Source organism: Streptomyces sp. NPDC037054, assembly GCF_055606745.1.
In genome coordinates this window covers 54,510-111,769 of the sequence record NZ_JBVJSJ010000008.1, presented here as the reverse complement: position 1 = coordinate 111,769, position 57,260 = coordinate 54,510, and the positions used below count along the sequence as shown (strand labels likewise).

Annotated in this window: 48 protein-coding genes (2 of these 48 cut by a window edge); 22 read left to right on the top strand and 26 right to left on the bottom strand. The window is 71.4% G+C overall.

Annotated features, from left to right (window positions below; all coding sequences use genetic code 11):
• The 6 genes from pdhA (ACZ7D7_RS20555) to ACZ7D7_RS20530 all read left to right on the top strand — a co-directional run.
• On the top strand, positions 1-529 hold the 3' portion of the coding sequence (gene pdhA, locus ACZ7D7_RS20555; protein WP_470825974.1) for a pyruvate dehydrogenase (acetyl-transferring) E1 component subunit alpha. Its footprint begins 614 nt before the window's first position; only the last 529 of its 1,143 coding nucleotides appear in the window; the start codon falls outside the window, past its left edge; the stop codon is at positions 527-529.
• Entirely contained in the window at positions 526-1,530 is a 1,005-nt protein-coding gene (locus tag ACZ7D7_RS20550; protein ID WP_470825973.1) for an alpha-ketoacid dehydrogenase subunit beta, read from the top strand. The genes pdhA (ACZ7D7_RS20555) and ACZ7D7_RS20550 overlap by 4 nt, the downstream gene beginning before the upstream one ends.
• On the top strand, positions 1,530-3,008 hold the full coding sequence (locus tag ACZ7D7_RS20545; protein ID WP_470825972.1) for a dihydrolipoamide acetyltransferase family protein: 1,479 nt from the start codon (positions 1,530-1,532) through the stop codon (positions 3,006-3,008). Before ACZ7D7_RS20550 ends, ACZ7D7_RS20545 begins: the two co-directional genes overlap by 1 nt.
• A 139-nt stretch (positions 3,009-3,147) precedes the next feature.
• Positions 3,148-4,128 carry an NTP transferase domain-containing protein gene (locus ACZ7D7_RS20540; RefSeq protein ID WP_470825971.1) on the top strand — a complete coding sequence of 327 codons (981 nt, stop codon included), beginning with the start codon at positions 3,148-3,150 and terminating at the stop codon, positions 4,126-4,128.
• Positions 4,125-5,483 (top strand): molybdopterin molybdotransferase MoeA, encoded by a 1,359-nt coding sequence (locus ACZ7D7_RS20535; protein WP_470825970.1) that lies wholly within the window; start codon positions 4,125-4,127, stop codon positions 5,481-5,483. The genes ACZ7D7_RS20540 and ACZ7D7_RS20535 overlap by 4 nt, the downstream gene beginning before the upstream one ends.
• Entirely contained in the window at positions 5,480-6,577 is a 1,098-nt protein-coding gene (locus ACZ7D7_RS20530) for a potassium channel family protein (RefSeq protein WP_470825969.1), read from the top strand. The genes ACZ7D7_RS20535 and ACZ7D7_RS20530 overlap by 4 nt, the downstream gene beginning before the upstream one ends.
• A 1-nt stretch (position 6,578) precedes the next feature.
• Here the strand turns inward: ACZ7D7_RS20530 and ACZ7D7_RS20525 are convergent, their stop codons facing one another.
• Positions 6,579-7,427, bottom strand: coding sequence for an ABC transporter permease (locus ACZ7D7_RS20525; protein WP_470825968.1), 849 nt, complete (start codon positions 7,425-7,427; stop codon positions 6,579-6,581).
• Entirely contained in the window at positions 7,424-8,440 is a 1,017-nt protein-coding gene (locus tag ACZ7D7_RS20520; protein WP_470825967.1) for an ATP-binding cassette domain-containing protein, read from the bottom strand. The genes ACZ7D7_RS20525 and ACZ7D7_RS20520 overlap by 4 nt, the downstream gene beginning before the upstream one ends.
• Positions 8,441-8,625: 185 nt before the next feature.
• Between ACZ7D7_RS20520 and ACZ7D7_RS20515 the strand changes: the two genes are divergently transcribed.
• Positions 8,626-9,606 (top strand): NAD(P)H-quinone oxidoreductase, encoded by a 981-nt coding sequence (locus ACZ7D7_RS20515; RefSeq protein ID WP_470825966.1) that lies wholly within the window; start codon positions 8,626-8,628, stop codon positions 9,604-9,606.
• A gap of 107 nt (positions 9,607-9,713) precedes the next feature.
• On the opposite strand, the gene ACZ7D7_RS20510 is transcribed toward ACZ7D7_RS20515, so the two are convergent.
• Complete coding sequence (locus ACZ7D7_RS20510; RefSeq protein ID WP_470825964.1) at positions 9,714-10,598, bottom strand: hypothetical protein; 885 nt, start codon at positions 10,596-10,598, stop codon at positions 9,714-9,716.
• Positions 10,599-10,724: 126 nt separating this feature from the next.
• Here ACZ7D7_RS20510 and ACZ7D7_RS20505 point away from each other — a divergent pair, with 126 nt between their 5' ends.
• A complete protein-coding gene (locus ACZ7D7_RS20505) occupies positions 10,725-11,264 on the top strand; it encodes a bacterial proteasome activator family protein (RefSeq protein WP_470825963.1) in 540 nt (179 codons plus the stop codon).
• 85 nt (positions 11,265-11,349) lie between these two features.
• Here the strand turns inward: ACZ7D7_RS20505 and ACZ7D7_RS20500 are convergent, their stop codons facing one another.
• Positions 11,350-12,978: a protein kinase domain-containing protein gene (locus tag ACZ7D7_RS20500; RefSeq protein WP_470825961.1), complete on the bottom strand. Its 1,629-nt coding sequence runs from the start codon at positions 12,976-12,978 to the stop codon at positions 11,350-11,352.
• A gap of 349 nt (positions 12,979-13,327) precedes the next feature.
• Between ACZ7D7_RS20500 and ACZ7D7_RS20495 the strand changes: the two genes are divergently transcribed.
• Positions 13,328-14,899: a protein kinase domain-containing protein gene (locus tag ACZ7D7_RS20495; protein ID WP_470825960.1), complete on the top strand. Its 1,572-nt coding sequence runs from the start codon at positions 13,328-13,330 to the stop codon at positions 14,897-14,899.
• 100 nt (positions 14,900-14,999) lie between these two features.
• On the opposite strand, the gene ACZ7D7_RS20490 is transcribed toward ACZ7D7_RS20495, so the two are convergent.
• The 3 genes from ACZ7D7_RS20490 to ACZ7D7_RS20480 all read right to left on the bottom strand — a co-directional run bounded on the left by ACZ7D7_RS20490 (position 15,000) and on the right by ACZ7D7_RS20480 (position 17,350).
• Positions 15,000-16,070 carry a phosphotransferase gene (locus tag ACZ7D7_RS20490; RefSeq protein WP_470825959.1) on the bottom strand — a complete coding sequence of 357 codons (1,071 nt, stop codon included), beginning with the start codon at positions 16,068-16,070 and terminating at the stop codon, positions 15,000-15,002.
• A 102-nt stretch (positions 16,071-16,172) separates the two neighbouring features.
• Entirely contained in the window at positions 16,173-16,595 is a 423-nt protein-coding gene (locus tag ACZ7D7_RS20485) for a pyridoxamine 5'-phosphate oxidase family protein (protein ID WP_470825958.1), read from the bottom strand.
• Between the two features lie 95 nt (positions 16,596-16,690).
• On the bottom strand, positions 16,691-17,350 hold the full coding sequence (locus tag ACZ7D7_RS20480) for a response regulator (RefSeq protein WP_470825956.1): 660 nt from the start codon (positions 17,348-17,350) through the stop codon (positions 16,691-16,693).
• Between the two features lie 357 nt (positions 17,351-17,707).
• Here ACZ7D7_RS20480 and pdhA (ACZ7D7_RS20475) point away from each other — a divergent pair, with 357 nt between their 5' ends.
• Genes pdhA (ACZ7D7_RS20475) through ACZ7D7_RS20465 form a run of 3 tightly spaced genes read left to right on the top strand, consistent with a single transcriptional unit; the run spans position 17,708 to position 21,357 of the window.
• Positions 17,708-18,901, top strand: coding sequence for a pyruvate dehydrogenase (acetyl-transferring) E1 component subunit alpha (gene pdhA / locus ACZ7D7_RS20475; protein ID WP_470825954.1), 1,194 nt, complete (start codon positions 17,708-17,710; stop codon positions 18,899-18,901).
• A gap of 1 nt (position 18,902) precedes the next feature.
• The gene (locus tag ACZ7D7_RS20470) at positions 18,903-19,880 is read left to right on the top strand and encodes an alpha-ketoacid dehydrogenase subunit beta (RefSeq protein WP_470825953.1); all 978 of its coding nucleotides are present in this window, start codon (positions 18,903-18,905) and stop codon (positions 19,878-19,880) included.
• 10 nt (positions 19,881-19,890) lie between these two features.
• Positions 19,891-21,357: a dihydrolipoamide acetyltransferase family protein gene (locus ACZ7D7_RS20465; protein WP_470825952.1), complete on the top strand. Its 1,467-nt coding sequence runs from the start codon at positions 19,891-19,893 to the stop codon at positions 21,355-21,357.
• Positions 21,358-21,473: 116 nt separating this feature from the next.
• Here the strand turns inward: ACZ7D7_RS20465 and ACZ7D7_RS20460 are convergent, their stop codons facing one another.
• A complete protein-coding gene (locus ACZ7D7_RS20460; protein ID WP_470825951.1) occupies positions 21,474-22,805 on the bottom strand; it encodes an MFS transporter in 1,332 nt (443 codons plus the stop codon).
• Positions 22,802-23,455, bottom strand: coding sequence for a GntR family transcriptional regulator (locus tag ACZ7D7_RS20455; RefSeq protein WP_470825949.1), 654 nt, complete (start codon positions 23,453-23,455; stop codon positions 22,802-22,804). The genes ACZ7D7_RS20460 and ACZ7D7_RS20455 overlap by 4 nt, the downstream gene beginning before the upstream one ends.
• Before the next feature lie 216 nt (positions 23,456-23,671).
• On the opposite strand from ACZ7D7_RS20455, the gene ACZ7D7_RS20450 reads away from it, so the two are divergent.
• Entirely contained in the window at positions 23,672-24,574 is a 903-nt protein-coding gene (locus tag ACZ7D7_RS20450) for a D-alanyl-D-alanine carboxypeptidase family protein (protein ID WP_470825947.1), read from the top strand.
• Between the two features lie 105 nt (positions 24,575-24,679).
• Here ACZ7D7_RS20450 and ACZ7D7_RS20445 read toward each other — a convergent pair whose 3' ends face one another.
• Positions 24,680-25,504 (bottom strand): maleylpyruvate isomerase family mycothiol-dependent enzyme, encoded by an 825-nt coding sequence (locus ACZ7D7_RS20445; protein ID WP_470825946.1) that lies wholly within the window; start codon positions 25,502-25,504, stop codon positions 24,680-24,682.
• Positions 25,505-25,736: 232 nt separating this feature from the next.
• On the opposite strand from ACZ7D7_RS20445, the gene ACZ7D7_RS20440 reads away from it, so the two are divergent.
• Together ACZ7D7_RS20440 and ACZ7D7_RS20435 are read left to right on the top strand one after the other, a co-directional pair.
• Positions 25,737-26,531, top strand: a complete 795-nt coding sequence (locus tag ACZ7D7_RS20440; protein WP_470825945.1) for a carbon-nitrogen family hydrolase — start codon at positions 25,737-25,739, stop codon at positions 26,529-26,531.
• A gap of 306 nt (positions 26,532-26,837) precedes the next feature.
• Positions 26,838-28,655, top strand: a complete 1,818-nt coding sequence (locus ACZ7D7_RS20435; RefSeq protein WP_470825943.1) for an NHL domain-containing thioredoxin family protein — start codon at positions 26,838-26,840, stop codon at positions 28,653-28,655.
• A gap of 22 nt (positions 28,656-28,677) precedes the next feature.
• On the opposite strand, the gene ACZ7D7_RS20430 is transcribed toward ACZ7D7_RS20435, so the two are convergent.
• The 3 genes from ACZ7D7_RS20430 to ACZ7D7_RS20420 form a co-directional block, all read right to left on the bottom strand.
• Positions 28,678-28,929, bottom strand: a complete 252-nt coding sequence (locus tag ACZ7D7_RS20430; RefSeq protein ID WP_470825942.1) for a DUF6458 family protein — start codon at positions 28,927-28,929, stop codon at positions 28,678-28,680.
• A gap of 126 nt (positions 28,930-29,055) precedes the next feature.
• The gene (locus tag ACZ7D7_RS20425) at positions 29,056-30,351 is read right to left on the bottom strand and encodes a M18 family aminopeptidase (RefSeq protein ID WP_470825940.1); all 1,296 of its coding nucleotides are present in this window, start codon (positions 30,349-30,351) and stop codon (positions 29,056-29,058) included.
• 86 nt (positions 30,352-30,437) lie between these two features.
• Complete coding sequence (locus tag ACZ7D7_RS20420; RefSeq protein WP_470825939.1) at positions 30,438-32,264, bottom strand: acyl-CoA dehydrogenase; 1,827 nt, start codon at positions 32,262-32,264, stop codon at positions 30,438-30,440.
• A 145-nt stretch (positions 32,265-32,409) separates the two neighbouring features.
• Between ACZ7D7_RS20420 and ACZ7D7_RS20415 the strand changes: the two genes are divergently transcribed.
• Complete coding sequence (locus tag ACZ7D7_RS20415) at positions 32,410-32,874, top strand: SseB family protein (RefSeq protein WP_470825938.1); 465 nt, start codon at positions 32,410-32,412, stop codon at positions 32,872-32,874.
• Positions 32,875-32,986: 112 nt separating this feature from the next.
• Positions 32,987-33,964, top strand: a complete 978-nt coding sequence (locus ACZ7D7_RS20410) for a pirin family protein (protein WP_470825937.1) — start codon at positions 32,987-32,989, stop codon at positions 33,962-33,964.
• A 65-nt stretch (positions 33,965-34,029) separates the two neighbouring features.
• Here ACZ7D7_RS20410 and ACZ7D7_RS20405 read toward each other — a convergent pair whose 3' ends face one another.
• Positions 34,030-36,192 carry a SpoIIE family protein phosphatase gene (locus ACZ7D7_RS20405; protein ID WP_470825936.1) on the bottom strand — a complete coding sequence of 721 codons (2,163 nt, stop codon included), beginning with the start codon at positions 36,190-36,192 and terminating at the stop codon, positions 34,030-34,032.
• A gap of 163 nt (positions 36,193-36,355) precedes the next feature.
• Here ACZ7D7_RS20405 and aspS point away from each other — a divergent pair, with 163 nt between their 5' ends.
• Entirely contained in the window at positions 36,356-38,119 is a 1,764-nt protein-coding gene (aspS, locus tag ACZ7D7_RS20400; RefSeq protein WP_470825935.1) for an aspartate--tRNA ligase, read from the top strand.
• Between the two features lie 87 nt (positions 38,120-38,206).
• Here aspS and ACZ7D7_RS20395 read toward each other — a convergent pair whose 3' ends face one another.
• The 5 genes from ACZ7D7_RS20395 to ACZ7D7_RS20375 all read right to left on the bottom strand — a co-directional run bounded on the left by ACZ7D7_RS20395 (position 38,207) and on the right by ACZ7D7_RS20375 (position 43,897).
• On the bottom strand, positions 38,207-38,539 hold the full coding sequence (locus ACZ7D7_RS20395) for a hypothetical protein (protein WP_470825934.1): 333 nt from the start codon (positions 38,537-38,539) through the stop codon (positions 38,207-38,209).
• An 88-nt stretch (positions 38,540-38,627) separates the two neighbouring features.
• Positions 38,628-41,762 (bottom strand): FG-GAP repeat domain-containing protein, encoded by a 3,135-nt coding sequence (locus ACZ7D7_RS20390; RefSeq protein WP_470825933.1) that lies wholly within the window; start codon positions 41,760-41,762, stop codon positions 38,628-38,630.
• 74 nt (positions 41,763-41,836) lie between these two features.
• Positions 41,837-42,202: a PH domain-containing protein gene (locus ACZ7D7_RS20385; protein WP_217140449.1), complete on the bottom strand. Its 366-nt coding sequence runs from the start codon at positions 42,200-42,202 to the stop codon at positions 41,837-41,839.
• A gap of 181 nt (positions 42,203-42,383) precedes the next feature.
• Positions 42,384-43,316 (bottom strand): hypothetical protein, encoded by a 933-nt coding sequence (locus tag ACZ7D7_RS20380; protein ID WP_470825932.1) that lies wholly within the window; start codon positions 43,314-43,316, stop codon positions 42,384-42,386.
• On the bottom strand, positions 43,313-43,897 hold the full coding sequence (locus ACZ7D7_RS20375) for a DUF6932 family protein (protein ID WP_470825930.1): 585 nt from the start codon (positions 43,895-43,897) through the stop codon (positions 43,313-43,315). Before ACZ7D7_RS20375 ends, ACZ7D7_RS20380 begins: the two co-directional genes overlap by 4 nt.
• A gap of 583 nt (positions 43,898-44,480) precedes the next feature.
• Between ACZ7D7_RS20375 and ACZ7D7_RS20370 the strand changes: the two genes are divergently transcribed.
• Together ACZ7D7_RS20370 and ACZ7D7_RS20365 are read left to right on the top strand one after the other, a co-directional pair.
• Positions 44,481-45,338 (top strand): helix-turn-helix domain-containing protein, encoded by an 858-nt coding sequence (locus tag ACZ7D7_RS20370; RefSeq protein WP_470825929.1) that lies wholly within the window; start codon positions 44,481-44,483, stop codon positions 45,336-45,338.
• 14 nt (positions 45,339-45,352) lie between these two features.
• Entirely contained in the window at positions 45,353-45,565 is a 213-nt protein-coding gene (locus tag ACZ7D7_RS20365) for a DUF397 domain-containing protein (protein WP_470825927.1), read from the top strand.
• Positions 45,566-45,573: 8 nt separating this feature from the next.
• On the opposite strand, the gene ACZ7D7_RS20360 is transcribed toward ACZ7D7_RS20365, so the two are convergent.
• The 5 genes from ACZ7D7_RS20360 to ACZ7D7_RS20340 all read right to left on the bottom strand — a co-directional run bounded on the left by ACZ7D7_RS20360 (position 45,574) and on the right by ACZ7D7_RS20340 (position 52,473).
• Positions 45,574-46,311 carry a nucleotidyl transferase AbiEii/AbiGii toxin family protein gene (locus ACZ7D7_RS20360; RefSeq protein WP_470825926.1) on the bottom strand — a complete coding sequence of 246 codons (738 nt, stop codon included), beginning with the start codon at positions 46,309-46,311 and terminating at the stop codon, positions 45,574-45,576.
• Positions 46,312-46,355: 44 nt separating this feature from the next.
• Positions 46,356-48,077, bottom strand: coding sequence for a methionine--tRNA ligase (gene metG, locus ACZ7D7_RS20355; RefSeq protein WP_470825925.1), 1,722 nt, complete (start codon positions 48,075-48,077; stop codon positions 46,356-46,358).
• A gap of 154 nt (positions 48,078-48,231) precedes the next feature.
• Positions 48,232-49,134, bottom strand: coding sequence for an RpnC/YadD family protein (locus ACZ7D7_RS20350; protein ID WP_470825924.1), 903 nt, complete (start codon positions 49,132-49,134; stop codon positions 48,232-48,234).
• Between the two features lie 148 nt (positions 49,135-49,282).
• Positions 49,283-50,899: a methionine--tRNA ligase gene (gene metG, locus ACZ7D7_RS20345; protein ID WP_470825923.1), complete on the bottom strand. Its 1,617-nt coding sequence runs from the start codon at positions 50,897-50,899 to the stop codon at positions 49,283-49,285.
• 179 nt (positions 50,900-51,078) lie between these two features.
• Complete coding sequence (locus ACZ7D7_RS20340; RefSeq protein WP_470825922.1) at positions 51,079-52,473, bottom strand: VWA domain-containing protein; 1,395 nt, start codon at positions 52,471-52,473, stop codon at positions 51,079-51,081.
• Positions 52,474-53,173: 700 nt separating this feature from the next.
• Here ACZ7D7_RS20340 and ACZ7D7_RS20335 point away from each other — a divergent pair.
• Entirely contained in the window at positions 53,174-55,258 is a 2,085-nt protein-coding gene (locus tag ACZ7D7_RS20335) for a PhoX family protein (RefSeq protein WP_470825921.1), read from the top strand.
• A 26-nt stretch (positions 55,259-55,284) separates the two neighbouring features.
• On the opposite strand, the gene ACZ7D7_RS20330 is transcribed toward ACZ7D7_RS20335, so the two are convergent.
• Positions 55,285-56,238: a LysR family transcriptional regulator gene (locus ACZ7D7_RS20330; RefSeq protein ID WP_470825920.1), complete on the bottom strand. Its 954-nt coding sequence runs from the start codon at positions 56,236-56,238 to the stop codon at positions 55,285-55,287.
• A gap of 192 nt (positions 56,239-56,430) precedes the next feature.
• Between ACZ7D7_RS20330 and snpA the strand changes: the two genes are divergently transcribed.
• Positions 56,431-57,087, top strand: coding sequence for a snapalysin (gene snpA / locus ACZ7D7_RS20325; protein WP_470826218.1), 657 nt, complete (start codon positions 56,431-56,433; stop codon positions 57,085-57,087).
• Between the two features lie 78 nt (positions 57,088-57,165).
• Here the strand turns inward: snpA and ACZ7D7_RS20320 are convergent, their stop codons facing one another.
• On the bottom strand, positions 57,166-57,260 hold the 3' portion of the coding sequence (locus ACZ7D7_RS20320) for an endonuclease/exonuclease/phosphatase family protein (RefSeq protein WP_470825919.1). 868 nt of this gene lie beyond the right edge of the window; only the last 95 of its 963 coding nucleotides appear in the window; its start codon lies off the right edge, out of view; its stop codon occupies positions 57,166-57,168.

Here is a 57,260-nt window from a genome sequence, read left to right as displayed (position 1 = left end):
CAACGGCTTCGCCATCTCCGTCCCGCTCGCCAAGCAGACCGCGGCCCCGTCGCTGGCCCACAAGGCCGTCGGCTACGGCATGCCGGGCCGGCTGGTCGACGGCAACGACGCCGCGGCCGTGCACGAGGTCCTGAGCGAGGCCGTCCGGCGCGCGCGTGCGGGCGGCGGTCCCACGCTCGTGGAGGCGGTGACGTACCGCGTGGAGGCCCACACCAACGCCGACGACGCGACCCGCTACCGCGGCGACGCCGAGGTGGAGACCTGGCGCGAGCACGACCCGATCCGGCTGCTGGAGCGGGAGTTGACCGACCGCGGCCTGCTCGACGAGGACGGCATGAGCGCCGCGCGGGACGCCGCCGAGGAGATGGCGGCCGGACTGCGCGAGCGGATGAACCAGGACCCGGCGCTCGACCCGATGGACCTGTTCGCCCACGTCTACGCCGAGCCCACGCCCCAACTGCGCGAGCAGCGGGAGATGTTGCGCGCCGAGCTGGAGGCCGAGGCCGAGTCGGAAGGGGGCGACCGATGACGACCGTCGCCGTCAAGCCGGCCACCATGGCGCAGGCCCTCACGCGCGCGATGCGCGACGCGATGGCCGCCGACCCGGCCGTGCACGTGATGGGTGAGGACGTCGGCACCCTCGGCGGCGTCTTCCGGGTGACCGACGGACTCGCCAAGGAGTTCGGCGAGGACCGCTGCACGGACACCCCGCTCGCCGAGGCGGGCATCCTCGGCACGGCCGTCGGCATGGCCATGTACGGCCTGCGGCCGGTCGTGGAGATGCAGTTCGACGCGTTCGCCTACCCGGCGTTCGAGCAACTGGTGTCGCACGTGGCGAAGATGCGCAACCGCACGCGCGGCCGGATGCCCCTGCCGCTGACCATCCGCGTCCCCTACGGCGGCGGCATCGGCGGCGTCGAGCACCACAGCGACTCGTCCGAGGCGTACTACATGGCGACTCCGGGGCTCCATGTCGTCACGCCCGCGACCGTCGCCGACGCCTACGGCCTGCTGCGCGCCTCGATCGCCTCCGACGACCCGGTGGTCTTCCTGGAGCCGAAGCGGCTGTACTGGTCGAAGGACTCCTGGAACCCCGAGGAGCCCGCGCCCGTTGAACCCATTGGCCGCGCGGTGGTGCGGCGCTCGGGGCGGAGCGCCACGCTCATCACGTACGGGCCGTCCGTGCCGGTCTGTCTTCAGGCGGCCGAGGCGGCCCGGGCCGAGGGCTGGGACCTCGAAGTCGTCGATCTGCGCTCCCTGGTGCCGTTCGACGACGAGACGGTGTGCGCCTCGGTGCGGCGGACGGGACGCGCGGTCGTCGTCCACGAGTCGGGTTCCTTCGGAGGCCCGGGCGGGGAGATCGCGGCCCGGGTCACGGAGCGCTGCTTCCACCACCTGGAGGCGCCGGTGCTGCGTGTGGCCGGGTTCGACGTCCCGTACCCGCCCCCCATGCTGGAGCGCCACCACCTGCCCGGTGTGGACCGGATCCTCGACGCCGTGGGGCGTCTGCAGTGGGAGGCCGAGAGCTGATGGCACAGGTGCTGGAGTTCAAGCTCCCCGACCTCGGTGAAGGACTGACCGAGGCGGAGATCGTGCGCTGGCTGGTGGAGGTCGGCGACGTGGTCGCGATCGACCAGCCGGTCGTCGAGGTCGAGACGGCCAAGGCGATGGTCGAGGTGCCCTGTCCGTACGGGGGCGTGGTCACCGCGCGCTTCGGCGAGGAGGGCACCGAGCTGCCCGTCGGGGCGCCGCTGCTGACGGTCGCGGTGGGGGCGTCGGCCCCCGACCGGGAGTCGGCGGACTCGAGCACCCCCGCGTCGGCCTCCGGCCGGCGGTCGTCCGGTGCGCCGGCCGAGAGCACCTCGGGATCGGGCAACGTCCTGGTCGGATACGGCACCTCGGAGGCACCGGCGCGCAGGCGCAGGGTCCGCCCGGCACAGCCGGCGTCCGCCGCCTCCGGGACCTCGGGAGCGAGCGCGCCCGGGACCGCCGGTGCGGCGAACGGGCGTCCGCGTGATGCCGCCCCGGCCGCGGCGGGACCCGTCGGTCCGGTCGCGGCGTCCAACGGGCGGGCCGGGTCCTCCGCCGAGCCGGCCGACGGTCCCGTCCCGGTGATCTCGCCGCTGGTCCGGCGCCTGGCCCGGGAGAACGGCCTCGACCTCCGGGAGCTGACCGGTTCGGGACCGGACGGGCTGATCCTGCGGGCCGACGTGGAGTACGCGCTGCGGGCCGCCGCCGCGCAGGAGCGCCCGGCGCAGCCGTCGGCCGAGCCGCACACGCGCGTGGCGTCCTCGCCGTCGTCCGCGCCGCCCGCGCACGGCGGGGTCCGCACACCGCTCAAGGGCGTTCGCGGAGCCGTCGCCGACAAGCTGTCCCGCAGCAGGCGCGAGATCCCGGACGCCACCTGCTGGGTGGACGCGGACGCCACGGAGCTGATGCGGGCGCGCACCGCGATGAACGCCGCGGGCGGGCCGAAGATCTCCCTGGTCGCGCTGCTGGCCCGGATCTGCACCGCCGCCCTGGCCCGCTTCCCGGAGCTCAACTCCACGGTGGACATGGCCGCGAGGGAGGTCGTGCGGTTCGACCACGTGCACCTGGGCTTCGCCGCCCAGACCGACCGCGGCCTGGTCGTGCCGGTCGTCCGGGACGCGCACGCGCGCGACGCCGAGGCGCTGACCGCGGAGTTCGCGCGGCTGACCGAGTCGGCCCGCGCCGGGACCCTGACACCGGGTGATCTCACCGGCGGCACCTTCACGCTGAACAACTACGGGGTCTTCGGCGTCGACGGCTCCACGCCGATCATCAACCACCCCGAGGCCGCCATGCTCGGCGTCGGCCGCATCGTCCCCAAGCCGTGGGTGCACGAGGGCGAGCTGGCGGTGCGGCAGGTCGTCCAGCTGTCGCTCACCTTCGACCACCGGGTGTGCGACGGCGGCACGGCGGGCGGCTTCCTGCGGTACGTCGCCGACTGCGTGGAGCAGCCGGCGGTGCTGCTGCGGACCCTGTGAGGTGAGGGCGGGGGCGCCGCGCGACGCCCCCGCCGCGCCCCCTCCCGAGACCCCGCATGGCGTGGACGGCACGGCACATGTGTCCGCATGCTGCGCGTGGGGGGTGGCAATGATCCTTCCGGCGCCCATACTCGGGGGGGTGACCGCGTACGAGCCCCCCGGCGCCCCCGGCCCCGGTCCCCGCCCCGCCCTGCGGCCGGACCCCGCCGCGTACGACGCCGTCGTGCTGGCCGGCGGTGCCGCTCGGCGGCTCGGCGGTGCCGACAAGCCCGGCGTGCGGGTCGGCGGACGGGCGCTGCTCGACCGCGTTCTGACCGCCTGTGCCGACGCCCGCGCCACCGTCGTCGTCGCCGATCCCCGGCCCACGGCCCGTCCCGTGGCCTGGGCCCGCGAGGAGCCGCCCGGCGGCGGTCCGCTGGCCGCCCTAGACGCCGGGCTGCGGCACACCGGCGCCGATCACGTCGTGGTGCTCTCCGCCGACCTGCCCTTCCTCGCCCCGGCGACGGTCGGACGACTGCTGGCCGCGCTGCGGGCGGGCGACGCCGACGGCGCGCTGCTCACCGACGCCGACGGCCGCGACCAACCCCTCGTCGCCGCGTACCGGTCCGCCGCTCTGCGCCGGGACCTCGCCGCGCTCACCGCCCGGCACGGCGGCCTCGCCGGCCTGCCCCTGCGCCGTCTCACCGGGGGCCTCCAACTCACCCGTGTCCCGGACCCTGTAGCGTCCTTCGACTGCGACACCTGGGACGACATCGCCACTGCCCGGTCACGCATCAGGGAGCATGAGCACGTGTTGGACGAATGGATCTCCGCAGTCAAGGACGAGCTGGGCATCGACCTGGACGTCGACACCCGCGGCCTGCTCGACCTGGCCCGTGACGCCGCCCACGGCGTGGCCCGGCCCGCCGCGCCGCTGACCACCTTCCTCGTCGGCTACGCCGCCGCGCGGGCGGGCGGCGGCCCCGAAGCCGTCGCCGAGGCAGCCCGCAAGGCCGTGGCGCTCGCGGAGCGCTGGGCTGCCGAGAACACCGCGGACGGCCCGGACGCCAAGGACACCGCGCCGGCGCCCGAGTCCGGTGCAGGCGGGACCGGCACAGACGCCCGGCCGGACGCCGGATGACCGCGCACGACACCCGGGACGGCCGCGAGGCCGACGATCTCGACGTCGAGGAGGCGCTCGCCCTCGTGAAGGAAGCAGGCGGCCCCGAGCCCGCGCGCGCTCCTTCCGGCATGCCGTCGGCGTCGCCGGGCGGGCGGACCGCACCCGACCGTCACCACGCCACCCCCTGGCCGGAGGCCCGCGCTGCCGCCGCACGCGCCCCGCGTCCCGGCTCCCGCCGCGGCCCCGTCTCCGTCCCGCTCGACGCCGCGCTGGGACTGACCCTGGCCGTGCCCCTCGCCGCCCTCACCGACCTGCCGTCCTTCGACACGTCCGCGATGGACGGCTGGGCCGTCGCCGGGCCCGGCCCCTGGGACGTACGGGACGAGGGTGTGCTCGCCGGGCACGCGCGGCAGGAGCGGCTCACCGACGGCCAGGCCGTGCGGATCGCGACCGGCGCCCGCATCCCGTCCGACACCACCGCCGTGCTGCGCTCCGAGCACGGCCGCACCGACGCCAAGGGCACGCTGCACGCCACCCGGGACGTCGTGCACGGCCAGGACATCCGCCCCCGCGGCCAGGAGTGCCGCAGCGGCGACCACCTCCTGCCCGCCGGCACCCTCGTGACCCCGGCCGTCCTCGGCCTGGCGGCCGCCGCCGGGTACGACGCCCTGACCGCCGTGCCCCGCCCGCGCGTCGAGGTCCTCGTCCTCGGTGACGAGCTGCTCACCGAGGGCCTGCCGCACGACGGCCTGATCCGTGATGCCCTCGGCCCTCTGCTGGGGCCCTGGCTGCGGGCGCTCGGCGCCGACGTCACCGCCGTCCGGCGGCTCGGGGACGACGCCGAGGCACTGCACCAGGCGCTCACCACCTCCGACGCCGACGTCGTCGTCACCACCGGCGGCACCGCCGCGGGCCCCGTCGACCACGTCCACCCCGTCCTGAGCCGCATCGGCGCCGAACTCCTCGTGGACGGCGTCAAGGTGCGCCCCGGCCACCCGATGCTCCTGGCCCGCATCACGGACGACCGGCATCTCGTCGGCCTGCCCGGCAACCCGCTCGCGGCGGTGTCCGGCCTGCTCACCCTGGCCGAGCCGCTGCTGCGGACCCTGGCGGCGCGACCGGCCCCGGAGCCGTACACGCTGCCCCTGCGGGACGCGGTCCACGGGCACCCCCACGACACCCGGCTCGTCCCCGTCGCCCTGCGCGGCGACAACGCGGTCCCGCTCCACTTCAACGGACCGGCGATGCTGCGCGGCATCGCGGCGGCCGACGCCCTCGCCGTCGTACCGCCGGGTGGCGCGAAGCCGGGACAGGAGACGGAACTGCTCGACCTGCCTTGGGCCACCGGCGGAATCGGAGTGTGTTTCACGTGAAACTTCCGGGCCAGGATGCGATCGCCCGCCAGGCGGACGAGCAGTTCGTGACCCACCGGGTGAAGCTCCCGCGGAAGATGGTGGAGCACCCGATCCGCCAGGTCCTCAAGCGGCTGTCCATAGCGCTGGTGGTCCTCGTGGCGACCGCGCTGATCGTGTACGTCGACCGCGAGGGCTACAACGACAACTCCGACCACTCCGTCGATCTCCTCGACGCCTTCTACTACGCGACCGTCACGCTCTCCACCACCGGATACGGCGACATCACCCCGGTCAGTGACGCCGCCCGGCTCACCAACATCTTCGTCATCACGCCGCTGCGCGTGCTGTTCCTGATCATCCTGGTCGGCACCACGCTCGAAGCCCTCACCGAACGCACGCGGGAGGAGTGGCGACTGAACCGCTGGAGGTCCACCTTGCGCGATCACACCGTCGTCATCGGCTTCGGCACCAAGGGCCGGTCGGCGATCCAGACCGTGTGTGCGACGGGGCTGAAGAAGGAACAGGTCGTGGTGGTCGACCCCAGCGCCAAGGCGATCGACGCGGCGAGCGCCTACGGCTACGCGGGCGTCGTCGGCGACGCGACGCGCAGTGAGGTGCTGCGCCGGGCCGAGGTGCACCGGGCGCGGCAGATCATCATCGCGACGCAGCGCGACGACACGGCCGTGCTGGTCACGCTGACGGCCCGGCAGATGAACCGGGGCGCCAAGATCGTGGCCGCCGTGCGCGAGGAGGAGAACGCGCCGCTGCTGAAGCAGTCCGGCGCCGACGCGGTCATCACCAGCGCCAGCGCCGCCGGACGACTGCTCGGCCTGTCCGTGCTGAGCCCCGCCGCCGGCATGGTGATGGAGGACCTCATCCAGCAGGGCAGCGGGCTCGACATCGTGGAGCGGCCGGCGATAAAGGCCGAGGTGGGCAAGTCGCCGCGGCAGATCGACGACCTCGTGCTGAGCGTCGTACGGGGGCATCGGGTGCTCGGGTACGACGATCCGGCCGTCGGGGCGGTGGAGTTGACGGACCGGCTCATCACCATCGTGCGGGCGACGCCGGGCACGCAGGTCGCGCCCGACGCCCGGCCGATCCCGCAGGACTGACCTACTTGCGGTTGTAGAGGCGCATCGTGATCGGTCCGAAGACGAGCACGAGCAGGGCCGACCAGCCCAGCGTCCAGGCGACCTCGGCGGCCGGCCAGTCGCCCGCCATCAGGCCGCGCACGGCGGACGCGAGATGGGTGACCGGGCTGTTGTTGACGAAGGCCTGGAGCCAGCCCGGCATGGTCCTCGGGTCCACGAAGACGTTGGACAGGAAGGTGAGCGGGAAGATCACCATCATGCTGACGCCCATGACCGACTTCTCGGTGCGCAGCATCAGCCCGAACATCGTCCAGATCCACGAGAACGCGAACGAGAAGACGATCAGCAGCGCGATCCCGGCGAGCACACCGCCCACCCCGCCGTCGGGCCGGTAGCCGAGGATGAGGCCGACGGTGAGCATCACGACCGACGCGATGGCGTACCGCAGGGCGTCGCCCAGCAGATAGCCGACCATCGTCGACGGGCGCCAGATCGGCAGGCTGCGGAAGCGGTCGAAGACGCCCTTCTCGATGTCCGTGTTCACCGAGACGCCGGTGTACATCGTGATCATCACGACGGACATCACGAGGATGCCCGGCAGCAGGAACTGGATGTACTCCTTCGGCGACCCGGCCAGCGCCCCGCCGAACAGGTACGTGTACATCAGCACCATCATGATCGGGAACGCCGTGACGTCGAACAACTGCTCCGGCACGTGCTTGATCTTCAGCATCGCCCGCCAGCCGAACGTCAGCGAGGCCGACAGCGCGCTGGGGCGCGGCGGGCGCTCCTTGGCCACGAGCAGCGCGGTCAGCGACTCGGCCCTGACCGGGGCGAGTTCCGTGGTCTCCGGGGTCGTCGCGGTGCTCATGCCGCCACCTCGTCCTTCGCGTCGCGGGCGCCCTGCCCGTCGTGGGTGTCGTGTCCGGTGAGGGCGAGGAACACCTCGTCCAGGCTGGGCTGGCCCAGCGAGAAGTTGTCGACGGTGACGCCCGCGCGGGCCAGTTCGCCGAGCGCGCGGGCGGCCTGCTCGGCCGCGGTGTCCTGTCCGGCGGCCGAGCCGAGGCGGGCCGTCAGTGCCAACGGGTCGGGCTCGGGCTGCACGCGCGCGTCCAGGGCGCGCAGCAGGACGTCGGCCGCGAGCTCGCGCTGCTGGGCGTCGCGCAGCCGCAGATGGACGGTGCCGGCGCCGACGGACGCCTTCAGCTCGCCCTTCGTGCCCTCGGCGATGACCTTGCCGCTGTCGATGACGGCGATCCGGGACGCCAGCTGGTCGGCCTCGTCCAGGTACTGCGTGGTCAGCAGCACAGTCGTGCCCTGGGCGACGACCGCGCGGACGATGTCCCACACCTGGTTGCGGCTGCGCGGGTCGAGGCCGGTCGTCGGCTCGTCCAGGAAGAGCAGGTCGGGGGTGTTGAGGATGGACGCGGCGATGTCGATACGGCGCCGCATGCCGCCCGAGTAGTGCTTGACCTGCTTCGCCGCCGCGTCCGCGAGGCCGAAGGCCTCCAGCAGCAGGCCCGCGCGGTCCCGGGCGGCCTTCTTGCCGTGCCCGAGGAGCCGGGCCAGCAGGACGAGGTTCTCCGGGCCGGTGAGGTCCTCGTCCACGGACGCGTACTGCCCGGTGAGGCTGACCCGGCCGCGCACCTCGTCCGCCTCGCGCACGACGTCGTGGCCGAAGACGTGCGCCTGGCCGCCGTCGGGCCGCAGCAGGGTGGCGAGCATCTTCACGGTGGTGGTCTTGCCGGCGCCGTTCGGGCCGAGGACCCCGTAGACCGTGCCCGCCGGCACGGACAGGTCGACACCGTCGACGGCCCGGGTCTCGCCGAAGGTCTTCACCAGGCCCGCTGTCTCGATGGCCAGGCCGGACGTCTGAGTGCTCATGCTGAGGGTCCTTCCGCGAGCTGGGCTACGCATGGGGAGACTTTCACCGTCGCTCAAACTCATCGCTCGCGCACATGGTTTTCGCCGCAAACCGGTCGAAGGGCCCAGCGGCCTGCGACCACGGACGCAGGACCGCGGTGCCGGGGGAGGTAGCGGAACAGGGCCCTGGGGGTAGCGTCCTGCCCATGTATGCGATCACGATTCCCGAACCTGGTGGGCCCGAGGCGCTGGTGTGGGACGAGGTCCCCGACCCGGTGCCCGGCGAGGGCGAGGTCCTGGTCGAGGTGGCGGCCGGCGCCGTCAACCGGGCCGACATCCTGCAGCGACAGGGCTTCTACGACCCGCCGCCCGGCGCCTCCCCCTACCCCGGCCTCGAGTGCTCCGGGCGGATCGCCGCGATCGGCACCGGCGTGGCCGGCTGGGCCGTCGGCGACGAGGTGTGCGCGCTGCTGTCCGGTGGCGGCTACGCCGAGAAGGTCGCCGTACCGGCCGGGCAGCTGCTGCCCGTGCCCAAGGGCGTGGGCCTGACGCGGGCCGCGGCGCTGCCCGAGGTGGTCTGCACGGTCTGGTCGAACGTCTTCATGATCGCCCACCTGCGCCCCGGCGAGACGCTGCTCGTGCACGGCGGCTCCAGCGGCATCGGCACGATGGCCATCCAGCTCGCCAAGGCCGTCGGCGCCAAGGTCGCCGTCACGGCGGGCACGCCGGAGAAGCTGGAGCAGTGCGCCCGGCTCGGCGCGGACATCCTGGTCAATTACCGGGAGCAGGACTTCGTCGCCGAGGTCAAGAAGGCCACGCACGGGGCGGGTGCCGACGTCATCCTCGACAACATGGGCGCCAAGTACCTGGACCGCAACGTCCAGGCCCTCGCCGTCAACGGCCGCCTCGCGATCATCGGCATGCAGGGCGGCGTCAAGGCCGAGCTGAACATCGGCGCGCTGCTGCGCAAGCGGGCCGCCATCAGCGCGACGTCGCTGCGGGCCCGTCCGCTGGAGGAGAAGGCGGCGATCGTCGCGGCCGTACGCGAGCACGTCTGGCCGTTGATCGACGGGGGTCATGTGCGCCCGGTCGTCGACCGCGAGATCCCGATGCCGGAGGCGGCCGCCGCCCACCGGGTCCTGGAGGAGAGCGGCCACGTCGGAAAGGTGCTGCTGCTGGTGCCGTAGGCCGTGTCCGCAGGTCCCGTCCGCCGCGCGGGCGCGCCTGGCGCCTGACGTGTGACGTCCGGGCACGTCCTGGCGCCTGAGGTGCGAGTACGTCCTGGTACCGGGCATCAGACGCGGCGCAGTCGCAGGCCGAGGAAGGCGAGTCCCAGGCCGAGTCCGATGAGGACGAGTCCGCTGCCCAGGGGCAGGATCCGCAGCGGCGGTCCGACGGCGCGCTCGGCGTGCGGGGCGGCCTGTGGCGCGGTCGTGCCCCGCACGGTCTGCGACGGCACCGGCACGGTGTCCTGCGCGGAACCGTCCCCGGGTACGGCGGTGGCGTGCGATTCCGCGGAGACGCCGCCGTCGCGGCTGTCGCCGGTTGCGTTGTCGGCTGCGCCGCTGGGCCGCGGCTCGGCGGGCTCGCGCCGCTTCTCCCGGGGCTCCGCCTGTCGTCCGGGCCGCTTCCGTCCCTCACCGGGGAGGCTTCCGGCACGTGAGGGCGGCACGGCGCCGGCCGACTCACCGCGCTCGTCCCGTCGCTCGCCCTGCTCCTCCTGTTTCGGCCGCTCCTCCCGCTCCTCCCGCTCCTCCCGCTCCTCCCGCTCCTCCCGCTCCTCCCGCTCCTCCCGTTCCGGCCGCTCGGACGGTGAGGCGGTCCTGGGCCGGGACGCGGCGGCAGGGCGGGTGCCCGAGTCCGGAGCGGAGGCGGACGAGGAAGCGGACGCGGACGCGTGGGGGACGGCGGGCGCGGAGGCCGGCGCGGACGACCGGGGTCCCGGCGTCGCGCGAGGCCCGGGCGCCGAGGACGGCCTGCTGCCGGGCGTCGGCTCGGCGGCGCCCGGCAGCCCGCCACGGCGAGACGAGGCGGCGGCGTGGGACAGGCCCGCACGGGGCGACAGTTCCGCGGCGTACGCCGGGCCCGCGTCGCCGGGTGCGGACGGCGCCACCAGCGCACCCGAGGTCAGGGCGGCCAGCAGTGCCGTCGCCCGGAGTGTGCGCAGCCAGGGAGTCACCGTACAAGCTTCACATCGCCGGAAATATTCGGCATTCCCGGACCCGCCGACGACCCGCCAACGGATTGATCACGCTTCTCCGGGGGCACGGCCGTGACGACGTGTCCGGTGCGAGAGAATGGCGGCATGGAGATGCCGAGGAACGAAAGGTCGCCGGAGAACCCGCAGATCCTGGTTGTCGGCCAGGACGGCATGGCGCTCAGCGGCGGCAACGGAGACGAGGACTCCCGCGAGATCCCGGTCACGGAGCAGGTGGAGCAGCCTGCGAAGGTCATGCGCATCGGCAGCATGATCAAGCAGCTCCTGGAGGAGGTGCGCGCGGCTCCCCTGGACGAGGCCAGCCGGGTCCGGCTGAAGGAGATCCACGCCAGCTCGGTCAAGGAGCTGGAGGACGGTCTGGCACCGGAGCTCGTCGAGGAGCTGGAGCGGCTCTCCCTGCCCTTCACGGACGAGGCGACCCCGAGCGACGCGGAACTGCGGATCGCGCAGGCCCAGTTGGTGGGCTGGCTGGAGGGCCTCTTCCACGGGATCCAGACCACGCTGTTCGCCCAGCAGATGGCGGCGCGGGCCCAGTTGGAGAGCATGCGCCGCGCCCTCCCGCCGGGCGTCGGCCACGAGGGCGAGGAAGACCACCCGGGCGGCCGCTCGGGCGGGCCGTACCTGTAGGGGCGTTCCGGCAAGAGGTTCTCAACGGGTGAGGGCCCGCGGCGACTTGGCGTCGCCGCGGGCCCTCACCCCTGTCGTTCCTCCGTCAGGAGGCCGGCGGGTAGCCCGTCGACACCTTCAGGGTGATCTCCGGTACGTCGTCCGGGTCGACGTCCGTGCCGGCCGGCGGGAACTGGTCCCGGACGGATCCCTCACCGAACGTGTTCTCGTCGACCTTCTCGATCTTCAGCTGCCAGCCGGCGGCCTGGGCGCACTCCTTGACCGACTGGATGTACTTGAACTTGAAGTTGGGAAGCTTGACCTTGTCGGGGTCGTTGTACGCCTCCTGCGGCTCCGTGCACTCGTCCGTCTCGATGGTCTTCGAGGTGTCCGGACCGCGGTAGCCCGCCCCCTTCGTCGGGGACGCCTCGACGCTCGCGGTGCTGCTGCCGCCGCCCGTCGTGGGGTCCTTGTCGTCGCCGCCGTTCATGGTGAGCGCCACGATCAGGCCGACGACCGCCACCACCGACACCGCGATCGAGCCGATGATGACCGGCTTGTTGTTCCTGCCGCCGCCCGAGGAGCCGACCGACGTCGAGTGCTGAGGCGTGATGTTGTACGGCGGCGGGGTCGAGGCCTGGTAGCCGCCCTGCTGCGGGTAGCCGTACGCCGGGGACGGCGTCGGCGTGGGCGTCGGCGCGCCGTACTGGTGGTGCGGGGTCTGCGGCTGGTACGGCGTCTGGACGTGGCCCGACGGCGCCGGCGTGCTCTGGTCGACCGGCGGGAACACCGCCGAGCCGACGCCCGCGCCGCTCGACGTCTGCGCGCCCGGCACGATGCTCGGCGCCGCGGGCTGGAACGACGCCGCCACGCGCAGGCACTCGGTGCGCATCGCCTCGGCGCTCGGGAAGCGCTCGTTCGGGTTCTTCTTCAGCGCGCGGGTGATCAGCGCGTCCACGGCCGGCGGCAGCGCGCGGTTGATGGTGGACGCCGTGACCGGCTCCTCCTGCACGTGCGCGTACGCGATCGCGAGCGGCGAGTCCGCGTCGAACGGCAGCCGCCCGGTGACCAGTTGGAACAGCATGATGCCGACCGAGTACAGGTCGGAGCGGGCGTCGACGCCGCGGCCGAGGGCCTGCTCCGGCGACAGGTACTGCGGGGTGCCGACGACCATGCCGGTCTGCGTCATCGACGTGACGCCCGACTGCATGGCGCGCGCGATGCCGAAGTCCATGACCTTGACGACGCCGCGCTTGGTCACCATCACGTTGCCCGGCTTGATGTCCCGGTGGACCAGGCCCATCTCGTGGCTGATCTCCAGCGCGGCGAGCACGTCGGCGGTGACCTTCAGCGCCTTGTCGGCGGGCATCGCGCCGTACTGCCGCACGTCCTCGTCGAGCACCGAGCCGAGGGGGCGGCCCTCGACGTACTCCATGACGATGTACGGCGTGGTCATGCCGTCGAGGTCGTCCTCGCCGGTGTCGAAGACCGAGACGATGTTCGTGTGCGTGAGCTTCGCCACGGCCTGGGCCTCGCGGCGGAAACGCTCGCGGAAGGCCTGCTCGCGGCCCAGCTCGGTGTGGAGTGTCTTGATCGCGACCTGGCGGTCCAGCACGCTGTCGTACGCGAGATGCACCGAGGCCATGCCGCCCTCGCCGAGCAAGTCGCGCAGCTGATAGCGGCCGCCGGCGAGCGCGCGCCCCGCGTACCGGCCCTGTGCGCCGTCCTGGCTCATCGTTCTGCGTCCCCCATGGCCCTTCAGGCGCCGGCTTGTGTCGGTGGCCCTTGTCAGTGATCCAATGTGCTATTCCCGGCCAAGTCTGCCCCAGGGCACTGACACGTCAAGCTCAGTGCCCGTTCCGTGACCGTACGCGAAAGAAGCGTCGCGGAAGCGTTACAGCGGCCGTACTCCCGGTACACAGAATTTGCACTACCGGACGCGCGGCCGGTTTGATGGCCGGTCCGTCTCATGCCCGCCCCCGGCCTCCGTCTCGCACCGGAGCCTTGCGCGGAGGCTGTAGCGTGGCCGACGGAGACCGTAACAACACCGCGCGCACCGCGGGCAGAAACGACGGCGAGGACTGATGGCACAGCAGCAGCGCGCTCAGGGCCCGTCCGACCCCGAGGCGACTGGCGGCGGTACGTCAGACGCGCCGGAGCACTGGGGCAACGGCGGGCTGGTCGGGGACGGCCGGTACCGGCTGACCCGCAGGCTCGGCCGGGGCGGCATGGCCGAGGTGTTCGCGGCCGAGGACGTCCGTCTCGGGCGCACCGTGGCGGTCAAGCTGCTGCGCGCCGACCTCGCCGAGGACCCGGTCTCCAAGGCCCGCTTCACGCGCGAGGCACAGTCGGTGGCCGGCCTCAACCACCACGCGATCGTCGCCGTGTACGACTCCGGTGAAGACGTCGTGGGCGGCCAGTCGGTGCCGTACATCGTGATGGAGATCGTCGAGGGCCGCACGATCCGCGACCTGCTGCTGAACGCCGAGGCGCCCGGCCCCGAGCAGGCCCTGATCATCGTCTCGGGCGTCCTGGAGGCGCTGGCCTACTCGCACCAGCACGGCATCGTGCACCGCGACATCAAGCCCGCCAACGTCATCATCACGCACAACGGCGCCGTGAAGGTCATGGACTTCGGCATCGCGCGCGCCCTGCACGGGGCGTCCACGACGATGACGCAGACCGGCATGGTCATGGGCACCCCGCAGTACCTCTCCCCGGAGCAGGCGCTCGGCAAGGCCGTCGACCACCGCTCCGACCTGTACGCCACGGGCTGCCTGCTGTACGAACTCCTCGCGCTGCGCCCGCCGTTCACCGGCGAGACGCCGCTGTCGGTGGTCTACCAGCACGTCCAGGACATCCCGACGCCGCCCTCGGAGGCCTCCGACGGCTGCCCGCCCGAGCTCGACGGCCTCGTCATGCGCTCGCTGGCGAAGGACCCGGACGACCGCTTCCAGACCGCCGAGGAGATGCGCGGCCTGGTCCAGTACGGCCTGCAGATGCTGTACGACCAGGGCGGTCACACCGGGACCTGGAACACCGGCCCGGTCGACATGCACGACGGCCGGCACACCCCGGCCGCGGGCTTCGCCGGCACGGCCGCGATGCCGCACCCCGACGCCTCCGGGACGGCGCAGATCCCGCAGCCGATCCTGCCCGCCGGGTACGGGGGCGGCGACGACGGCGGCTTCGAGGGGCGCGGCAACCAGGGCAGCGGGCGCGGCAAGCTCTGGATCCTCGCCGTGCTCGCGGTGATCGCCATCGCGGCGGGCGTCGCGCTGGCCCTCAACAAGGGCGACGGGAACGGCGGCGGGCCCGGTACGACGCAGTCGCCGACGACGTCGCAGACCACCAAGGACGAGAAGGCCAGCGAGACGCCGAGCGACGACGCGTCGGAGGAACCGACGGACTCGGACACGGACCAGGACAGCGGGACGGGGACCGACCCCGACTGGACGCCGTCCTCGACGCCGTCGTTCACGCCGTCGCCGAGCCACACGGACGAGCCGAGCGAGGAGCCGACGACGGAGGCGCCGACCACGGCACCGAGCGACGACCCGCCCAGCGACGACGAGTCGCCCACGCCGCCGCCGGACACGGAGGAGCCGCCGCCCACGGGCGGGACACTTGGCGGCACTGTCGGCAGCGACGGCTGACCGCCCCTGCCAACTCGCACACGCGCGCGTGCGGTCCGGAAACGGGCTCCACGCGCGCGTGCCGTTTACGGCACGGTGGAGCGGGTCGCCGACGCGCCGCTCAGTCCGCGAACGCGTCGCACACGGCGTCGTACTCCCGCGTCCACCACACCGCGAGCGCCGACGCCGCGGGGAACTGCGGGTCCGCGCGGGTGTCGCCGCGCTCGTAGTGCCAGCGCAGCATCCAGAAGTCGTTCAGGCGCTCCCACCACACGCGGTGCACGGCCGCGGCGAGTTCGGAGGGCGTCGCCCCGGTGGTCCGCCGGTACGCGCGCGCGTAGGCGCGCACCTTCGGCAGGTCGAGCGTGCCGGCGGGGCGGACGAAGAAGATCGCGGCGGCGCGTACGGCCTCCTCCGCGCGGGGCTGCACGCCGAGCCGGTCCCAGTCGACGATCGCCACGGGAGCGTCGTCCTTGTAGAGGACGTTGAACGGGTGGAAGTCCCCGTGCACCCAGCCCACCGAACCGCCGCGCGGCGGGCGTCGGCCGGCGTGCCGTTCCAGGAGCGCGCGCCGCTCCAGGAGGCGGTGGCGGGCCAGCTCGTCGAAGGAGTCGGCCGGCTGGTGGCGGCGCACCCGGGCCAGGAGGTCGTCGATGAGCGCGAACGTGTCGTCGGGGTCGGCGCTCTCCGCGCGGGGGTCGGAGGCATCAGGGGCGTCGGAGGCGTCGGGGGAGCCGCCCGGGGCGGTTTCCGGGGCGCGCGCTCCCGTGTCCTTCTCGCGCGCCGGCATCACGCGCTCCAGTCCGGCGTGCACCACCCCCAGGAGCGCGCCGAGGCGGCCGCACTGGGCGGCGCCGAGCTGGCCGCCGTGGCGGTGGCGGCCGTCGACCCAGGGGTGCAGCGCGTACGCGGAGCCGCCGACGACGGCGACCGTACGCCCGTCGCGCCCGGGCAGCGGCGGGGCGACCGGGACGCCGAGGTCGGCCAGGCGCTGCGTGGCCCGGTGCTGGCGGGCGATCGCGGCGGGGTCGGCGGTGTCCGGGTCGAAGTGGTGCTTGAGGAAGTAGCGGCCGCGGGTCGTGCACAGGCGGTAGCCGCGGTTCAGCAGCCCTTGGTCGACGGGCTCGCAGGTGAGCGGGGAGCCGGCGGCGAAGCGGCTGAGGAGGGCGCCCAACGGGGGCGCGTGGGACACAATGGGTGGTACACGTAATGGCGGCACGCGCCGAATGCTAGGGCACGGAACGAGCCTGTGAGCTGCGCGTTGTCACAGACAGTCGCGCGCAGTCGCAATCGGTCACACTGTGCTGCGGAAGTGGCGTTCGAGCACGCCTTCCGCGATGTGCACGCTGCAGAAGCTGGGCTCCAGACGCAGGTACACCGGCTCGAACGGCTCGCCGTCCACCAGTCGGGGCGCCGGTCCGAACCGCTCGAGTTCGGTCGGGGTCGGCTCGTGCGCCTCGCAGCGGCCGACGATCTGCACGGACCACGCGTCCTCACCGGGCCGCGCGCTGCTCAGGTTGTCGGAGCCGTACGCGACGACGCTCCCCGCGCAGGCCCGGTGGTAGCCGCAGCTGCGGGGCATGCGCAGCAGGATCCTGCCGTCCACCACGATGTGCCGGGCGAAGGCCAGGAACGGCAGGGCGCGCAGGCTCGCGGCCACCCGGCCGTACGCGGTGCGGCCGAGCAGACCGACGGCGAGCTGTTCGTCGGAGGGCATGCACCCACTGTGCGCGCGCCGCGAACGGCGGCGACAGAGGCGACGGGCCCCGGAAGACCGGGACATAAGTCCCGAACAGCCTCCCCGCCCCGCGCTCAGCGCTTCTCCGCCTGGACCCGCGCCACGTACGCGGCGGCCTGGGAGCGCCGCTGCATTCCGAGTTTCGCCAGCAGACTGGAGACGTAATTCTTGATCGTCTTCTCGGCGAGATTCAGGCGTTCGCCGATCGCCCGGTTGGTGAGCCCCTCCCCGATCAGTTCGAGGATGCGGCGCTCCTGCGCGGTGAGGTCCGCGAGCCGGTCGTCCTCGCGCGGGCCGCCGCCGTCCCGCAGCCGCTCCAGCACGCGCGCGGTGGCGACCGGGTCGAGCAGGGACTTCCCGGCGGCCACGTCGCGCACGGCGGCCAGCAGCTCCGTGCCCCGGATGGCCTTCAGGACATAGCCCGAGGCGCCCGCCACGATCGCGTCGAAGAGGGCCTCGTCGTCGGCGAACGACGTCAGCATCAGGCACTTGACGGACTCGTCCCGGGAGCGGATGTCGCGGCACACCTCGACACCGCTGCTGTCCGGAAGGCGCACGTCCAGGACCGCCACGTCGGGGCGGCCGGCCGGGATCAGGGCCAGCGCGTCGGCGGCCGTGCCCACCTCGCCGACCACCTCGATGTCGTCCTCGCCGGCGAGCAATTCCCGCACGCCCCGGCGCACGACCTCATGGTCATCGAGGAGAAATACCCTGATTTTTCCGTCTTCGCCCACGGGGTCAGTCTCACATACTGGCTCTTCCCGTGCCCGGGGTGCGCGGGATAACGTGCCGTTGTTCCGGCCCCCTGCAAGGCTGTGACCAGTGCCGTGACCAGCGGCTGCTCCCGGTATCTGCGAGGTACTTGGATCTCCAACCGAAAATACTTGGAAATCCAAGGAAAAACGCAGGTCAAGAGGGGTTTCACAGAAATGTGGAGCACTGGGTAACGTGATTCTTGCAGGGCGCTCGCCGGGGCACCTGTCACGCCTGTTCCCGGCCGAGTGGCACCCACCCCGTGCCCGTAGGTCCAGATCAGGTGAGCCGCACTGGCCTACCGGCAACCCCGGGGCCGGACCGACGGAGGAGCACACGTGACCGTGGAGAGCACTGCCGCGCCCAAGCCGCGACGCAGCGCCGGAAGCAAAGCCGGCACCACCGGCGCCAAGCGCACCACCAGCACGACGCGCGCCAAGAAGAGCGACGAGCCCCAGCTCGTGCAGCTGCTGACGCCCGAGGGCAAGCGCGTGAAGAACGCCGAGTTCGACAAGTACGTCGCCGGCATCACCCCCGACGAGCTCCGCGGTCTGTACCGCGACATGGTGCTCACCCGCCGCTTCGACGCCGAGGCCACCGCCCTGCAGCGCCAGGGCGAGCTGGGCCTGTGGGCCTCGCTGCTCGGCCAGGAGGCCGCCCAGATCGGCTCCGGCCGCGCGCTGCGCGACGACGACTACGTCTTCCCGACCTACCGTGAGCACGGCGTGGCCTGGTGCCGCGGCGTCGACCCGACGAACCTGCTCGGCATGTTCCGCGGCGTCAACAACGGCGGCTGGGACCCGAACGGCAACAACTTCCACCTGTACACGATCGTCATCGGCTCGCAGACGCTGCACGCCACGGGCTACGCCATGGGCGTCGCCAAGGACGGCGCCGACTCGGCCGTCATCGCCTACTTCGGCGACGGCGCCTCCAGCCAGGGCGACGTGGCCGAGGCGTTCACCTTCTCCGCGGTCTACAACGCGCCCGTGGTGTTCTTCTGCCAGAACAACCAGTGGGCGATCTCCGAGCCGACCGAGAAGCAGTCCCGCGTGCCGCTGTACCAGCGCGCGCAGGGCTTCGGCTTCCCGGGCGTGCGCGTGGACGGCAACGACGTCCTCGCGTCCCTCGCGGTCACCAAGTGGGCCCTGGAGCGGGCCCGCAACGGCGAGGGCCCCACCCTGGTCGAGGCGTACACGTACCGCATGGGCGCCCACACCACCTCCGACGACCCGTCCCGCTACCGGCACGACGACGAGCGGGCCGCCTGGGAGGCGAAGGACCCGATCCTGCGCCTTCGCCGTCACCTGGAGTCCGCAAACCACGCGGACGAGGGATTCTTCGCGGAACTCGAAGCGGAGAGCGAGGCGTTGGGCAAACGAGTGCGCGAGGCGGTCCGTGCCATGCCGGACCCGGACCACTTCGCCATCTTCGAGAACGTGTACGCGGACGGACACGCGCTCGTGGACGAGGAGCGGGCTCAGTTCGCCGCCTACCAGGCGTCGTTCGCGGACGCAGACGGGGGTAAGTGACATGGCAGAGAAGATGGCCCTGGCCAAGGCGATCAACGAGTCGCTGCGCCGCGCCCTGGAGGCCGACCCGAAGGTCGTCGTCATGGGCGAGGACGTCGGCAAGCTCGGCGGCGTGTTCCGCGTGACGGACGGCCTGCAGAAGGACTTCGGCGAGAGCCGCGTCATCGACACCCCGCTCGCCGAGTCCGGCATCGTCGGCACGGCGATCGGCCTCGCCCTGCGCGGCTACCGCCCCGTGGTGGAGATCCAGTTCGACGGCTTCGTCTTCCCGGCGTACGACCAGATCGTCACGCAGCTCGCGAAGATGCACGCGCGTTCGCTGGGCAAGGTCAAGATGCCCGTCGTCGTCCGCATCCCCTACGGCGGCGGCATCGGCGCGGTCGAGCACCACTCGGAGTCCCCCGAGTCGCTGTTCGCGCACGTGGCCGGCCTGAAGATCGTCTCCCCGTCGAACGCGTCGGACGCGTACTGGATGATGCAGCAGGCCATCCAGAGCGACGACCCGGTGATCTTCTTCGAGCCCAAGCGCCGCTACTGGGACAAGGGCGAGGTCTCGACCGAGGCGATCCCCGACCCGCTGCACAAGGCGCGCGTGGTCCGCGAGGGCACCGACCTCACCCTCGCCGCCTACGGCCCGATGGTGAAGCTCTGCCAGGAGGCCGCCGCCGCGGCCGCCGAGGAGGGCAAGTCCCTGGAGGTCCTGGACCTGCGCTCGGTGTCCCCGCTGGACTTCGACGCCATCCAGGCGTCGGTCGAGAAGACCCGCCGTCTGGTCGTCGTCCACGAGGCGCCGGTGTTCTTCGGCTCGGGCGCGGAGATCGCCGCGCGCATCACGGAGCGCTGCTTCTACCACCTGGAGGCCCCGGTGATCCGGGTCGGCGGCTACCACGCGCCGTACCCGCCCGCCCGCCTGGAGGAGTCGTACCTGCCCGACCTGGACCGGGTACTCGATGCCGTCGACCGCTCGCTGGCGTACTGAGGAGAGGGTCGTGACGACGATGACGCAAGCGTCCGTGCGCGAGTTCAAGATGCCCGACGTGGGCGAGGGACTCACCGAGGCCGAGATCCTCAAGTGGTACGTCCAGCCCGGTGACACGGTCACCGACGGCCAGGTGGTGTGCGAGGTCGAGACGGCCAAGGCCGCCGTCGAACTGCCCATCCCCTACGACGGAGTGGTCCGCGCGCTGCACTTCCCCGAGGGCACCACGGTCGACGTGGGCACGTCGATCATCGCGGTCGACGTGGCGGGCGGCGCGCCCGCCGCCGAGGCCCCGGCGCAGGCGCCCGCCGAGCCGCAGCGGCCCGTGGAGGAGCCCGCCGCCGAGGAGCCCGCGGCCGAGGGGTCCGGCCGCCAGCCGGTGCTCGTCGGCTACGGCGTCTCGACGTCCGCCACCCGGCGCCGCCCCCGCAAGGGCGCGGAGCCGGCGGCCGCGGACGCCTCGAAGGCGATCCAGTCCGAGCTGAACGGCCACGGCGGCGCACCCGCGGCGACCGCCCTCCCCGCCGAGGCCCCCGCCCCGGCCGGGCAGGCGCGTCCGCTGGCGAAGCCGCCGGTGCGCAAGCTGGCGAAGGACCTGGGCGTGGACCTGGCCACGGTGATCCCGTCCGGCCCGGACGGCATCATCACGCGCGAGGACGTGCACGCCGCTGCCACCCGGACGCAGGCCCCGGAGCAGGCCGAGCCCCAGCAGGTCCGGCCCGCCGCCCCGGCGGTCCCGGCCCAGGCCGCCGCGCCCGCCGTCTCCTACGACACGGCGCGCGAGACGCGCATCCCGGTCAAGGGCGTCCGCAAGGCGACGGCCGCGGCGATGGTGGGCTCCGCGTTCACCGCGCCGCACGTCACGGAGTTCGTGACGGTCGACGTGACGCGGACCATGAAGCTGGTCGAGGAGCTGAAGCAGGACAAGGAGTTCACGGGCCTGCGCGTGAACCCGCTGCTCCTCATCGCCAAGGCCCTGCTGGTCGCCATCAAGCGGAACCCGGACATCAACGCGTCCTGGGACGAGGCGAACCAGGAGATCGTGGTCAAGCACTACGTCAACCTGGGCATCGCGGCGGCCACCCCGCGCGGCCTGATCGTCCCGAACATCAAGGACGCGCACGCCAAGACCCTGCCGCAGCTGGCCGAGTCCCTGGGCGAGCTGGTGTCCACGGCGCGGGACGGCAAGACCTCCCCGGCCGCGATGCAGGGCGGCACGGTCACCATCACCAACGTCGGCGTCTTCGGCGTCGACACCGGCACGCCGATCCTCAACCCCGGCGAGTCGGCGATCCTCGCGGTGGGCGCGATCAAGCCCCAGCCGTGGGTCCACAAGGGCAAGGTGAAGCCGCGTCAGGTCACCACGCTGGCCCTCTCCTTCGACCACCGCCTGGTGGACGGGGAACTGGGCTCGAAGGTCCTGGCGGACGTGGCGGCGATCCTGGAACAGCCGAAGCGGCTGATCAGCTGGGCGTAGCCCGGGAGCACCACATGCGGGAGCCGCGCACCTCACGGGTGCGCGGCTCCCGCGCGTGACGACGGCGGCGGCCCGGGGCCTGCCGAGTGCATCGGCCCGGCGCGAACCGGGTCGGCTCACGCCGGTACGTGCACCGTTTCCACCCGGCTCGCGACCAGCCGCTCGCGCTCCCTGCGGGCCGCGCGTCCGCGCAGGCGGAGGATCTGGGTGATGCCGAGGGCCTGGAGGACGAACACCGCGGAGAACGCCACCGTGTAGTCGTCGCCCGTCGCGTCCAGCAGGACACCGACGGCGAACAGGGTCGTCATCGAGGCGACGAAGCCGCCCATGTTGGTGATGCCGGACGCCGTGCCCTGCCGCTCCGGCGGATTCGCCGGCCGCGCGAAGTCGAAGCCGATCATCGACGCCGGGCCGCACGCCCCGAGCACCGTGCACAGCACGATCAGCAGCCACATCGGGGCGCGGTCGGCGGGGTAGGCCAGCGTCGCCGCCCACAGCAGGGCGGTCGTGCCGACCGTGCCCAGCGCCAGCGGGAGCCGGGCCTCGTGGTGCCGGGCGACGATCTGGCCGTAGACCAGGCCGATCGCCATGTTGGACAGGACGACCAGGGTGAGGAGTTCGCCCGCGGTGGCGCGCGACAGGCCCTGGGCCTCCACCAGGAACGGCATGCCCCACAGCAGCAGGAACACCATCGCCGGGAACTGCGTCGTGAAGTGCACCCACAGGCCGAGCCGCGTGCCGGGCTCCCGCCAGGAGGCGGCGATCTGCCGGCGCACGTAGGAGGCGCCCCGGTGCGGGACGGGCGGGGGCTCGTGGCCCTCGGGGTGATCTCTCAGGAACAGCAGGAGCAGGATGAGGACGACGACTCCGGCCAGCGCGCTGCCCGCGAACGCCGCCGTCCAGCCGACGCCGTGCAGCAGCCGGGCGATCACCAGGGTCGAGACGAGGTTGCCGGCCATGCCGACGAGACCGGCGAGCTGCGCGACCAGCGGGCCGCGCCGGGCCGGGAACCAGCGCCCGCCGAGCCGCAGTACGGCGATGAACGTCATCGCGTCGCCGCAGCCCAGCAGCGCGCGCGAGGCCAGCGCCGTGCCGTAGGAGGGGGAGAGGGCGAAGCCGAGCTGGCCGGCGGTGAACAGGACGACGCCGATGGTCAGCACCCGCTTGGTGCCGAGCCGGTCGACCAGGAGGCCGACGGGTATCTGCATGCCCGCGTAGACCAGCAGCTGGAGTATCGAGAACGTCGACAGGGCGGAGGCGTTGACGTGGAACCGCTCGACCGCGTCCAGGCCGGCCACGCCCAGCGACGTGCGGAAGATGACGGCGACGAAGTACACCGAGACGCCGATGCCCCACACCGCCATGGCCCGCCGGGGGCTGGGGGAGGGCGCGGGCCGTCCGGCCCCCGAGGGAGGGTCGCCCGGCAGCGGGGCGGACGACGAGCTCATCGGACCTCCCCGCGCGCCAGGTGCGAGAACCAGCCGACGTGACGGTGGACGACCGCGACGGCCGCCTCGGCGTCGCCGGAGCGCAGCGCGTCGAGGATCTCCTCGTGCTCGGCGAGGGTCTTGGCGATGCGGTCGGGATGGGAGTGCATCACGGCGACGCCCATGCGCAGCTGCCGGTCGCGGAGCTGGTCGTAGAGGCGGGAGAGGATCTCGTTGCCGCCGCTGCGGACGATCTCGGCGTGGAAACAGCGGTCCGTGACGGCCGCCGCGGCCAGGTCACCGGCGGCGGCCTGTTGCTTCTGGCGGGCGAGCAGCGCCTCCAGGCGCTCGACGAGGCCCGGCGGCGCCGGTACGGCCTTGCGCGCCGCGTGCTCCTCGACCAGCAGCCGGGTCTCCACCACGTCCGCGATCTCCTGGGCGGAGACGGGCAGGACCAGGGCGCCCTTCTTCGGGTAGAGCTTGATGAGCCCTTCGACCTCCAGCCGCAGCAGGGCCTCGCGCACCGGGGTGCGGGAGACGCCGACGGCCTCGGCGAGTTCGCCCTCGGTGAGCAGGACGCCGCCCTCGTAGCGGCGGTCGAGGACACCCTGTTTGACGTGGGTGTAGACACGGTCGGCGGCGGGCGGTTGCTTCACGGCCAGGCTGCTCATGCCGACAGGATAGATACAACACGTACGCATGGGCAGGGCCGTCCATCATGCGGACCCCTCCGAGGGAGTGCCCCGTTGCGGCGGGGTGGAAAAAGGGACGCCGTCGCTGTGCAACCATGAGCGCCCCTCGTGTGTCACACACGTGCGGCCGCTCCGTCTCCACCCCCTCAACTTGGCCGCTGACCAGGGGCATTCAACATAATCGGGGTATCTCACTTGATAAACGGCATCAAGGGCATCCGCATCCGCAGAGCCGTCTCCGTGGGTCTCGCCACCGGCGCGATGGTCGTGGGCGGTGCCCTCAACGCTGCGCCCGCGCAGGCCCTCACCACGCCCAGCATCGTGGCCGCGGGCGGCTATGCCATGGACAACTCGAACGCCAAGACGCTCTACACCAAGGCGGCGGACACCAGGCGTTCCACCGGCTCCACGACCAAGATCATGACCGCGAAGGTGGTCCTGGCGCAGCCGAACCTCAACCTGGACGCCAAGGTCACGATCCAGATGGCGTACAGCGACTACATCGTGGCGAAGAACGCCTCGTCCGCCCGCCTGATCGTCGGCGACAAGGTCACCGTCCGCCAGCTGCTGTACGGCCTGATGCTGCCGTCCGGCTGCGACGCCGCGTACGCCCTCGCCGACAAGTTCGGCACGGGCACGACGCGGGCGGCGCGCGTGAAGTCGTTCATCGGCAAGATGAACACCACCGCGAAGAACCTCGGCATGACGAACACGCACTTCGACTCGTTCGACGGCATCGGCAACGGCTCCAACTACTCGACGCCGCGCGACCTGACGAAGCTCGCCAGCAGCGCGATGAAGAACACCACGTTCCGCACGATCGTCAAGACCAAGACGTACACGGCCAAGACGATCACCAAGACCGGCAGCACGCGCACCATGGCGCCGTGGACCAACACCAACTCGCTGCTGAGCAGCTACAGCGGCACCATCGGTGTGAAGACCGGCTCGGGCTCCGTGTCCAAGTACTGCCTCGTCTTCGCCGCCACCCGCAACGGCAAGACGGTCATCGGCACGGTCCTCGCCTCGTCCTCGGCCTCGCAGCGGGCGGCGGACGCGACGAAGCTGCTGAACTACGGCTTCGCCAAGCTCGGCTGAGCGACACGCGAGTCAAGAACACGACAGGGGCCGCCGGTTCACCACCGGCGGCCCCTGGTCGTGGCCCTGTTTGCTGCTCCTCGTTCTCCTGCGTGCTGCCGCGTCCTACTGCGTGACCGTGAAGTTCCGCAGGATCGCCGCCGCCAGGTCCTGGTCGCCCTCCGTCTTCACGCGGTCCGCCACCGCCTCCGGCGTCACCCGGCCGCAGGCCAGCCGCACGTACGTCTCCCAGTCGAGGGTGAGCGTCGCGGCGGGGCCCAGCGCCGGCGCCGTCTCCAGGCTGCCGCGGCCCTGGATGTCCACGCGGATCGTGCGCAGGAACTCGACGGGGCCGTGCACGTCGAAGACGACGGCCGAACTGCGCGGCGCGTTCGCCAGTTCGGCGACGATCCGGGGCAGTTCGGCGAGCAGGACGTCGCGGGCGACGTGCGCGCCCGCCGAGTCGAGGTTGCCGGGGCGGCCGAGGGCCGTCCGCAGGTCCTGCTCGTGCACCCACACGTTGAACGCGTGGTTCCGCATGGACTCTTCCAGCGTCAGCTCCGCGCCGAGCGGGCCGCGCACCTTCGCGCCCGGGTCCCGCGACTCGTTCCGCAGCTGGCGGTTGCGGCGGATGATCGTGTACTCCAGCTCCGACGTCATCTCCGGCGCCGTGTGGTGGCGGCGGACGTCGACCTGCATCTCCATGTAGCGCTGGTGGTCGTTGGTCACGTGGAAGAGGTCGCGCGGCAGCGTGTGGATGGGGCGCGGGTCGCCGAGCATCTCGCAGTCCAGGCCGATGACGTGCGACACGATGTCGCGGATGGACCAGGCCGGGCAGGGGGTACGTCCGTTCCACTCGCCCTCGACGAGCGGCTGCACCAGCTCGGATATCGCTTCGACGGACTGGGTCCAGGCATCGGCGTAGGGCTGGAGGGTGGGATGCAGACTCACGGAACGGGACCCCTCGGCGGTCGGTACACGGGCAGGTTGTGGCGGCGGTGCCAATGGGCGGTGCCAATGGGAGGTGGCTGCTGTCGGCGGCGTCTCGGAACGTCCCCCAGGTCTCGACTGCGCTCGAACTGGGGGGACCCCCAAGTTACGCTGCTGTGAGGCACCCCGGCAGTGCTTTCGTGTGACGATCGTAGGCCCGTGTGGACGGCTCGAATGCCAGGACGGTGGTAGTGTGCGCGCCTCTTTGCTCCAGATCTCCGTAGACGAGGGCGAATCGGTCGATTCGCGTCGACAGCGGGTCGCCGCGCTGGTACGGGAACAGGCGGGCGCCGACCTCGTCGTCCTGCCGGAGCTGTGGACCACGGGGGCCTTCGCCTACGAGGAGTTCGCCGGCGAGGCCGAGCCGCTGGAGGGGCCGACCCACGACGCGATGGCGAAGGCCGCGGCCGACGCGGGCGTGTGGCTGCACGCCGGCTCGATCCCCGAACGCGACCCCGACGGACCGCTCTACAACACCTCTCTCGTCTTCTCCCCCTCCGGTGAACTCGCCGCCGCGTACCGCAAGATCCACCGCTTCGGCTTCGACAAGGGCGAGGCCGTGCTGATGGGCGCCGGGCGGGAACTGGTGACCGTCCGGCTGCCGGACACGACGATCGGTGTGGCCACCTGCTACGACCTCCGTTTCCCCGAACTCTTCCGCGGTCTCGTCGACGCCGGCGCCGAGACCCTCGTCGTCCCGGCGGGCTGGCCGGAGCGCCGCCGGTCGCACTGGACGCTGCTGGCTCAGGCGCGGGCGGTGGAGAACCAGGCGTTCGTGCTCGCCTGTGGAACGGCCGGGACGCACGCGGGAGTTCCGCAGGCGGGTCACTCGATCGTGGTCGATCCGTGGGGCGAGGTGCTCGCGCAGGCCGGCGGCGGCGAGGAAGTCCTCACGGTCGACTTCGACCCGGCGAAGGTGACCACGACGCGGGAGCAGTTCCCGGCCCTGAAGGACCGCCTGCTGGGCCTGGAACCGCCGAGGCGGTGACGGGCGCGCGCGGAGGCGGTGACGGGGGACGGCGAGGGGGACGCCCGTCCCCGTCGCCCCTCACCCCGAAGGTGTCCCGCAGCCGCATGGCCTTGCCGTCGACGAGGAAGGCCTTGTTGCCGCGCTCGTCCTCGATCCAGTAGTCGTCACCGATGCCGAGGAGCCGGTCGCGCACGAGGAATCTCATGCGACTGGGGATTCCCCGGCCGCCGCTCGGCAACTCCGCCGCTGGGCCGAAGGGCCCACCCGGTCCGCCGCCCCGGTCCGCCGTCCCGGTTGTCGGTGCCGGATGTCACCCTTGGACACATGAACCACTCCGCACCCCGTCGTGCCCGTGTGCGTGCCCCCGAGCTGATCGGCAAGGGTGGCTGGCTGAACACGGGCGGGAAGCAGTACAGCCTCGCCGACCTGCGGGGACGCATCGTCGTCCTGGACTTCTGGACGTTCTGCTGCGTGAACTGCCTGCACGTCGTCGACGAGCTCCGGGAGCTCGAGGAGAAGCACCGGGACACCCTCGTCGTCATCGGGGTGCACTCGCCGAAGTTCGTGCACGAGGCCGAGCATCAGGCGGTCGTCGACGCCGTCGAGCGGTACGGGGTGGAGCACCCGGTGCTGGACGATCCCGAGCTGGCGACGTGGAAGCAGTACGCGGTGCGGGCGTGGCCGACGCTGGTCGTCATCGACCCCGAGGGGTACGTCGTCGCGCAGCACGCCGGTGAGGGGCACGTGCACGCGATCGAGCGGCTCGTGACCGAGCTGGAGGCCGAGCACGCCGCCAAGGGCACCCTGCGGCGCGGGGACGGGCCGTACGTGGCGCGCGAGCCCGAGCCGACCGTGCTGCGGTTTCCGGGCAAGGCGCTGCTGCTGCCGTCGGGGAACCTCCTGGTCAGTGACACCACCCGGCACCAGCTGGTGGAGCTGGCGGCCGACGGCGAGAGCGTGGTGCGGCGGATCGGGTCCGGCGAGAGAGGGTTCGTGGACGGCGCGGCCGACGCGGCGTCCTTCAACGAGCCGCAGGGGCTCGCGCTGCTGGACGACGGGTCCGTCGTGGTCGCCGACACCGTGAACCACGCGCTGCGGCGGCTCGACCCGTCGTCCGGCGAGGTCACGACCCTCGCCGGTACCGGGCGGCAGTGGATGCAGGGCGGGGCGACCTCGGGGCCCGCGCGCGAGGTCAGCCTGTCCTCGCCCTGGGACGTCGCCCTGTGGCGCGGCAAGGTGTGGATCGCCATGGCCGGCGTGCACCAGCTGTGGGCGTACGACCCGGCCGACGGGAGCGTCGCCGTCACGGCCGGGACGACGAACGAAGGGCTGGTGGACGGCCCCGGCGGTGAGGCGTGGTTCGCGCAGCCCTCGGGACTCGCGGCGACGCCGGAGCGGCTCTGGCTCGCCGACTCCGAGACGTCGGCCCTGCGGTGGGTGGACCCGGAGGGCGCGGTTCACACGGCGGTCGGGACGGGTCTCTTCGACTTCGGGCATCGCGACGGGGCGGCCGGACAGGCGCTTTTCCAGCACCCGTTGGGCGTGACCGCGCTGCCGGACGGGTCGGTCGCCGTCTGCGACACGTACAACCACGCGCTGCGCCGCTTCGATCCCGCGACCGGTGAGGTCACCACGCTCGCCACGGATCTGCGCGAGCCGAGCGACGCGGTGCTGGTCGGCGACGAGATCGTGGTCGTGGAGTCGGCGCGGCACCGGCTGACCCGGCTGCGGCTGCCGGAGGAGGCGGTACGGGTCGAGGGCGTCGCGCACCGCACGCAGCGTGCGGCGACCGACGTGGCGCCGGGGCCGCTGCGGCTTGACGTGATCTTCGAGGCGCCCGCCGGTCAGAAGCTCGACACCCGGTACGGGCCGTCGACGCGCCTGCTCGTGTCGGCGACGCCGCCCGAGCTGCTGCTGGCCGGGGAGGGCGCGGGCACCGACCTGTCGCGCGTCCTGGAACTCGACCCGGCGCTCGCCGAGGGGGTGTTGCACGTCTCCGCGATGGCCGCGTCCTGCGACGACGACCCGGAGAACGAGTATCCGGCCTGCCACGTGCACCAGCAGGACTGGGGCGTTCCGGTCCGCCTCACCGAGGGCGGGGCGGACCGGCTGCCCCTGGTCCTCGCGGGCATGGACGGCTGACGGCCTCTGGAGGTGCGACGGCTCACACGCCGTAGCCGTCGCTGTAGCCGTCCCGGTGGTGATGGGGAGCCTGGCCGTCCACGACGGGAGTCGTGGGCGGGACCACCACCCGGCGGCGCCGGTAGATGCTGGTGAAGGTCGCCACACCGATCAGGCCGACGACCATGAAGATGAGACCGACCAGGTCGAGATTGACTCCCTGCATGTCCCAGTCTGTCGCGAATGTGAGGATGGCTCCCACGGCGATGAGGATGATGCATCCGCCGAGGCCCATGAGTGTCGCCTCCCTGTCCGGACCGGTGGTTCCGGTCGCTCCGGTCGTTCCGGTCCGGAGCCGGGTACCCGGGGCGGCAACACCCATGCGCCACGGCGTCACTTGACGTGACGGCAGGTGCCCCGGTCAGCCCTCCAGGAACGCCGTCAGAGCCCTGGTCAGCAGGAACGGGTCGTCCGCGCCGCACAGTTCGCGCGCGCTGTGCATCGACAGGATGGCCACGCCGATGTCGACGGTGCGGATGCCGTGCCGGGCCGCGGTGATCGGGCCGATGGTGGTGCCGCAGGGCATGGAGTTGTTGGAGACGAACGACTGGAAGGGCACGCCGGCCTTCTCGCAGGCGGCGGCGAACACCGCGCGGCCCGAACCGTCCGTCGCGTAGCGGTTGTTGACGTTGACCTTGAGGATGGGGCCGCCGTTGACGCGCGGGTGGTGCGTGGGGTCGTGGCGTTCCGCGTAGTTGGGGTGCACCGCGTGGCCGGTGTCGGAGGAGAGGCAGACGGTGCCGGCGAAGGCGCGGGCCCGGTCCTCCAGGGAGCCGCCGCGCGCGAAGACAGAACGTTCCAGCACGGTGCCGAGCAGCGGTCCGTCCGCGCCGGTGTCCGACTGGGAGCCGTTCTCCTCGTGGTCGAAGGCGGCGAGCACGGGGATGAACGGCAGGTCGGCGCCGGAGGCCGCGGCGACGAGGGCGGCGGTGCCGGAGTGCACGGACAGCAGGTTGTCCATGCGGGGCCCGGCGACGAGTTCGCGGTCGCGGCCGAGGTAGGCGGGGGGTTCCACGGAGTGGACCATCAGGTCCCAGCCGCTGACGTCGCCCGCGGGGAGGCCGGCCGTCTCCTCCAGGAAGGCGATCAGGTCGCCGTCACGGACGTCGGTGCCGAGGCCCCAGATGGGCTGGAGGTGGCGCTGCTTGTCCAGCTTGAGGCCCTCGGCGGAGACCGAGCGGTCCAGGTGGATGGCGAGCTGCGGGACGCGCAGCAGCGGCCGGTCCACATTGACGAGCCGGGTCGAGCCGTCCCGCAGGGTCAGGCGGCCGGCGAGCCCGAGGTCGCGGTCGAGCCAGGAGTTCAGCAGGGGCCCGCCGTAGATCTCCACGGCGACCTGGCGCCAGCCGTGCGCGCCGGTGTCGGGCAGCGGCTTGACGCGCAGGTTGGGGGAGTCGGTGTGGGCCCCGACGATGCGGAAGGGGGTGTGGGGGGCGGCACCCTCGGGCACGTACCAGGCGATGATCGCGCCACCGCGCAGCACGTACTTGCCGCCGCTCGTGCCGTCCCAGGCGTCCGTCTCGGCGACCTGCCGGAATCCGGCCTTCTCCAGCCGCTCGGCGGCGTTCGCCACGGCGTGGTAGGGGGACGGGCTCGTCGCCAGGAAGGTCATGAGGTCGTCGGTGTGGCCGCGGTCGGCGCGGAGGGCTTCGCTCATGGGGTTCACCTTAACGACGGTCGAGGGCCCGTTCCCTTTGGCGGGAACGGGCCCTCGACACGGAACGGACGGGAGTGCGGACGGGGCTAGAAGGCGGCCTCGTCCAGCTCCATGAGGTCCAGCTCGACGCCCTCGGCGACCTTGCGGGCGAGGGTGACGCCCGGCAGGACGGTGGCGGCGAAGAACTTCGCGGCGGCGATCTTGCCGGTGTAGAAGGCCTTGTCCTTGGGGGAGGCCGTCTCCAGCTTGTCGGCGGCGATGGCGGCGCCCTTGAGGAGCAGGTAGCCGACGACGACGTCACCGGAGGCCATCAGCAGGTTGGTGGTGTTGAGGCCCACCTTGTAGATGTTCTTGACGTCCTTCTCGGTGGCCGCGAGGTCGGTCAGCATCAGGCCGACGATGGCCTCCAGCTCGACGGCGGCCTTGGCCAGGTGCTCGCGGGCGCCGGCCAGCTCCTCGCCGCCGGTGCCGAGCGCGAGGAACTTCTTGATGTCCTCGGCGAGGGAGTTCAGCGCGGCGCCCTGGTTGCGGACGATCTTGCGGAAGAAGAAGTCCTGGCCCTGGATGGCCGTGGTGCCCTCGTAGAGGGTGTCGATCTTGGAGTCCCGGATGTACTGCTCGATCGGGTACTCCTGGAGGAAGCCGGAGCCGCCGAAGGTCTGCAGGGACTGGGCGAGCTGCTCGTAGGCCTTCTCGGAGCCGTAGCCCTTGACGATCGGCAGGAGCAGGTCGTTCAGGGCGTGCTCGGGGGAGGCGTCCTCGCCGGCGGCCTCCTTGACCTGGATCTCGTCCTGGACGGAGGCGGTGTACATCACCAGCGCGCGCATGCCCTCGGCGTACGCCTTCTGCGTCATGAGGGAGCGGCGCACGTCGGGGTGGTGGGTGATGGTGACCTTGGGCGCGGTCTTGTCCATGAAGTTGGCCAGGTCCGGGCCCTGGACGCGCTCCTTGGCGTACTCGAGCGCGTTGAGGTAGCCGGTGGACAGCGTGGAGATCGCCTTCGTGCCGACCATCATGCGGGCGAACTCGATGATGCGGAACATCTGGCGGATGCCGTCGTGCTTGTCGCCGATCAGCCAGCCCTTGGCGGGGTGCTTGTCGCCGAAGGTCATCTCGCACGTGTTGGAGGCCTTCAGGCCCATCTTGTGCTCGACGTTGGTGGCGTAGACGCCGTTGCGCTTGCCCAGCTCGCCGGTCTCGAAGTCGAAGAGGTACTTCGGGACGAGGAAGAGGGACAGGCCCTTGGTGCCGGGTCCGGCGCCCTCGGGACGCGCGAGCACGTAGTGGAGGATGTTCTCCGACATGTCGTGCTCACCCGAGGTGATGAAGCGCTTGACGCCCTCGATGTGCCAGGAGCCGTCCTCCTGCTGCACGGCCTTGGTGCGGCCGGCGCCGACGTCCGAGCCGGCGTCCGGCTCGGTGAGGACCATGGTCGAGCCCCACTGCTTCTCGACGGCGATCTTCGCGATGTGCTTCTGGACGTCGTTGCCCTCGTCGAAGAGGATGCCGGCGAAGGCCGGGCCGGAGGAGTACATCCACACGGCCGGGTTGGCGCCCAGGATCAGTTCCGCGTACGCCCAGATCAGGGAGCGGGGCGAGGTGGTGCCGCCGATCTCCTCGGGCAGGCCGAGGCGCCAGTACTCGGAGTCCATGAAGGCCTGGTAGCTCTTCTTGAAGGACGCGGGAACGGGCGCGGTGCTGGTCTCCGGGTCGAAGACCGGCGGGTTGCGGTCGGCGTCGGCGAAGGACTCGGCCAGCTCGTTCTCCGCCAGGCGCGTCAGTTCCTCGAGGATGCTCTTCGCGGTCTCGACGTCCATCTCCTCGAACGGGCCCGTGCCGTACAGCTTGTCGCGCCCGAGTACTTCGAAGAGGTTGAACTCGATGTCGCGGAGATTCGACTTGTAGTGCCCCATGGCGACGGCTCCGTAGAGAGAGATCGGCGAGGCACTGTCTCCTCGCACCTAGTTCACGTACCAACAAGTAGCTACGATGATGCTACCCGTCGGTAATAAGAAGCAACCCCGATCCGGTCATCTGTGACTCAGTACTCTTGCGGGCATGTACGGCTACGACCAGACCGCGGGACCCCAGGCGCAGTACGCGCCGCCGCAGCAGCCGATGTCCGGGGGCTACGGGCAGCAGGCGCCGGCGTACCCCGAGCCGTCCCCGCCCTCGCTCGCGGACGCGGTGCGCGCGTTCACGACGGGGCAGATGTCCGCCGAGGACTTCCAGCAGGCCTTCGCGACGTCGAAGGTGTACTGCCCGCGCGGCGACAACCCCGGGTTCCTGGCCCTGCACAACACGCAGCAGCCGGTGATCCCGATGTTCACCACGCTCAAGGAGCTGCGCCGGTACGCGGGCAAGGAGTCCAAGTACTTCGTGATCACGGGCGCCGAGGTGCTCGACCTGCTGCCGACCGGCTACGGGTTCGTCCTCGACATGGAGGGCGAGCACCGGATCGTGTTCGACGCGAAGGCCGTCGAGCAGATGGTCGACTTCGCGATGCGGCGCATGTACGGCTGATTTGCGACCTCGTTCGCGGAACCCGGAGGGAATGCCCTCCGGGTTTTCTCTGTTTGGGGTGGCAGGAAGTTCAACGCTCAACTAAAGTGGGTGTACCCGAGGAGGTACCGACATGCCTGCAGTGACCGTCGAGAACCCGTTGACGCTGCCCCGAGTGACCGCACCCGCCGACGCCGTGGCACGTCCCGTGCTCACCGTCACGACCGCACCGAGCGGTTTCGAAGGCGAGGGCTTCCCGGTGCGCCGGGCGTTCGCGGGGATCAACTACCGCCATCTCGACCCGTTCATCATGATGGACCAGATGGGTGAGGTGGACTACGCGCCGGGAGAGCCCAAGGGCACCCCCTGGCACCCGCACCGCGGGTTCGAGACAGTCACCTACATCATCGACGGGATCTTCGACCACCAGGACAGCCACGGCGGTGGCGGCACCATCACCAACGGCGACACCCAGTGGATGACGGCGGGCTCCGGCCTGCTGCACATCGAGGCCCCGCCGGAGCACCTGGTCATGTCCGGCGGTCTCTTCCACGGCCTCCAGCTGTGGGTGAACCTCCCGGCCAAGGACAAGATGATGGCCCCGCGCTACCAGGACATCCGCGGCGGCTCCGTCCAGCTGCTCGCCTCCCCCGACGGCGGCGCGCTGCTGCGCGTCATCGCCGGTGAGCTGGACGGCCACCAGGGTCCCGGCGTCACGCACACGCCGATCACGATGATCCACGCGACGCTCGCGCCGGGCGCCGAGATCACCCTGCCGTGGCGCGAGGACTTCAACGGCCTGGCCTACGTGCTCGCCGGGCGCGGCAGCGTCGGCACCGAGCGCCGGCCCGTCCACCTCGGCCAGACCGCCGTCTTCGGCAGCGGCTCCTCGCTGACCGTCCGCGCGGACGAGAAGCAGGACTCGAACACGCCGGACATGGAGGTCGTGCTGCTCGGTGGGCAGCCGATCCGGGAGCCCATGGCGCACTACGGACCGTTCGTGATGAACACCCGCGACGAGCTCCAGCAGGCCTTCGAGGACTTCCAGAAGGGCCGGCTCGGGTCCATCCCGGCCGTGCACGGCATGACGGCGGAGGGCCCGGAGGCCTGACACTCCGCCGCCGCGCAGATTTCCCCGGGCGGGCCGTCCACGACAGGACGGCCCGCCCGGGTGCGTCATGCCCCGGGACCTCCGTCGGCCTCACCCGGACCGGTGTGCGGGTGGCCGTCCGACTCGTGGATCTCGAACCAGATGCTCTTGCCCTCGCCGCGCGGCTCGACCCCCCACCCGTGCGCCAGCATCTCGATCAGCAGCAGGCCCCGCCCGGAGGACGCCAGTTCCCCGGGGCGGCGCCGGTGCGGCAGGTCGTCGCTGGCGTCGGTCACCTCGATCCGCATCCGCCGACGGCCCGTGTCCCCGGAGATCTCGGCCACCATCAGGGCGTCGTTGTCGGTGTGCACGAGGACGTTGGTGAGCATCTCGGACAGCAGCAGGACGGCGGAGTCCACCTGCTCCGGCGAGGCCCAGTCGTGCAGCAGCTCGCGCAGTTGCTGCCGGCCCGCCGCGATCCGCTCGGGCTCGGCCTGCGCGACGGTCAGCATGGTGCGCCGGATCCGGTGCGGCACGGTCGCCGTACTGCCGCAGCCGCAGCCCTCCCCCGGGCGGCTCAGCAGCATCAGCGCGATGTCGTCCTCCCGCCGGTCGGTCAGCGGGCCGGTGGTGTGGTGCGAGGACGGCCCGTGCACGGCCTGCACCAGGGAGTCGGCGAGCGCCTCCAGGTCGCCGTCGTGGTCCTCCAGGATGGAGCGCAGTCGCTGCCAGCCGGTCTCCAGGTCGTGGCCGCCGGTCTCGATCAGGCCGTCGGTGCACATCAGCAGCGTCTCGTCGGGCTCCAGCACCAGCCGCGTCGTCGGGTAGTCGGCGTCCGGGTCGATGCCGAGCGGCAGCCCGCCCGACGTGGCCCGGGTCAGCACCGTGCCGTCGGCCATGCGGATCGCGGGGTCGTGATGCCCGGCGCGGGCGACCTCCAGCACGCACGTCACTGGGTCGACCTCGACGTAGAGGCAGGTCGCGAAGCGCAGGTCGGAGGGGTCCTCCTCGGTGTACGCGATGCCGTTCAGGAAGCGGGAGGCGCGGGACAGGACGGCGTCGGGGCGATGCCCCTCGGAGGCGTACGCCCTGAGGGCTATGCGCAGTTGGCCCATCAGGCCGGCCGCCCGCACGTCGTGTCCCTGCACGTCGCCGATGACGAGGGCGAACCGTCCGCTGGGCAGCGGGATCACGTCGTACCAGTCGCCGCCGACCTGGAGGCCGCCGCCGGTCGGGACGTAGCGGGCGGCGACGTGCATGCCGGGTATGCGCTGGGCGCCGAGCCGGGGCAGCATCGAGCGCTGGAGTCCGTCGGTCAGGGCCCGCGCGGTGTCGGCGGCGCCCGCCCGGGACAGTGCCTGCGCCAGCATGCGGGCCACCGTGGTCAGCACGGACCGCTCGTCGGGTGTGAACGCGACCGGGTAGGCGAAGCCCGCCATCCAGGCGCCCATCGTCCGCCCGCCCGCCGTCAGCGGCAGGAACGCCCAGGAGCGGCGGCCGAAGCGCTCGGCCAGCGGCCAGGTCAGCGGGTAACGGGACTTGTACTGCGAGGGCGAGGACAGATACACGGCACGGCCGGTGCGGACCACCTCGGCGGCCGGGTAGTCCGTGTCCAGCGACATCTCCATGAACGGGGCCTCGGCGCCGGGGCGCTGCCCGTGGTGGCCGATGACGGTCAGGTTGTCGCCCTCGACGCCGAACACGGCGAGGCCGTCCGGCGAGAACCCCGGCATGGACAGGTTCGCCGCGACCCGCAGCACCTCCTGCGTCGACCGGGCCTCGGCCAGCGCGCGGCCCGCGTCCAGCAGGAACGCCTCGCGTGAGCGGCGCCAGTCGCCGGTGACGGTGGACCGGCCGGCCGGGGTGCCCGGCGCGGGGTCCGTGACCTCCTGGAGGGTGCCGATCACCTCGTAGGTCCGCCGGACGCGGTCGAAGGACGGCTTGGAGCGGCTGCGCACGACGCGGATGACCCGGCCGTGCTCGTCCATGATGCGGACACGGACCTCGGCGACGGTGCCCTCGGCGGTCGCGAGCTGGATGACGCCGATGATCTCGTTCCAGTCCACCGGGTGCAGCCGGGCGCGCACCTGGCCCTCGGTGAGGCTGACCGGCTCGGCGGGCAGGCCGAGCAGCCGTGCCGCCTCGGCGTCGGCCGAGACCAGTCCGGTGGCGGTGTCCCAGTGCCACACCCCGGTGGCCAGGGCGGCGAGGACCTCGCCCACGGCGGGCAGGGGCTCACCAGTGCGCATTGCCCCACTTTAGGAAGATGCGCGCGAAAGACGCCACCGTTGGGACGGGCGGTCCTGGTCTCACCGGGCGGGAATGGTGGGGTGGCGATCATGGGGTGCCCGGTACGCTGGGGGTGTTTCACGTGAAACGTGCCCCCGATCCGCGAAGACTGGATGAACGACGATGCATCGGTACAGGTCCCACACCTGCGGCGAGCTCCGCGCCTCTGACGTCGGCACCGACGTCCGGCTGAGTGGCTGGCTGCACAATCGGCGCGACCTGGGCGGCATCCTCTTCATCGATCTGCGCGACCACTACGGCATCACGCAGCTCGTCGCCCGTCCCGGCACGGCCGCGTACGAGGCGCTCGACAAGCTGACCAAGGAGTCGACGGTCCGTGTCGACGGCAAGGTCGTCTCGCGCGGCGCCGAGAACGTGAACCCCGAACTCCCCACCGGTGAGATCGAGGTCGAGGTCGGCGAGGTCGAACTGCTCGGCGCCGCCCAGCCGCTGCCGTTCACGATCAACACCGAGGACGGGGTCAACGAGGAGCGGCGCCTGGAGTACCGCTTCCTGGACCTGCGCCGCGAGCGCATGCACAAGAACATCATGCTGCGCACGGCGGTCATCTCGGCGATCCGTCACAAGATGACGGCGCTGGGCTTCAACGAGATGGCCACGCCGATCCTGTCCGCGACGTCCCCCGAGGGCGCCCGCGACTTCGTCGTGCCCTCCCGTCTGAACCCCGGCAAGTTCTACGCCCTCCCCCAGGCGCCGCAGCAGTTCAAGCAGCTGCTGATGATCTCCGGCTTCGACCGCTACTTCCAGATCGCGCCCTGTTTCCGCGACGAGGACGCCCGCGCCGACCGCTCGCCGGGCGAGTTCTACCAGCTCGACGTCGAGATGAGCTTCGTCGAGCAGGAGGACGTCTTCCAGCCGATCGAGAAGCTCATGACGGAGCTGTTCGAGGAGTTCGGCGGTGGCCGTCACGTCACCTCCCCCTTCCCCCGCATCCCGTTCCGTGAGGCGATGCTCAAGTACGGCTCCGACAAGCCGGACCTGCGCGCCCAGCTGGAGCTGGTGGACATCACCGACGTCTTCGAGGGCTCGGAGTTCAAGGCCTTCGCCGGCAAGCACGTGCGCGCGCTGGCGGTTCCGGCGGTCCAGGACCAGCCGCGCAAGTTCTTCGACCAGCTCGGCGACTACGCCGTCTCGCTCGGCGCCAAGGGCCTGGCCTGGGTCCGCGTCGGCGAGGACGGGGCGCTCTCCGGCCCGATTGCGAAGTTCCTCACCGAGGAGAACGTCGCCGAGCTGACCAAGCGCCTCGCGCTGGCCTCCGGCCACGCGGTGTTCTTCGGCGCGGGCGACTTCGACGAGGTCTCCAAGATCATGGGCGCCGTGCGCGTCGAGGCCGCCAAGCGCGCCGGGCACTTCGAGGAGAACGTCTTCCGGTTCTGCTGGATCGTCGACTTCCCGATGTACGAGAAGGACGAGGAGACCGGGAAGATCGACTTCTCGCACAACCCGTTCTCGATGCCGCAGGGCGGCCTGGAGGCCCTGGAGACCCAGGACCCGCTGGACATCCTGGGCTGGCAGTACGACATCGTCTGCAACGGCGTCGAGCTGTCCTCCGGCGCGATCCGGAACCACGAGCCGGAGATCATGCTCAAGGCCTTCGAGATCGCGGGCTACGACCGCGACACCGTCGAGGAGCAGTTCGCCGGCATGCTGCGCGCGTTCCGCTTCGGCGCCCCGCCGCACGGCGGCATCGCGCCGGGCGTCGACCGCATCGTGATGCTGCTGGCCGACGAGCCGAACATCCGCGAGACGATCGCCTTCCCGCTCAACGGCAACGCCCAGGACCTGATGATGGGCGCGCCGACGGAGCTGGACGAGACGCGGCTGAGGGAACTGCACCTCTCGGTGCGCAAGCCGCAGCCGAAGTAGTCACCGGCGCAGGCCTCGAACCCCGGAAGGGCTGGAAACCACCACCGGTTCCCAGCCCTTCCTCGCGTTCTCACGTCCGCCGACGCCTCAGCCCGTCGGCTCGCCCTCGGAGAAGAGATCCTCGGCACGGGCCACCGACAGGGCCCTGCCGAGCCAGCCGTTGAGGCAGTCGAGGTCGGAGCAATCGGTGACCCGTTCACGGACACCGTCGGAAATGGCCAGTCCGCGCGCTTCGAGCACTTGAAGAACAGCCTCCGCCTTGCTCTTCAGGTAGGCCTTCTCGATCAGCGTGCCCCGTCCGGGGAAGTACGTGACGACAGACATGATTTCCTTCCACCTGTCTCCGGCCGGGGTGCCCCCGAGGCCGATTTCCAGGAACTCGACGAAGTAGCCCGACGCCTCGTGGGCCGAACTGACCATGCACGGAACGTAATCGCCCGCAGGGCCCACGCGACGGCGCCCGGAGTCTGTGGACTTCGGGCGCCGTCGGCTGTGGGGTGTGGGATGGTCAGGACAGGGTCTTGTAGCCGGACCAGCCCGTGGCGATGCGGGTGCGGGAGGTGAAGGAGCCCTTGCCGTCGCCGTTGTTGCGCCAGACGTTGCCGCTGCTGTCGCGGGAGACCAGGTCGGGCTTGCCGTCGTCGGTGATGTCGCCGACGCCGACCACGGCGTTGTAGGAGCCGCCCCAGTCGGAGAAGACCTTCGCGCGGGCCGCGAAGGTGCCGTCGCCCTTGCCGTTGTAGCGGTACAGGGTGTTGGCGGTGTCCTGGGCGAGCAGGTCGCCGATGCCGTCGCCCGTGATGTCGCCGACGCCGACGATCTTCTTGTAGCCCTTCCAGCTGTCGTACAGCTTGACGCGGGAGGAAAGGGTCCCGGTGCTGGTGCCCTTGTGGAGGTAGACCGCGCCCGTCGACGCGTTGCGCGTGATCAGGTCGGGGCGGCCGTCGCCGCTGATGTCGCCGGGCGAGGTGAGCTGGTCGTACTGCGTCCAGCCGCTGCTCGCGAGGGTCGTGTACGACGTCGTCGGCTTCACGGCCGCGTTGCAGCCCGGCTTGTAGAGGCGCAGGGCGCCGCTGCTCAGCCGGACCAGGACGTCGTTGCAGCGGTCGCCGCTCAGGTCGCCGAACGGCACCGCCTTGACGGAGGTGGCCCAGCCGGTGCCGGTGGTCTTGCCGCTGAACGTGCCCTTGCCCGTGCCGTGCTGGTACGTCAGGCCGCCGCTGGAGTTCAGGGTGAGCAGGTCACCGCGGCCGTCGGGGCCGTCGGCGCTGACGAAGTCGTGCCGGACGGCCGACCCGCGCAGCACGTACCCCTTGCCGGTGGCGGCCGTGGACGCGGTCGAGGTGCCGAGGCCGGTCGCCTTCAGCGTCCAGGTGAACTCGCCGTTGGGGAAGGGGGTCCCGCCCGACGTGCGTCCGTTCCAACTCGCGTGCACCGCGCCCCAGGTGGCGCCGCCGGTCAGGGTGCGGCCGGCCTTGCCGCTCGCGCCGCTCTGCTCCGAGGTGAAGGTGAGCGACCACGAGGTGGCCGGGCGGGACAGCTGCCAGTCGGCGGTCCAGGGCGTCGAGGACGAGGCCTCCACCAGGCTCGGGGTCTCGGAGCGGAACACGGTCGGCGCCGACGGGGCGACGCCCGTGGTGGCGACGCGGGTGCGCTCGTACTCGTCGAACCAGGCGACCAGGCCCGTGTACTCGTCGACCGTCCACCGGTAGCGGCGGTCCACGGCGAGACCCGAGTCGGCCAGCCGGGACGCGACGACGCGGGTCGCGCCGGTGGCCGCGTCCGTGAGGACGAGCCGGGCGCCGGCGTGGTCGTGGCGGACGGTGAAGCCGTCGCCGAGCAGTACGTCGCCCGGCGTCACCGCCCGGGACGTGCCGGCCTTGGTGTCGTACACGCCCGCCGAGGTCGTGCCGCACGCCCAGTACAGCCAGCGGCCCGCCGCCTGGAGCTCGCTCGGCACACAGGCCAGGCCGGGCACCGTCACGGTGGCGAGGGTCTTCCGCTGCGTCAGGCTGTACGAGGTGAGGCTGCCCGCGGTCGTCGTGGCGGACCACAGGGTGGAGCCGTTCAGGGCGGCGGCCCGCACCGAGCGCTTGAGCTGCTCGCCGTAGCCGAACTCGCCGACGTACTGCATCGGCGAGGCGCCGCCCGAGTTGTAGACGGCCCAGCCGTCGGACACGTCGACGACGTGGCCGCCCTCGGTGCCGAAGTTCAGGGTGTGGCTGGACCACTCGTCGCCGATCGCGACCAGCCGGTCCTCCTCCGCGAGGCCGCTGCCGCCCTCGTCACCGCCGTAGAACGTGCCGAGGTGGACGTCCTCCGGGTCCTCGCCGCTGTTGCCCCACAGGGCCGAGCAGTCGCTGCCCTCGTAGGGGCACACGGCCATCACCGAGTCGCCGGTCGTGGCGGCGGACGCGGTCAGCTCGGCGCCGCCGTCGGTCGTCAGGGTGCGCACCGTCGTGGTGTCCATGGTGCTGCCCGGGGCGTCCTCGGCGACGCGCAGGCTGCCGCGGCTGAGGGCGATGCCCTTCTTGGGGTTCTCCACCGCCGGGATCCGGTGCACCTTCGCCGCGGTGGCCGTGCCGCCGGCCACGCGCTGGAACCACCAGTCGGTGGCGCCGGTGCCGCCCACGGCGAGGGCGTCGCCGTCCGGGCCGGCGACCACGTACTTGCTCGCCTGCGGCAGCAGCTCGCGCGCGGTGCCGTCGGTGATCGACAGCGCGGTGAGGACCGTGCCGGTGGGGGCGTCGCGGGGCAGCAGGAGCTGGTCACCGGCCAGTACGGGGGCGCCGTCCAGGGCGCCCTGGTACGGCAGGGCGGTGACCTGTTCCGGGCCGGTCGGGTCGGTGCGCGGCTTCAGGTGCAGTTTGCCGGTGCCGGAGTCGTACCAGCCGAAGCGGTCCTCGGTGAGGACGAAGCGGGCGGTGGTGGGGACCGCGCTGAACGCCTCGGTGTTGACGGTCGTCGCGATGTCGATGTGGTGCAGGACGCCGCCGCGCAGGAACAGCACGCTGCCGGAGTCCGCCGCGACGATCTCCTTGTCCTGGATGTTCGCCCAGTCACCGGTGATCGGCCGCACGCGGCGCTGCCCGTCGGGGTGGTCGATGAGCGCGTAGCTGGTGACGACGGTCCGCCCGGCGAGCGCCCGGTAGTAGCTGTACGGGTCCTCCGTCGCGACGGTCGTCCGCGTGTCCGCCACCGGGTCCCACAGGGTGACCGAGGTGGTGGGGTTCGCCGGCGGCAGGGCGACCAGGTCGGCGCCCGAGCCGTACCAGGCCGTACGGCACTCCGAGCCGATGACGGTGCAGCCGGTGCCGGGTGTGTAGACGCCGGTGGAGGACTTCACCGTGACGGTCGTGCCGTCGGCGTAGTTCGTCCACAGCATGCCGGGCACGCCCTGCTGCCGGTGCAGATAGCCGGTCTGCCCGGCGACGTACGGCCGGGTGGTGCGCGGGTAGGTGGACGCCGGGTCGGTGAGCGTGATCCCGGTGGTGGTGGCCGTTGTGGCCATGGCGGCGGTGGTGGCCGCACGGGCCGGTGCGTCGCCCTGCGTGACGACGACGGTGGACGCGGCCGCTACGGCGACCACGAGCGAGGAGACGGCGGCGGCCAGACCGCCCCGTCCCGGGGCGTGTCTGCCCACGTACGTGTTTCCTTCTCTGCTTCTGCTTCTGCTTCTGCTTCTGCTTCTGCTTCTGCGGCGGGGTGACTACGGGCTCAGCGCGCGACGAACTGCGTCAGGATCGCCTGGACCTCGTAGATGTCGACGCCCTTGGTGAAGGTCTTCTGGATCGGCGCGGCCGAACCGGACAGCCAGATCTTCAGCTCCGCGTCGAGGTCGAACGTGCCGGCCGTCTCCACCGCGAAGTGCGTGATGCTGCGGTACGGGATGGAGTGGTACTCGGTCTTCTTGCCGGTGATGCCCTGCTTGTCGACCAGGATCAGACGCCGGTCGGTGAACAGGATGGTGTCGCGGATCAGCAGGTAGGCGGCGTGCACCTGCTCACCGTGCCCGAGCAGCCGCGCGTACTCCTGCTGCGCCTGGGCCGGGTCGATGCTGTGCGCGTTCCCGAACAGTGCCATGGATGGTCCCCCCACGTGGCGTGAATCGTGCGCCGGTCGCGGACTCCCCCGTCCACTTTCGGACACACGTGATCTTCGCAATGTACACGGCAGTAAGGGCGTCTCGTCCAGGGGCGGAATCAGATGGGGCGCATGTGGTCGGACAACGGGCGGCAAGTTCTCGGCGGTCGGCCCGCCCTGATCATGATTCAAGCGGCAGGGCGGACTGTTCCGCTGCCGGGCCGAGATACGTGTACTCGGTCGACCGGGCGATTCCCACCGCATCGAGGCGCTGACGGAAGCGGACCCGGAAGTGCACGTTGTCCCCGAGGCCGGGGCGCATGCGGAGCAGTGCCTCCGGCTGCTCGAAGTGGACGTCGTAGGCCTGGGCATTCCTGGCCGTGCCCGTCTTGACCTTCACCCAGCCGCTTTCCCGGAGTTCGGTGATGCGGCCCGAGATGATGATCTCCTGGTCACGGGGCCTCGTTTCCCGAAGCCGCTCGACATGACGTCTGCCACGCTCCGTGAGTTGAGCCCTGCGCATGCCGCCGTCGGCGCTGTACCAGGTCATTCCCAGGTTGAGCTCGTACTTGCCCAGGGCCCGGGCCAGGGTGTCCACGGCGTCGAACAGGCGCGACCACTCACGGACGTCCTGTTCCTCCTCGAGCGCGCCGAGCAGTCTGGTGAGCATCTGCATGCCCGTGCTCGCGGCCGATGTGGTGGGAGCGTCCATGGCCGAAGGCTCTGCCACGACGACGGACGGTACGGGGCGGGCGTGGACCACGGTGCTGCCGGCCGAGATGCCCGTGAGTTCCAGCTGAATCGGCGTGCCCGCAGCGACGGAGATCGCGGTCTCCACCGGGTTCAGCAGAGCGTCGCCCCACTGGAAGCGCAGAGCGCCCCCCTCGGTGTCCGGCCCGGTCAGACGGAGCCGCAGTTCCTCGTCGAGGCGGGCGTCCGGCTCGTACGCACGTACCGCCGCGAGGCGCCCGGCCCGGTGCTCCGCCTCGACTTCCTCGTCGTCCCGTTCTTCGGTGCCCATTTCCTCAAGGAGGCGCGCGGCGGTCTCGGCGGCTGCCGGGTCGTCCCTGAGCAGCGCACGCCTGCGCTCGCGCCAGCTGTCGCCGGTGCTCACAGTCGCACCTCCAGGTATCCACGTGCCGGTGCGGCACTTTCCCGGGACGGGGAACGGTCCGTCTGTCCAGGCAGACGGCAGCGCTGCCACCAGTCGTCCCACACACCCCGTTCCATGAAGTATGTCCGCTCCTCGGCGGAGAAGCGCTCCGGCCGGAAGACATGACTGACGGGGTGGTACCCGACCCTGACCGGTGAGACTCCGAACTTGTGCAGCATGTTGTCCCGGCTCTGGAAAGCGGTGGTCAGCCATTTGGAGCCGGGCCTGCCGCGCACGGCGCGCTCGGCCTGCACGTCGATCAGGAGGGTCGCGTCGATGTTCCCGGGATCGGCCTTCGTGCTGACGAAGCTGCCGCCGAGCCACAGCCTGTGGATGAGCGTGCGCCCGTTCATGACGTCCGCGTGCGCGTCCTCCAATGTGAAGAAGCGGTCCAGGTAGCCGTGCAGCCCGTCCCACAGCGCCTGGCGTGTGCCGGAGTCCCGGAACTCCGGCGCGCTGACCAGCATGGCCTCGGCTTCGTCGAAGGAGACGGAGTAGCGGCCCAGTGGAAGGAATCCGTTCGCGGTGAAGGTAGGCAGCACGTGAAGTCCTGTCGGGTACGGATGGACACCGTGAGCGTGCGGGCGGTGACGGGGAGTTCTGCAGCCACGGCTCATCCTGCCGCGCGTCTCTCGTCGCCGTCAGATGTTTCCGTCACTTGACCGTCCACTCCACTGCATCACGGCACCGGCCCGGGTCGACCAGGTAGCCGTGGGTTTCCAGCTTCCTGGGTGGTCAGGCCCTCGCACTGGGATGGCAGTCCCGGCGAGGGCCGACGCATGTTTGGTGGCTGTCTCTCGCTGAGCGTATGGCACCCAACTCCCCTCGAATCATATTCAGTTGGCATATTCACTCGGTGGAGTGAGTTTGCCGCGCGGGAGGGAGGGGTGGGGCTTGGTGGGGTTCTTTCTCCCTCGTGGGTAGTTCATTGGGACCGCAGGTCGGACCGGAGATCGAGCGCTCAGGTTCCGGCGGCTTCAGCGCTGAAACGTGAGTACCGTGACGGTGATCGCGCCGTCGCGCACAGTGATTGTCCGCCCGTTGTCCGGTGGTGTCCGGGCTTGTCGGGGCGTCTCGTGCGGGTAGGGCGTGGCTGGTACGACGCGGTTCGACGGAGGGGCACGCATGTCGGTGGACGGCGAGGTTCGGCGGCTGACGACCGAGGCTGACGAGCCGGGATGGGAGGTGGACCCGGACGACGAGTGGGGTGTGGCCGTCATCGCCACCGTGGGGCGGCAGTTGAAGCTGCGGCGGGAGGCCGTGGGGATGCGGGCCGGCGAGTTCGGCCAGGCCGTGGGGTACGGCGAGGATCTCGTCTACAAGATCGAGGGCGGGAGGCGGATTCCCCGGCCGGAGTATCTGGACAAGGCGGACGAGGTGCTGGGGGCGTGTGGACTGCTCTCGGCGATGAAGGAGGACGTGGCGAAGGTCCGGTACCCGAAGAAGGTGCGGGACTTGGCGCAGATGGAGGCGCGGGCGGTCGAGATCGCCGTGTACGAGAACAGCAACGTCGCGGGACTGTTGCAGACCGAGGAGCACATGCGGGCGCTGTTCGGCTCGTGGCTCCCCGCTTACTCGGACGAGGAGACGGAGCGCATGGTGGCCGCGCGTATGGCTCGCCGTTCGATCTTCGAGAGGTCACCCGCGCCGACGCTCAGCTTCGTCCAGGAAGAGTCGACACTGCGGCGGCCGGTCGGGGGCAGAATGGTGTGGCGTCGACAGCTCGAACGCCTGCTTGAGCTGGGGGAGTTGAGGAACGTGTCGATCCAGGTGATGCCGACGGACGTCGAGGAGCACTTCGGCACGGGCGGCGTCATCGAGGTGCTGAGGTTCCCGGACGGTACGGCGGTCGGGCGTTCCGAGGGGGCGTTCAGCGGCCGCCCTGTGGGGGAACCGAGGCAGATCCGCATCCTTGACCTGCGCTATAGCATGATCCGGGCCCAGGCGCTCACGCCCCGAGAGTCGCGGGCGTTCATCGAGTAGATGCTTGGAGAAACATGAGCGGCAACCCCACCACGAGGGACAGCTCCACGCTGGCGTGGTTCAAGAGCAGCTACAGCAGCAGCGGCGACGGCAACTCCTGCATAGAGGTCGCCCACACCCCCCGCACCGTCCACGTCCGTGACTCCAAGTACCGCGGCGCCGGTCCGCGCCTTGCCGTCGCGCCGGAGGCCTGGGGCGACTTCGTGGCGTACGCCTGCGAGGGCTGAGCCAGTCCCTAGAGGTCCTCGCCCTTCAACGCCTCCTCCTCCAGGAGGCGTTCGGCGATGTCCGTGGCCCACGCGCGGGTCCAGTGGCGGAGGGTCGCGAGGGTTTCGTCGGCCAGGTTCTGGGCCGTGAAGTCGCGGTCGCCCAGGAGTTCCGTGCTCTCCAGGCGGGACTGGAGTTCGGCCAGGTCGAAGGCGTCCCAGGCGTGGCGGCGGCCCCGTTCCTCCAGGTCCGGGTAGCTCCAGTGGGACGCGAGCGCGTACACGTCGGACAGGTCGCGGGCCGTGCCGCGGTCGGCCACCGCGCGGACCTTGGTGCCGATGAGGTCCTCAAGGGAGAGGGCCGGGCCGAGGTCGGTCGGGGCCGGCGGGCGCCAGAGGGTTTCCTTGACGACGTCGACCGCTCGTTCCGTGTCCGTCGACGGGTCGGTGACCAGGAGGCGGGTGGCGAGGGGGTCCGTTTCCCGGGTGTGGACCCGCCAGCCGCGTTCCGTCAGGCCTTGGCCGATCTCGGCGGCGATGCGGTCCATCGGTTCCGGGCTCTGCGTCGCCGTCTCCACGACGATCCGGGGGTCCGTCAGCCGTCCCGTCGCCATGCCGTGCGCCTCGACCGCGCAGTCGCCCGCGAGCAGGAGCGGGAACCGGGTGCCGACGTCGAGGACGTCGGCCGGGAGCCGGGACGGGGGGTGCTCGGAGGGCGGCTGTCCGAAGGAGGGGGGCCCGAGGGGCGGGGGCGGCGGGGGGATCATGGTGGTCCCGATTATTGCCCCCGCCGTCCCGGGCGGCGCGGCGTCTACTCCGACTCGCCGCCGAAGCGCTCCTTGTACTCGGCCAGGTCGTCGTCCGTGAGCTTGGCGAACAGCACCGGCGGGACCGTGAAGGGCGTGCCGGCGGGGACGGCCGTCAGGGCCCGCGCCTCGTCCGGGGACACCCAGCTCGCCGTGTCGTCCGGCAGGGTGAAGGCCGACCGCATCGCCGCCGACGACGACGGAATGAACGGCTCCGACACCACCGCGTACAGGTGGATGAGGTTCATCGCCGTCCGCAGGGTGAGGGCGGCGGCGTCCTTGTCGGTCTTGATCTCCAGCCAGGGGGCCTTCTCCTCCAGGTAGGAGTTGCCCGCCGACCACAGGGCGCGCAGCGCGGCGGCCGCCTTGCGGAACTGGAGGGCCTCCATCTGGGCCTCGTACTCCGCGAGGAGCCCGGCGATCTCCTCGCCGAGCCGCGTCTCCGCCTCGCCGGGCTCGCCGCCCGCCGGGACCTCCTCGCCGAAGCGCTTCTTCGAGAAGGACAGGACGCGGTTGACGAAGTTGCCGAGGGTGTCGGCCAGGTCCTTGTTCACCGTGGCGGTGAAGTGCTCCCACGTGAAGGAGGAGTCGTCGGACTCGGGGGCGTTGGCGATGAGGAAGTAGCGCCAGTAGTCCGCCGGGAGGATCTCCAGGGCCTGGTCGGTGAAGACGCCGCGCTTCTGCGAGGTGGAGAACTTTCCGCCGTAGTACGTCAGCCAGTTGAAGGCCTTGACGTAGTCGACCTTCTTCCACGGCTCGCGCACGCCGAGTTCGGTGGCCGGGAACATCACCGTGTGGAACGGGACGTTGTCCTTCGCCATGAACTCCGTGTAGCGGACGGTGTCGTCGGCCTCGTACCACCAGGACTTCCAGTCCCGGGTCTCGCCGGCGGGTGCCGCGTCCGCCCACTCCTTCGTCGCGCCGATGTACTCGATCGGCGCGTCGAACCACACGTAGAAGACCTTGCCCTCGGCCGCCAGGTCGGGCCAGGTGTCGGCCGGGACGGGGACGCCCCAGTCCAGGTCGCGGGTGATCGCGCGGTCGTGCAGGCCCTCGTTCAGCCACTTGCGGGCGATGGAGGCGGCCAGGTGCGGCCACTCCTGCTCGTGGGCGGCGACCCACGCCTCGACCTCGTGCTGGAGCTTGGACTGGAGGAGGAAGAGGTGCTTGGTCTCCCGCACCTCCAGGTCCGTGGAGCCGGAGATCGCCGAACGCGGGTCGATCAGGTCCGTGGGGTCGAGGACGCGGGTGCAGTTCTCGCACTGGTCGCCGCGGGCCTTGTCGTAGCCGCAGTGCGGGCAGGTGCCCTCGACGTAGCGGTCCGGGAGGAAGCGGCCGTCGGCCGGGCTGTACACCTGGCGGATGGCGCGCTCTTCGATGAAGCCGTTCTCGTTGAGCTTGCGGGCGAAGTGCTGGGTGATCTCGACGTTCTGCGGGGAGGAGCTGCGGCCGAAGTAGTCGAAGGCCAGCGCGAAGCCGTCGTAGACCGCCTTCTGCGCGTCGTGCGCCTGCGCGCAGAACTCGTCCACGGGCAGGCCCCGCTCCTTCGCGGCCAGCTCGGCGGGGGTGCCGTGCTCGTCCGTCGCGCAGATGTACAGGACCTCGTGGCCGCGCCGGCGGAGGTAGCGGGAGTACACGTCCGCCGGGAGCATGGACCCCACCATGTTGCCCAGGTGCTTGATCCCGTTGATGTACGGAAGGGCGCTGGTGATGAGGTGTCGAGCCATCGCGGGCTGCTCCCAAGTCGCTGCACGGGGTGACGATCTCGTGGTGATGGGTCGGCTACGAGGTCGTCTACGAACCTTGAAATCGTAGCCGCCGGGAGTGGGCCGCCCGTCCGCCGGTTCCTCCGCGGGTGGACGGGCGCGGCCCGGGGGAACGTCAGGTGGCCGGATCCTGCTCGGCGAAGAGGTCTTCGGCGCGTTCGACGGTGACGGAGCGGTCGAGCCAGGTGTTGAGGGTGTCGATGTCGGCGCACGCGGTGATGCGGTCGCGCACGGCGTCGGAGACGGGCAGTCCGCGCGCTTCGAGGACACGCAGGAGGCCCTTGGCCTCGCCCTCAGTCAGACCCTGTTCCTTGCCTTCCAGGTACTTCTCCTCGAAGAGGGTGCGGTGGCCCGGGAAGTGGGTGACGACGTTCTGCATCAGCTTCCTCCAGTTTTCCTTGTTCGGAGTGGACTCCAGACCGACTTCCACCACCTCGAACCAGTACTTGGTGATGTCCGGTTCGAAGGACACGAGTCCGCGGGCGACGGTTTCCAGTATGGCGGCAGCCCTCGGGCTGTCGCTGTGGACAAGCGCGGAGAGTGCCGCCAGAGCCGGCTGCTGGGCGACGACGGTCTCGTCGGTGACTTCCGGGACGGTCTGCGGTCCCAGGACGAACGGGCGGGTGACCTGGGTGGACCAGGGGCCCACGGTGCAGTCGAAGGGGCCTGCTGCCCAGGTGGCCGTGGACCGGTCCCGGCAGACGACTACGAGCAGCACGGGCATGTCGTACTTGGCGCGCAGATAGGCGACGTAATACGACCAGCTCTTGGCCTTGTCCGGGTCCTTCTTCGTCTGGGACTCGACCGCCAGGACGAAGCTCTCGCCCATCTCGGGCTCGAATTTGAGCACTGTGTCTGCCCGGCGTTCGACCGGCCGGATCTCGGTGACATCGGGAGAGAGCTCGTGAAAGTCCGGCTTCGCGGGCGGCGGCAGTCCCAGTGCCTCGAAGACGGGTGTGAGGGCTTCCGGGTGGTCCTGGAAGAGACGGTGGGATGCCTCGTGCGTGGAGGTGACCATGTGGCAAACGTGGCTGGTCACAGGACTGCGCGGGGCGAGTTTGCGGCGCGCTCACTCGTTCGAGTGGCGAGTGAACGTTCATCCCGTGGTGGCACGCCATGGGCCGCCCGCGTTCGCGAGCGGCCCATGGACGGAGGGAACGCGGACGTCAGACAGCCGGCTTCTCCTCGAGGCGGGGGAAGAGGACCGCGCCCTTGGTGATCGTCGCGCCTGCGGGGAGTCGGCCCCAGCGCGCGGCCTCCTGCACCGTCTGGTCTGCCAGGGCGCCCAGGGCGGGTTCCGCTCCGAGGGAGTCCCACAGCTTGGCCGACGTGTCCGGCATGACCGGGTTCAGCAGAACCGCCACGGCGCGCAGCGACTCCGCTGCCGTGTAGAGGATCGTCGCCAGGCGGGCGCGCCCTTCGGGCGAGTCGTCCTTGGCGACCTTCCAGGGCTCCTGCTCGGTGATGTAGCCGTTGACCTGCTTGATGAAGTCGAAGACCGCCAGGATGCCGCCCTGGAAGTCCAGTTCCTCACCGATCTTCCGGTCGGCTTCGGTGGCCGCCTTCACCAGGCCCTCCTGGACAGCCCGCTCCGCGGCGCCGTCCGCCTCGGACGCCGGCAGCTCGCCCCCGAAGTACTTGCCGACCATCGCGGCGACACGGGACGCGAGATTGCCGTAGTCGTTCGCCAGCTCGCTGGTGTAGCGGGCGGAGAAGTCCTCCCAGGAGAACGAGCCGTCCTGACCGAAGGCGATCGCGCGCAGGAAGTACCAGCGGTACGCGTCGACGCCGAAGTGGGAGGTCAGGTCCTGCGGCTTGATGCCGGTCAGGTTCGACTTCGACATCTTCTCGCCGCCGACCATCAGCCAGCCGTTGGCCGCGATCTTCCCCGGCAGCGGCAGGCCCTGCGCCATCAGCATCGCGGGCCAGATCACCGCGTGGAAGCGGAGGATGTCCTTGCCGACCAGGTGGACGTTCGCCGGGAAGGTCGCGTCGAACTTCTCCTGGTTCTCGTTGTAGCCGACCGCCGTCGCGTAGTTCAGCAGCGCGTCGACCCACACGTAGATGACGTGCTTGTCGTCCCACGGGACCGGCACGCCCCAGTCGAACGTGGAGCGTGAGATGGACAGGTCCTGAAGGCCCTGGCGGACGAAGTTCACGACCTCGTTGCGCGCGGACTCGGGCTGGATGAAGTCCGGGTTCGCCTCGTAGTGGGCGAGCAGCCGGTCGGTGTATTCGCTGAGCTTGAAGAAGTAGTTCTCCTCGCTGAGGATCTCCACCGGCCTCTTGTGGATCGGGCACACCTTCTGGCCCGCGTACTCGCCCTCGCCGTCGAGCAGATCACCGGGGAGCTTGTACTCCTCGCAGCCCACGCAGTACGGGCCCTCGTAGCCGCCCTTGTAGATCTCGCCCTTGTCGTACAGGTCCTGCACGAACTCCTGGACGCGGTCGGTGTGGCGCTTCTGCGTGGTGCGGATGAAGTCGTCGTTCGCGATCTCCAGGTGCTCCCAGAGGGGCTTCCACGCCTCCTCGACGAGCTTGTCGCACCAAGCCTGCGGGGTCACTCCGTTCGCATCGGCGGTGCGCATGATCTTCTGACCGTGCTCGTCCGTGCCGGTGAGATACCACACCTTCTCGCCTCGCTGACGGTGCCAGCGTGTGAGCACGTCCCCTGCGACGGTCGTGTAGGCGTGGCCCAGGTGAGGAGCGTCGTTGACGTAATAGATGGGGGTGGAGACGTAGAACGCGTTCCCACCCTGCTTCTCGGATCCAGTGGCCGCCATGGTCGAAATCCTACTGGCGGTGCGGGGACCGGCTCACATGCGTTTCGGGTGGCGGAACGGGGCGGGACGGGACGGGGGCGGGGCGACGGGAGACGACGGGAACGGGACGGGGTGGGGGTACGGGCAGGGGGAGGGACCGGGCGTGGTCCCTCCCCCTGCTGCGCGGAGACGCGGTGGTGCTACGGGCGCCAGTTCGCCAGGACGGCCTCGTAGAGCTCGGTGTCGGTGAGTTCGAGGGGGGTCTCGCCGGCGAGGAAGTACGCCGTGTTCGGGGTCTTCAGCTTGCGGAGGTAGTCGAAGGCCTTGTTGTCCGGGGCGCCGAAGGCGACGAAGGAGAAGAAGACGCCGGGGTGGTTCTTCGCCGCGTCCGTGAGGGCCTGGGTGGCCGGGGTCTTGGCGTCGGGGGCGCCGTCCGTCTGGAAGATCACCAGGGCGGGGGTGTCGGGGGCGGTCTTGCCGTGCGTGGCGAGGACCTCCTCGACGGCGACGTGGTAGCTGGTGCGGCCCATGCGGCCGAGCTGCGCGTGCAGGGTGTCGATCTTGTTCTCGTGGTCGTCGAGGGTGAGCTCGCCGGTGCCGTCCACTTCCGTGGAGAAGAAGGTGACGTGGACCTTGGCCTCGGGGGCCTCGGGGTCGAGGTGGGCGGCGAGGGCGAGGGTCTGCTCGGCGAGGGCCTGGGCGGAGCCGTCCTTGTAGTACGGGCGCATGGACGCGGAGCGGTCGAGGACGAGGTAGACCTTGGCGCGGGTGCCGGTGAGGTTGTGGGCGGCGAGGGCGGTGGCGGCGGCGGTGTAGGCGGTGGCGAGGGTGGCCGGGACGCGTGCGCCGGCTGCGGCGGGGGTGGGCTCGGCCTCGGCTTCGCCTTCGGCCGTGTCGTCGTTCCCACCCGCACCACCCGTGCGGGTCTCGTCGTCGGGTGCGGGTGGCCCCTGCGGGGCGTCCTCGCCGTCGGCGGCTGCGGGCCGGGGGTCGGCGGCCTCCGGCTCGGCTACCGCCTTCGCCTCGGCTTCCGCGTCCGCCTCCGGCTTGGCCTCGGCCTCCGGTTCCGCGTCCGGCTTCGCGTCCGCGTCCGGCCCGGAGTTCGCTTCGGGCTTGGCCTCGGCTTCCGGCTGGGGAGCGGGCTCCGGTTGCTTCTCCGTCTCGCGCTTCGCTTCCGGCTCCGCGACGGCAGCGGCAGGCTCGGCTTCCGGCTCCGGGGTCGCCTCCGGCTCGGGGGCCTCTTCCGCAGCCTGGGGCACTGCTGCCGCCTGGGCCTCGTCCGCCTCTGCGGGCGACTCGGCCCCCGGAGTTTCCTCGGCGGCCGGGGCCGCCTCGGCCTGGGCCTCGTCGGCTGCGGGCGTCGTCTCGGGCTCGGATGCTTCCTCCGTCGCCGGGGCCTCGCCCGCCTGCGACGACTCCACGCGCGGCTCCTCGGCCTGCGAAGTTTCCTCCACAGCGGTCTCGACCGCCGGCGTCGGGTCGACCGCCGGCGCCTCATCGGCCACCGCAGTCTCATCGGCCACCGCAGTCTCGTTGGCCACCGAGGCCTCGTCGGCGACTGAGGCCTCGTCGGCCACCGGGGCCTGGTCCGCCACGGATGCCTCCGTCACCGGAGCCTCGGTCGCAGGCGTTTCAGCCGTCCGCGTCTCCGCCTCCGGCTCCGGGGTGCGGGTCGGTGGGACTCGGGGGGTGTCCGCCGGCTTGGTCGGGGACGGGACCGTGACGTTGTCGAAGGCCGCCGCCACCAGGTCGTGGCCCGCCGGGCTGGACGTGGACTGGGACGGGACCTTCGGTTCCGGAGACGTGGCGTCCGGGGACGTGGCGTCCGGGGCCCTGGTCTCCGAGGGCTTGGTCTCCGAGGGCTTGGCCCCGGGAGACTCGGCCGAAGGTGCCGTCGGCTCCGTCGTCGTGGGTGTCGGCTCCGAGGGTGTCGCCTCCGGCGCAGCACCCTCCGTCTCGGCGGTCCGTGCTTTGCGTGACCGACCGAACGCGTTCCGCAGGAGAGTGAGAATGCCCATGTGCGCAACCCTTCGCGTGAGTTGATGCCCGTCAATCCCTGGCCAGGACGGACACGTAAGGTTAGCGGCCCCCGGCGGTGATCTTCGGCTGGGTATGAAGTCCGGACGGACGGTCTGTCAAGGGGCGGTATTCGGCCTTCGTCGGTGACACGCGCCCGACCCGCCAAGTGGGCTTTGGATGGGACTGGTTCACCCTCCGTTCACCTCGCCGCCCGGCTGCCGCACAAATGTGCCCCTACGGTCGCGCTGACACCAAGGAATCCCAGGGGAGTACAGAGTGCGCAAGCTGCTGCCGTTGATCGGAACGCCGTCCGGTTCTCATCCCGGCGGCCGGTCCGCCATGACCTGTCGTTTCCGGTGTGGTGACGCCTGCTTCCACGAGGTGCCCAACACCAGCGACAACGAGTACGTCGGCGACGTCATCGCCGGTGCCCTCAGCCGCCGCGCGATGATGCGTGCCGCCGCCGTCGTCACGGTCGCCGCCGCCGGTGCCGGCGCGGCCGGTGTCGCCGCCGCCCCGCAGGCGTCCGCCGCGCCCGGCGCTCCCGCCGACGCCGCCGCGACCACGTTCCGCGGTGAGCGCGGCGCCCGCGGCCTGCGCTTCGCGCCCGTCGCGCCGAACACCACGGACGCCGTCGTGGTGCCCGAGGGCTACGGCCAGAACGTCGTGATCCGCTGGGGCGAGCCGATCCTGCGCGGCGCGCCCGCCTTCGACCCGGAGAAGCAGACCGCGAAGGCCCAGCAGGGCCAGTTCGGCTACAACGTCGACTTCCTCGCGCTGCTGCCGCTGCACGGCGAGCGGAACCGCCAGCTCCTCGTCGCGAACCACGAGTACACCGACGAGGTGCTCATGTTCCGCGGCTACGACCCCGAGAACCCGACCCGCGAGCAGGTCGAGATCGCCTGGGCCGCGCACGGCCTGTCCGCCGTGGTCGTGGAGGAGGACCGCAGGACCGGCAAGCTGACCGCCGTTCCGCGCCACTCCCTCAACCGCCGGGTCACCGCGACGTCCGAGTTCCGCCTGACGGGCCCGGCCGCCGGTTCCGACCTGCTGAAGACCTCCGCCGACCCGACCGGCACCAAGGTGCTCGGCACCCTGAACAACTGCTCCGGCGGCACCACCCCGTGGGGCACCACGCTGCACGGCGAGGAGAACTTCAACCAGTACTTCGCCAACAGCGGCCGCGCCACCGACAAGCGCTACGGCATCGGGACCGGCCCGACCGAGCGCAAGTGGGAGCGTTTCGACAAGCGCTTCGACGTCGCCCAGGAGCCGAACGAGGTGCACCGGTTCGGCTACGTCGTCGAGCTCGACCCGTACGACCCGACGTCCACGCCCCGCAAGCACACCGCCCTCGGCCGCTTCAAGCACGAGGCCGCGACCGTCCGCCTCACCGACGACGGCCGTCCGGTCGTGTACTCCGGCGACGACGAGCGGTTCGACTACTTCTACAAGTTCGTCAGCAGCAAGCGGATGCGCAAGGGCAACTCGCGTGCCGTGCGCGAGCACAACCTGTCGCTGCTCGACGAGGGCACCCTGTACGTCGCCAAGCTGACCGGCGACTCCCCCGCCACCGACATCGACGGCTCGGGCAAGCTGCCCGCCGACGGCGAGTTCGACGGCAGCGGCGAGTGGATCCCGCTGGCCACCGCCACCGCCGACGGCGCCGTCTCGCACGTCGAGGGCATGACCGCCGACGAGGTGTTCGTCTTCACGCGGATCGCCGGTGACAAGGTCGGCGCCACGAAGATGGACCGCCCCGAGGACATCGAGCCGAGCCCGGTCACCGGCAAGGTCTACGTCGCGCTCACCAACAACTCCAACCGCGGCAAGACCGGCTACGCGCCCGCCGACGAGGCCAACCCGCGCAACAGCAACAAGCACGGCCACGTCCTGGAGCTCACCGAGCGCTGGAACCGCGCCGACGCCACCCGGTTCGCCTGGTCGCTGTTCCTGGTGGCCGGCGACCCGGCCGACCCGGCGACGTACTTCGCGGGCTTCCCGAAGGACAAGGTCAGCCCGATCTCCTGCCCGGACAACGTGGCGTTCGACCCGTACGGCAACCTGTGGATCTCCACCGACGGCGCGCAGCTCGGCTCGCACGACGGCCTGTTCGGTGTCGCCACGCGCGGCCCGCGGCGCGGTGAGCTGAAGCAGTTCCTGACCGTGCCGGCCGGCGCCGAGACCTGCGGCCCGATCATCCAGGACCGCCGCGTCGTGGTCGCCGTGCAGCACCCGGGCGAGATCGACGGCGCGTCCGTCGAGGAGCCCAAGAGCACCTGGCCCGACGGTCCGGGCAGCTACGTCCGCCCGGCCGTCGTCACCGTGTGGCGCGCGGACGGCGAGGACATCGGCGTCTGAGCCGATCCGGAAGGATCCGAGCCGATTCAGAAGGATCCCTGCGGGAGGGCTGGGACCGGTGGCCGCTTGCCGTCGCGTTCCAGCCACTCCCGGTAGGCCGGTGCCTGCCGCGCCGCCTCCTCGTACGACTCCTCCAGCGCGGGCAGGACGCCGTCCAGTTCCGTGTCCGTACGGGCCGCGAGCAGCAGGCGCACGCCCAGCGGGTCGCCGCGCAGGCGGCGTACGGCCATGTCGGCGCGGGGCCGGCAGGTCGGCTGGCAGACGGTGACGACCTCGCCGGTCGCGACGAGTGCCGACGCCGTGTGGTAGTCGCCGAACAGCACGGGCGGGTTGACGCCCGCGGCGCGGAACATGCGGCGCACGGCGTCCCACTCGCCGTCGACGCTCGGGTCGATCATCCAGCGGTCCGTCGCCAGGTCGGCCACGTCGACCACCGGCTTCGCGGTCGCCGGATGGTCGGCGGGCAGCGACACGAACTGCGGCTCGCGTTCGACGAGCACGCGCACCCGCAGCTCCCCGGGCACCCGCAGCGGGCTGCCCTCGACCTCGTGCACGAAGGCGACGTCGAGCTGGCCGTCGGCGACCATCCGCAGCAGGGTGTTCGCGGACACGTCCATGTGCAGCGAGGGCTCCTGGCCCTGGGCGCGCAGTCCGCGCAGCCAGCCCGCGAGCGCCTTGCTGGCCGTCGAGCCGACGCGCGGTCCGGGTCCGCCCGCGGCGGCGGCCCGCGCCTCGGTCACCAGGGAGCGCAGCTCGGCGACCAGCGGCCGGGCGCGGCTCAGCACCAGGCGCCCGAGCTGGGTGGGGCGGCAGCCGGTGCGGGTGCGCAGGAACAGCGGGCCGCCGAGCTCCTGCTCGATGCGGCGCAGCTGTGTGCTCAACGACGGCTGTGCCACGCCGAGTTGGCGGGCGGCGCGGTGCAGACTGCCGGTGTCGGCGATGGCGCACAGCGCCCGGAGGTGCCTCACCTCGAGCTCCATGGCGTCGGAGCGTAAAGCGGAATCCGGCGTTTCACCAGACGCCCAAATGCCTGCTGACAGCGGCGAATCGGGTGATCGGGGGTCAGGTGATAGGGCCGTGTTATCGCCGATTGCCATCATCACAGCGGCCGTGCGGGCACCGAGACTCGGCGTGACGACGACTCACCCCCCACCTAGGAGTCCTCGATGCGCATGCGCATGTCCACGTCCCTGTCCGTCCGCACTGCCGCGGTCACGCTGAGCCTGGCGGCCGTCGGCCTCGGCGGGGCGGTCCCCGCGTCGGCGGCCCCGGCCCACGTCGGGTACACCGGCACGTCCGCGGAGGCCGCCGCCAACGAGGCGTTCTTCCAGGCCGTCCTGAAGTCGGTCGCCGAGAAGCGCGCGGCGAACCCCAAGAGCACGGCGGCGGTCACCGTCGTCTACGACGCGTCCCGCGCGCCCACGTTCAGCGCGCAGATAGCCCGCAGCACCCAGATCTGGAACAGCTCGGTGTCCAACGTGAAGCTCCAGGCCGGTTCGTCCGGCGCCGACTTCAGCTACCGCGAGGGCAACGACCCGCGCGGCTCGTACGCCTCCACCGACGGGCACGGCAGCGGCTACATCTTCCTCGACTACCGGCAGAACCAGCAGTACGACTCCACCCGCGTCACCGCCCACGAGACCGGTCACGTGCTCGGGCTGCCCGACCACTACGAGGGCCCGTGCAGCGAGCTGATGTCGGGCGGCGGCCCCGGCACGTCCTGCACGAACGCGATCCCGAACGCCGCCGAGCGGTCCCGGGTGGACCAGCTGTGGGCGAACGGCTTCGCGGCGGCGCTCGACAAGGCGCTGGACAAGAGCGCCCGGTAACACCGCCCGGTACCACCGCTTCTCCCATGTCCCGGCCGTGACAGCGGCGTCCCCGAGGGGGCGCCGCTGTCCGCGCGTTCACGTCCCGTCGTGCAGCGTGAGATCGACGACGACCGTGCGGTGGTCGGTGTCCGCGAGGTCGAGGAAACGGGCCCGGTCCGCGGTGAAGCCGG

Coding starts and splice junctions, on each gene's coding strand:
- ACZ7D7_RS20550 (WP_470825973.1), top strand. CDS start 526: ATGACGACCGTCGCCGTCAAGCCGGCCACCATGGCGCAGGCCCTCACG.
- ACZ7D7_RS20545 (WP_470825972.1), top strand. CDS start 1,530: ATGGCACAGGTGCTGGAGTTCAAGCTCCCCGACCTCGGTGAAGGACTG.
- ACZ7D7_RS20535 (WP_470825970.1), top strand. CDS start 4,125: ATGACCGCGCACGACACCCGGGACGGCCGCGAGGCCGACGATCTCGAC.
- ACZ7D7_RS20525 (WP_470825968.1), bottom strand. CDS start 7,427: ATGAGCACCGCGACGACCCCGGAGACCACGGAACTCGCCCCGGTCAGG.
- ACZ7D7_RS20520 (WP_470825967.1), bottom strand. CDS start 8,440: ATGAGCACTCAGACGTCCGGCCTGGCCATCGAGACAGCGGGCCTGGTG.
- ACZ7D7_RS20515 (WP_470825966.1), top strand. CDS start 8,626: ATGTATGCGATCACGATTCCCGAACCTGGTGGGCCCGAGGCGCTGGTG.
- ACZ7D7_RS20505 (WP_470825963.1), top strand. CDS start 10,725: ATGGAGATGCCGAGGAACGAAAGGTCGCCGGAGAACCCGCAGATCCTG.
- ACZ7D7_RS20500 (WP_470825961.1), bottom strand. CDS start 12,978: ATGAGCCAGGACGGCGCACAGGGCCGGTACGCGGGGCGCGCGCTCGCC.
- ACZ7D7_RS20495 (WP_470825960.1), top strand. CDS start 13,328: ATGGCACAGCAGCAGCGCGCTCAGGGCCCGTCCGACCCCGAGGCGACT.
- ACZ7D7_RS20485 (WP_470825958.1), bottom strand. CDS start 16,595: ATGCCCTCCGACGAACAGCTCGCCGTCGGTCTGCTCGGCCGCACCGCG.
- ACZ7D7_RS20470 (WP_470825953.1), top strand. CDS start 18,903: ATGGCAGAGAAGATGGCCCTGGCCAAGGCGATCAACGAGTCGCTGCGC.
- ACZ7D7_RS20460 (WP_470825951.1), bottom strand. CDS start 22,805: ATGAGCTCGTCGTCCGCCCCGCTGCCGGGCGACCCTCCCTCGGGGGCC.
- ACZ7D7_RS20455 (WP_470825949.1), bottom strand. CDS start 23,455: ATGAGCAGCCTGGCCGTGAAGCAACCGCCCGCCGCCGACCGTGTCTAC.
- ACZ7D7_RS20435 (WP_470825943.1), top strand. CDS start 26,838: ATGAACCACTCCGCACCCCGTCGTGCCCGTGTGCGTGCCCCCGAGCTG.
- ACZ7D7_RS20430 (WP_470825942.1), bottom strand. CDS start 28,929: ATGGGCCTCGGCGGATGCATCATCCTCATCGCCGTGGGAGCCATCCTC.
- ACZ7D7_RS20425 (WP_470825940.1), bottom strand. CDS start 30,351: ATGAGCGAAGCCCTCCGCGCCGACCGCGGCCACACCGACGACCTCATG.
- ACZ7D7_RS20420 (WP_470825939.1), bottom strand. CDS start 32,264: ATGGGGCACTACAAGTCGAATCTCCGCGACATCGAGTTCAACCTCTTC.
- ACZ7D7_RS20415 (WP_470825938.1), top strand. CDS start 32,410: ATGTACGGCTACGACCAGACCGCGGGACCCCAGGCGCAGTACGCGCCG.
- ACZ7D7_RS20410 (WP_470825937.1), top strand. CDS start 32,987: ATGCCTGCAGTGACCGTCGAGAACCCGTTGACGCTGCCCCGAGTGACC.
- ACZ7D7_RS20405 (WP_470825936.1), bottom strand. CDS start 36,192: ATGCGCACTGGTGAGCCCCTGCCCGCCGTGGGCGAGGTCCTCGCCGCC.
- aspS (WP_470825935.1), top strand. CDS start 36,356: ATGCATCGGTACAGGTCCCACACCTGCGGCGAGCTCCGCGCCTCTGAC.
- ACZ7D7_RS20395 (WP_470825934.1), bottom strand. CDS start 38,539: ATGGTCAGTTCGGCCCACGAGGCGTCGGGCTACTTCGTCGAGTTCCTG.
- ACZ7D7_RS20385 (WP_217140449.1), bottom strand. CDS start 42,202: ATGGCACTGTTCGGGAACGCGCACAGCATCGACCCGGCCCAGGCGCAG.
- ACZ7D7_RS20370 (WP_470825929.1), top strand. CDS start 44,481: ATGTCGGTGGACGGCGAGGTTCGGCGGCTGACGACCGAGGCTGACGAG.
- ACZ7D7_RS20365 (WP_470825927.1), top strand. CDS start 45,353: ATGAGCGGCAACCCCACCACGAGGGACAGCTCCACGCTGGCGTGGTTC.
- ACZ7D7_RS20360 (WP_470825926.1), bottom strand. CDS start 46,311: ATGATCCCCCCGCCGCCCCCGCCCCTCGGGCCCCCCTCCTTCGGACAG.
- metG (WP_470825925.1), bottom strand. CDS start 48,077: ATGGCTCGACACCTCATCACCAGCGCCCTTCCGTACATCAACGGGATC.
- ACZ7D7_RS20350 (WP_470825924.1), bottom strand. CDS start 49,134: ATGGTCACCTCCACGCACGAGGCATCCCACCGTCTCTTCCAGGACCAC.
- metG (WP_470825923.1), bottom strand. CDS start 50,899: ATGGCGGCCACTGGATCCGAGAAGCAGGGTGGGAACGCGTTCTACGTC.
- ACZ7D7_RS20330 (WP_470825920.1), bottom strand. CDS start 56,238: ATGGAGCTCGAGGTGAGGCACCTCCGGGCGCTGTGCGCCATCGCCGAC.
- snpA (WP_470826218.1), top strand. CDS start 56,431: ATGCGCATGTCCACGTCCCTGTCCGTCCGCACTGCCGCGGTCACGCTG.